At 68.5% G+C, this 55,162-nt stretch carries 54 protein-coding genes and 10 pseudogenes (1 of these 64 cut by a window edge); 39 read left to right on the forward strand and 25 right to left on the reverse strand.

Annotated features, from left to right (window positions below; translation table 11 throughout):
* Positions 1-151 (forward strand): transposase family protein (locus ACF068_RS30395; RefSeq protein WP_392277614.1); only part of this gene is annotated, 151 nt, incomplete at its 5' end.
* A 606-nt stretch (positions 152-757) separates the two neighbouring features.
* Here the strand turns inward: ACF068_RS30395 and ACF068_RS30400 are convergent.
* The 3 genes and pseudogenes from ACF068_RS30400 to ACF068_RS30410 all read right to left on the reverse strand — a co-directional run.
* Positions 758-904: pseudogene (locus ACF068_RS30400) on the reverse strand (IS630 family transposase); the annotation flags it as partial.
* Between the two features lie 36 nt (positions 905-940).
* Positions 941-1,215 (reverse strand): annotated as a pseudogene (locus ACF068_RS30405) (glyoxalase superfamily protein).
* Positions 1,216-1,408: 193 nt separating this feature from the next.
* Positions 1,409-2,185: a MerR family transcriptional regulator gene (locus tag ACF068_RS30410; RefSeq protein WP_392277528.1), complete on the reverse strand. Its 777-nt coding sequence runs from the start codon at positions 2,183-2,185 to the stop codon at positions 1,409-1,411.
* 295 nt (positions 2,186-2,480) lie between these two features.
* Here ACF068_RS30410 and ACF068_RS30415 point away from each other — a divergent pair.
* Positions 2,481-3,706 (forward strand): annotated as a pseudogene (locus ACF068_RS30415) (serine hydrolase domain-containing protein).
* 267 nt (positions 3,707-3,973) lie between these two features.
* Here ACF068_RS30415 and ACF068_RS30420 read toward each other — a convergent pair.
* Entirely contained in the window at positions 3,974-4,642 is a 669-nt protein-coding gene (locus tag ACF068_RS30420) for a TetR/AcrR family transcriptional regulator (RefSeq protein ID WP_392277529.1), read from the reverse strand.
* A 58-nt stretch (positions 4,643-4,700) separates the two neighbouring features.
* On the opposite strand from ACF068_RS30420, the gene ACF068_RS30425 reads away from it, so the two are divergent.
* The 7 genes from ACF068_RS30425 (at position 4,701) to ACF068_RS30455 (ending at position 10,044) form a co-directional block, all read left to right on the forward strand.
* Positions 4,701-6,149 (forward strand): MFS transporter, encoded by a 1,449-nt coding sequence (locus tag ACF068_RS30425; RefSeq protein WP_392277530.1) that lies wholly within the window; start codon positions 4,701-4,703, stop codon positions 6,147-6,149.
* Positions 6,149-6,544, forward strand: a complete 396-nt coding sequence (locus ACF068_RS30430) for a cupin (RefSeq protein WP_392277615.1) — start codon at positions 6,149-6,151, stop codon at positions 6,542-6,544. The genes ACF068_RS30425 and ACF068_RS30430 overlap by 1 nt, the downstream gene beginning before the upstream one ends.
* 144 nt (positions 6,545-6,688) lie before the next feature.
* Positions 6,689-6,838, forward strand: coding sequence for a DUF6191 domain-containing protein (locus ACF068_RS30435; protein WP_392277531.1), 150 nt, complete (start codon positions 6,689-6,691; stop codon positions 6,836-6,838).
* 17 nt (positions 6,839-6,855) lie between these two features.
* Positions 6,856-7,341, forward strand: coding sequence for a DUF3995 domain-containing protein (locus ACF068_RS30440; protein WP_392277532.1), 486 nt, complete (start codon positions 6,856-6,858; stop codon positions 7,339-7,341).
* Positions 7,342-8,356: 1,015 nt separating this feature from the next.
* Positions 8,357-8,929, forward strand: coding sequence for a transposase (locus ACF068_RS30445; protein WP_392277533.1), 573 nt, complete (start codon positions 8,357-8,359; stop codon positions 8,927-8,929).
* Entirely contained in the window at positions 8,922-9,839 is a 918-nt protein-coding gene (istB, locus tag ACF068_RS30450; RefSeq protein ID WP_392277534.1) for an IS21-like element helper ATPase IstB, read from the forward strand. Before ACF068_RS30445 ends, istB begins: the two co-directional genes overlap by 8 nt.
* A gap of 34 nt (positions 9,840-9,873) precedes the next feature.
* Complete coding sequence (locus ACF068_RS30455; RefSeq protein WP_392277535.1) at positions 9,874-10,044, forward strand: hypothetical protein; 171 nt, start codon at positions 9,874-9,876, stop codon at positions 10,042-10,044.
* A 46-nt stretch (positions 10,045-10,090) separates the two neighbouring features.
* Here ACF068_RS30455 and ACF068_RS30460 read toward each other — a convergent pair whose 3' ends face one another.
* A complete protein-coding gene (locus ACF068_RS30460) occupies positions 10,091-10,432 on the reverse strand; it encodes a hypothetical protein (protein WP_392277536.1) in 342 nt (113 codons plus the stop codon).
* A 194-nt stretch (positions 10,433-10,626) separates the two neighbouring features.
* The gene (locus tag ACF068_RS30465; RefSeq protein ID WP_392277537.1) at positions 10,627-11,157 is read right to left on the reverse strand and encodes an ArsR/SmtB family transcription factor; all 531 of its coding nucleotides are present in this window, start codon (positions 11,155-11,157) and stop codon (positions 10,627-10,629) included.
* Between the two features lie 742 nt (positions 11,158-11,899).
* On the opposite strand from ACF068_RS30465, the gene ACF068_RS30470 reads away from it, so the two are divergent.
* Positions 11,900-12,232, forward strand: a complete 333-nt coding sequence (locus ACF068_RS30470) for an SH3 domain-containing protein (protein ID WP_392277538.1) — start codon at positions 11,900-11,902, stop codon at positions 12,230-12,232.
* Between the two features lie 704 nt (positions 12,233-12,936).
* Positions 12,937-13,194: pseudogene (locus tag ACF068_RS30475) on the forward strand (transposase); the annotation flags it as partial.
* A gap of 9 nt (positions 13,195-13,203) precedes the next feature.
* Here ACF068_RS30475 and ACF068_RS30480 read toward each other — a convergent pair.
* Together ACF068_RS30480 and ACF068_RS30485 are read right to left on the reverse strand one after the other, a co-directional pair.
* Positions 13,204-13,680 (reverse strand): hypothetical protein, encoded by a 477-nt coding sequence (locus ACF068_RS30480; protein WP_392277539.1) that lies wholly within the window; start codon positions 13,678-13,680, stop codon positions 13,204-13,206.
* Between the two features lie 784 nt (positions 13,681-14,464).
* Positions 14,465-14,812 carry a putative quinol monooxygenase gene (locus ACF068_RS30485; RefSeq protein WP_392277540.1) on the reverse strand — a complete coding sequence of 116 codons (348 nt, stop codon included), beginning with the start codon at positions 14,810-14,812 and terminating at the stop codon, positions 14,465-14,467.
* Positions 14,813-14,910: 98 nt separating this feature from the next.
* Here ACF068_RS30485 and ACF068_RS30490 point away from each other — a divergent pair, with 98 nt between their 5' ends.
* Positions 14,911-15,228: an ArsR/SmtB family transcription factor gene (locus ACF068_RS30490; RefSeq protein WP_392277541.1), complete on the forward strand. Its 318-nt coding sequence runs from the start codon at positions 14,911-14,913 to the stop codon at positions 15,226-15,228.
* Between the two features lie 92 nt (positions 15,229-15,320).
* Here the strand turns inward: ACF068_RS30490 and ACF068_RS30495 are convergent.
* Positions 15,321-15,885: pseudogene (locus ACF068_RS30495) on the reverse strand (helicase); the annotation flags it as partial.
* A gap of 530 nt (positions 15,886-16,415) precedes the next feature.
* Here ACF068_RS30495 and ACF068_RS30500 point away from each other — a divergent pair.
* Together ACF068_RS30500 and ACF068_RS30505 are read left to right on the forward strand one after the other, a co-directional pair.
* Positions 16,416-16,835: a hypothetical protein gene (locus ACF068_RS30500; protein WP_392277542.1), complete on the forward strand. Its 420-nt coding sequence runs from the start codon at positions 16,416-16,418 to the stop codon at positions 16,833-16,835.
* 547 nt (positions 16,836-17,382) lie between these two features.
* Positions 17,383-17,955, forward strand: a pseudogene (locus tag ACF068_RS30505) (response regulator transcription factor); the annotation flags it as partial.
* A 24-nt stretch (positions 17,956-17,979) separates the two neighbouring features.
* On the opposite strand, the gene ACF068_RS30510 reads toward ACF068_RS30505, so the two are convergent.
* Positions 17,980-18,369, reverse strand: coding sequence for a hypothetical protein (locus tag ACF068_RS30510; RefSeq protein WP_392277543.1), 390 nt, complete (start codon positions 18,367-18,369; stop codon positions 17,980-17,982).
* 88 nt (positions 18,370-18,457) lie between these two features.
* Between ACF068_RS30510 and ACF068_RS30515 the strand changes: the two genes are divergently transcribed.
* The gene (locus ACF068_RS30515) at positions 18,458-18,886 is read left to right on the forward strand and encodes a Tn3 family transposase (protein ID WP_392277544.1); all 429 of its coding nucleotides are present in this window, start codon (positions 18,458-18,460) and stop codon (positions 18,884-18,886) included.
* On the opposite strand, the gene ACF068_RS30520 is transcribed toward ACF068_RS30515, so the two are convergent.
* Both ACF068_RS30520 and ACF068_RS30525 read right to left on the reverse strand, forming a co-directional pair.
* Entirely contained in the window at positions 18,847-20,175 is a 1,329-nt protein-coding gene (locus ACF068_RS30520; protein ID WP_392277545.1) for an MFS transporter, read from the reverse strand. The genes ACF068_RS30515 and ACF068_RS30520 overlap by 40 nt on opposite strands.
* Before the next feature lie 15 nt (positions 20,176-20,190).
* Positions 20,191-20,958: an SDR family NAD(P)-dependent oxidoreductase gene (locus ACF068_RS30525; protein WP_392277546.1), complete on the reverse strand. Its 768-nt coding sequence runs from the start codon at positions 20,956-20,958 to the stop codon at positions 20,191-20,193.
* Positions 20,959-21,014: 56 nt separating this feature from the next.
* On the opposite strand from ACF068_RS30525, the gene ACF068_RS30530 reads away from it, so the two are divergent.
* Complete coding sequence (locus tag ACF068_RS30530) at positions 21,015-22,022, forward strand: ArsR family transcriptional regulator (RefSeq protein WP_392277547.1); 1,008 nt, start codon at positions 21,015-21,017, stop codon at positions 22,020-22,022.
* Between the two features lie 766 nt (positions 22,023-22,788).
* Entirely contained in the window at positions 22,789-23,586 is a 798-nt protein-coding gene (locus ACF068_RS30535; protein ID WP_392277548.1) for an N-6 DNA methylase, read from the forward strand.
* 351 nt (positions 23,587-23,937) lie between these two features.
* Here the strand turns inward: ACF068_RS30535 and ACF068_RS30540 are convergent, their stop codons facing one another.
* On the reverse strand, positions 23,938-24,195 hold the full coding sequence (locus ACF068_RS30540) for a hypothetical protein (RefSeq protein ID WP_392277549.1): 258 nt from the start codon (positions 24,193-24,195) through the stop codon (positions 23,938-23,940).
* A 220-nt stretch (positions 24,196-24,415) separates the two neighbouring features.
* A pseudogene (locus ACF068_RS30545) lies at positions 24,416-24,616 on the reverse strand (hypothetical protein); the annotation flags it as partial.
* Between the two features lie 441 nt (positions 24,617-25,057).
* Between ACF068_RS30545 and ACF068_RS30550 the strand changes: the two are divergent.
* From ACF068_RS30550 to ACF068_RS30560, 3 genes are all read left to right on the forward strand, one after another.
* Positions 25,058-27,400 (forward strand): hypothetical protein, encoded by a 2,343-nt coding sequence (locus ACF068_RS30550; protein ID WP_392277550.1) that lies wholly within the window; start codon positions 25,058-25,060, stop codon positions 27,398-27,400.
* Between the two features lie 589 nt (positions 27,401-27,989).
* A complete protein-coding gene (locus ACF068_RS30555; RefSeq protein ID WP_392277551.1) occupies positions 27,990-28,175 on the forward strand; it encodes a hypothetical protein in 186 nt (61 codons plus the stop codon).
* A 51-nt stretch (positions 28,176-28,226) separates the two neighbouring features.
* Positions 28,227-28,616 (forward strand): hypothetical protein, encoded by a 390-nt coding sequence (locus tag ACF068_RS30560; protein ID WP_392277552.1) that lies wholly within the window; start codon positions 28,227-28,229, stop codon positions 28,614-28,616.
* Positions 28,617-29,423: 807 nt separating this feature from the next.
* Here the strand turns inward: ACF068_RS30560 and ACF068_RS30565 are convergent.
* On the reverse strand, positions 29,424-30,029 hold the full coding sequence (locus tag ACF068_RS30565; protein ID WP_392277553.1) for a dihydrofolate reductase family protein: 606 nt from the start codon (positions 30,027-30,029) through the stop codon (positions 29,424-29,426).
* A gap of 1,157 nt (positions 30,030-31,186) precedes the next feature.
* Between ACF068_RS30565 and ACF068_RS30570 the strand changes: the two genes are divergently transcribed.
* Together ACF068_RS30570 and ACF068_RS30575 are read left to right on the forward strand one after the other, a co-directional pair.
* A complete protein-coding gene (locus ACF068_RS30570; RefSeq protein WP_392277554.1) occupies positions 31,187-31,549 on the forward strand; it encodes an excalibur calcium-binding protein in 363 nt (120 codons plus the stop codon).
* A 1,168-nt stretch (positions 31,550-32,717) separates the two neighbouring features.
* Positions 32,718-34,514, forward strand: coding sequence for a protein kinase (locus ACF068_RS30575; RefSeq protein WP_392277616.1), 1,797 nt, complete (start codon positions 32,718-32,720; stop codon positions 34,512-34,514).
* A 16-nt stretch (positions 34,515-34,530) separates the two neighbouring features.
* Here ACF068_RS30575 and ACF068_RS30580 read toward each other — a convergent pair whose 3' ends face one another.
* Positions 34,531-35,061, reverse strand: coding sequence for a helicase associated domain-containing protein (locus ACF068_RS30580; protein ID WP_392277555.1), 531 nt, complete (start codon positions 35,059-35,061; stop codon positions 34,531-34,533).
* Positions 35,062-35,846: 785 nt separating this feature from the next.
* Here ACF068_RS30580 and ACF068_RS30585 point away from each other — a divergent pair.
* The 5 genes and pseudogenes from ACF068_RS30585 to ACF068_RS30605 form a co-directional block, all read left to right on the forward strand.
* Positions 35,847-37,043: pseudogene (locus ACF068_RS30585) on the forward strand (IS110 family transposase); the annotation flags it as partial.
* Positions 37,044-37,243: 200 nt separating this feature from the next.
* Positions 37,244-37,975 (forward strand): DUF2625 domain-containing protein, encoded by a 732-nt coding sequence (locus ACF068_RS30590; protein ID WP_392277556.1) that lies wholly within the window; start codon positions 37,244-37,246, stop codon positions 37,973-37,975.
* Positions 37,976-38,373: 398 nt separating this feature from the next.
* On the forward strand, positions 38,374-39,312 hold the full coding sequence (locus ACF068_RS30595; protein ID WP_392277557.1) for a MerR family transcriptional regulator: 939 nt from the start codon (positions 38,374-38,376) through the stop codon (positions 39,310-39,312).
* Positions 39,313-39,565: 253 nt separating this feature from the next.
* On the forward strand, positions 39,566-40,465 hold the full coding sequence (bla, locus tag ACF068_RS30600) for a class A beta-lactamase (protein WP_392277558.1): 900 nt from the start codon (positions 39,566-39,568) through the stop codon (positions 40,463-40,465).
* 380 nt (positions 40,466-40,845) lie between these two features.
* Positions 40,846-41,136 (forward strand): annotated as a pseudogene (locus ACF068_RS30605) (transposase); the annotation flags it as partial.
* Positions 41,137-41,171: 35 nt separating this feature from the next.
* Here the strand turns inward: ACF068_RS30605 and ACF068_RS30610 are convergent.
* Positions 41,172-41,807, reverse strand: coding sequence for a GNAT family N-acetyltransferase (locus tag ACF068_RS30610; RefSeq protein ID WP_392277559.1), 636 nt, complete (start codon positions 41,805-41,807; stop codon positions 41,172-41,174).
* Between ACF068_RS30610 and ACF068_RS30615 the strand changes: the two genes are divergently transcribed.
* Together ACF068_RS30615 and ACF068_RS30620 are read left to right on the forward strand one after the other, a co-directional pair.
* A complete protein-coding gene (locus ACF068_RS30615) occupies positions 41,717-41,917 on the forward strand; it encodes a hypothetical protein (RefSeq protein WP_392277618.1) in 201 nt (66 codons plus the stop codon). The genes ACF068_RS30610 and ACF068_RS30615 overlap by 91 nt on opposite strands.
* 201 nt (positions 41,918-42,118) lie before the next feature.
* The gene (locus ACF068_RS30620) at positions 42,119-42,433 is read left to right on the forward strand and encodes a hypothetical protein (protein WP_392277560.1); all 315 of its coding nucleotides are present in this window, start codon (positions 42,119-42,121) and stop codon (positions 42,431-42,433) included.
* 93 nt (positions 42,434-42,526) lie between these two features.
* On the opposite strand, the gene ACF068_RS30625 is transcribed toward ACF068_RS30620, so the two are convergent.
* The 3 genes from ACF068_RS30625 to ACF068_RS30635 all read right to left on the reverse strand — a co-directional run bounded on the left by ACF068_RS30625 (position 42,527) and on the right by ACF068_RS30635 (position 43,625).
* A complete protein-coding gene (locus ACF068_RS30625; RefSeq protein WP_392277561.1) occupies positions 42,527-42,706 on the reverse strand; it encodes a hypothetical protein in 180 nt (59 codons plus the stop codon).
* A 279-nt stretch (positions 42,707-42,985) separates the two neighbouring features.
* Positions 42,986-43,135, reverse strand: a complete 150-nt coding sequence (locus ACF068_RS30630) for a hypothetical protein (protein WP_392277562.1) — start codon at positions 43,133-43,135, stop codon at positions 42,986-42,988.
* Positions 43,122-43,625 carry a hypothetical protein gene (locus tag ACF068_RS30635; RefSeq protein WP_392277563.1) on the reverse strand — a complete coding sequence of 168 codons (504 nt, stop codon included), beginning with the start codon at positions 43,623-43,625 and terminating at the stop codon, positions 43,122-43,124. Before ACF068_RS30635 ends, ACF068_RS30630 begins: the two co-directional genes overlap by 14 nt.
* Before the next feature lie 63 nt (positions 43,626-43,688).
* On the opposite strand from ACF068_RS30635, the gene ACF068_RS30640 reads away from it, so the two are divergent.
* From ACF068_RS30640 to ACF068_RS30650, 3 genes are all read left to right on the forward strand, one after another.
* Positions 43,689-44,354: a TetR/AcrR family transcriptional regulator gene (locus ACF068_RS30640; protein WP_392277564.1), complete on the forward strand. Its 666-nt coding sequence runs from the start codon at positions 43,689-43,691 to the stop codon at positions 44,352-44,354.
* A gap of 844 nt (positions 44,355-45,198) precedes the next feature.
* Positions 45,199-45,696, forward strand: coding sequence for a hypothetical protein (locus ACF068_RS30645; protein WP_392277565.1), 498 nt, complete (start codon positions 45,199-45,201; stop codon positions 45,694-45,696).
* Between the two features lie 158 nt (positions 45,697-45,854).
* A complete protein-coding gene (locus ACF068_RS30650; protein ID WP_392277566.1) occupies positions 45,855-46,277 on the forward strand; it encodes a DUF6193 family natural product biosynthesis protein in 423 nt (140 codons plus the stop codon).
* Between the two features lie 72 nt (positions 46,278-46,349).
* Here the strand turns inward: ACF068_RS30650 and ACF068_RS30655 are convergent, their stop codons facing one another.
* Positions 46,350-46,709: a hypothetical protein gene (locus ACF068_RS30655; protein WP_392277567.1), complete on the reverse strand. Its 360-nt coding sequence runs from the start codon at positions 46,707-46,709 to the stop codon at positions 46,350-46,352.
* Positions 46,710-46,769: 60 nt separating this feature from the next.
* Here ACF068_RS30655 and ACF068_RS30660 point away from each other — a divergent pair, with 60 nt between their 5' ends.
* From ACF068_RS30660 to ACF068_RS30670, 3 genes are all read left to right on the forward strand, one after another.
* Positions 46,770-47,297: a hypothetical protein gene (locus ACF068_RS30660; RefSeq protein ID WP_392277568.1), complete on the forward strand. Its 528-nt coding sequence runs from the start codon at positions 46,770-46,772 to the stop codon at positions 47,295-47,297.
* A 361-nt stretch (positions 47,298-47,658) separates the two neighbouring features.
* On the forward strand, positions 47,659-48,090 hold the full coding sequence (locus ACF068_RS30665) for a hypothetical protein (protein ID WP_392277569.1): 432 nt from the start codon (positions 47,659-47,661) through the stop codon (positions 48,088-48,090).
* A gap of 373 nt (positions 48,091-48,463) precedes the next feature.
* Entirely contained in the window at positions 48,464-48,724 is a 261-nt protein-coding gene (locus ACF068_RS30670; protein WP_392277570.1) for a hypothetical protein, read from the forward strand.
* Positions 48,725-48,858: 134 nt separating this feature from the next.
* Here the strand turns inward: ACF068_RS30670 and ACF068_RS30675 are convergent.
* A pseudogene (locus ACF068_RS30675) lies at positions 48,859-49,059 on the reverse strand (alpha/beta fold hydrolase); the annotation flags it as partial.
* A 247-nt stretch (positions 49,060-49,306) separates the two neighbouring features.
* Here ACF068_RS30675 and ACF068_RS30680 point away from each other — a divergent pair.
* On the forward strand, positions 49,307-49,747 hold the full coding sequence (locus tag ACF068_RS30680; RefSeq protein WP_392277571.1) for an ALF repeat-containing protein: 441 nt from the start codon (positions 49,307-49,309) through the stop codon (positions 49,745-49,747).
* Between the two features lie 227 nt (positions 49,748-49,974).
* The gene (locus ACF068_RS30685; RefSeq protein WP_392277572.1) at positions 49,975-50,754 is read left to right on the forward strand and encodes a hypothetical protein; all 780 of its coding nucleotides are present in this window, start codon (positions 49,975-49,977) and stop codon (positions 50,752-50,754) included.
* A gap of 151 nt (positions 50,755-50,905) precedes the next feature.
* Here ACF068_RS30685 and ACF068_RS30690 read toward each other — a convergent pair whose 3' ends face one another.
* Positions 50,906-51,460 carry a tetratricopeptide repeat protein gene (locus ACF068_RS30690; RefSeq protein ID WP_392277617.1) on the reverse strand — a complete coding sequence of 185 codons (555 nt, stop codon included), beginning with the start codon at positions 51,458-51,460 and terminating at the stop codon, positions 50,906-50,908.
* Here ACF068_RS30690 and ACF068_RS30695 point away from each other — a divergent pair.
* Both ACF068_RS30695 and ACF068_RS30700 read left to right on the forward strand, forming a co-directional pair.
* The gene (locus ACF068_RS30695) at positions 51,350-51,586 is read left to right on the forward strand and encodes a hypothetical protein (protein WP_392277573.1); all 237 of its coding nucleotides are present in this window, start codon (positions 51,350-51,352) and stop codon (positions 51,584-51,586) included. The two genes, ACF068_RS30690 and ACF068_RS30695, sit on opposite strands and share 111 nt — an antisense overlap.
* Positions 51,586-51,870 (forward strand): hypothetical protein, encoded by a 285-nt coding sequence (locus ACF068_RS30700; protein ID WP_392277574.1) that lies wholly within the window; start codon positions 51,586-51,588, stop codon positions 51,868-51,870. The genes ACF068_RS30695 and ACF068_RS30700 overlap by 1 nt, the downstream gene beginning before the upstream one ends.
* A 771-nt stretch (positions 51,871-52,641) precedes the next feature.
* Here the strand turns inward: ACF068_RS30700 and ACF068_RS30705 are convergent.
* Together ACF068_RS30705 and ACF068_RS30710 are read right to left on the reverse strand one after the other, a co-directional pair.
* Positions 52,642-53,190, reverse strand: coding sequence for a hypothetical protein (locus tag ACF068_RS30705; RefSeq protein WP_392277575.1), 549 nt, complete (start codon positions 53,188-53,190; stop codon positions 52,642-52,644).
* Positions 53,191-53,635: 445 nt separating this feature from the next.
* Positions 53,636-55,162 carry the 3' portion of a hypothetical protein gene (locus tag ACF068_RS30710; RefSeq protein ID WP_392277576.1) on the reverse strand. The gene runs 1,401 nt beyond the window's last position, so only the last 1,527 of its 2,928 coding nucleotides appear in the window; the start codon falls outside the window, past its right edge; its stop codon occupies positions 53,636-53,638.

A 55,162-nucleotide genomic window follows, 5' to 3' on the forward strand; every position in this document is an offset into this window, starting at 1 on the left:
CTTCGATCGATGCCTCTACCGTCGCCGCAACGTCGTCGAGCGCTGCTTCAACCGACTCAAGCAGTGGCGCGGACTGGCCACTCGCTACGACAAGAGCCGCGAGTCCTGCCAAGCCGCCGTCACCATCGCCTCAATCCTGCTCTGGATCTGACCTTTGAAGACGATCTCTAGGGGATGGGGGTGGTGTCGTGAGCCATGCGGTGGATCCTCAGCGTCGTTGCGACGGACACACAAGCTGTCAGTATTCGGGCGGGAGAGCCCAGGGTTGTCGTGGGCGGGCAGGGATGTGCCGGGCGCAGGCCGGGTGGTCGAAGAGGCACCGCTGGAGATCCAGCGCTTGTTCCACCGGTCTGCAAAAGCCGTCTACCGGTGTCTTACGGTATGAAGACGTCGATCACGATGAGGATGGCAATCCCCTTACGGCTCGGGTGGCAGGGCGTGAGACAGCAACGACCGCAGCAGCACCTGCTTACGGCAGCAGCGTGGCTGCTGATCTGTGTCCTGGCCACCACGGCCGCAATCTTCAGCCAACCGGTGTGGGCTCGCGTCCTTTTGCCGGTCGTTTCTGCTGCTGCCCTGCTCGTAGCGTTGATGAGTGCCTGGCCGGCGGTGTACGCCGCCCTGCGTCGAGCCGGGCCGTGCGCAGCAGCCGTCATGCGCCGGCCCGGGAGGAGCGGCGCGTCCCCTGCGGGCAGGGCCAGGCGCCGGCTGCCCGACGTACTCCCTGACCGTCCCTCGGCTATGGCACCAGGTGAGGGGTCACCTCGGCGATCTTCGCCACCGGCATGCCCTGCGCGGACAGCAGCACCATCTGCGCCCGCGAACCGCTGCCCCGGCGGATGATCCGCAGCAGGCGCTGCCCCTCGTCGTCATCGATCTCGCTGACGCGTACTCGCTCAGCCACCAGCACAGCTTCCCTGCTGCGCACTGCCGGCGAGTGTCATTCCGTCGGCGTGCCGATCCGCAGCCGGTTGCCGTCTCGGAGGCGATGGCCTCGACATCACCAACGCGGAGGTAGACCAACGTGTCGGGGCGGGCATCGCCCTTGTGCTCCGACAAGAACAACCGCACCCCGCCCCGGGCGACCTCGACGAACGCGGGAAATCGCGGTTCGGAGCGGTGTTCCCGCTGCTTGGCGAAGCCCAGCCGCTCGTACCAAGCGATCGCCGCAGCAGCGTTCTCGATGCGAAGAACGGGAATGGCTTCCTCGTCCATGGCGTCATCGTCGCAGACCGCCCAGGACGAACGTTGCCTGATGCGGCACTAGGCAGGACAGGCCGATCTCGTGGAACCGGTGGATCACGTCTCAGACGGTGTCCGCGGCCTGCACCAGCGTCCGCCGGGCACATCCTGGTTCGGACGCGGCGGGATGAGGGGGCGTCTCACCGCAGTGTCTGCCGGGCGGCCGTCACTGATGCGGAACGGCGATGCCGGCTGCGCGCAGCTTCGCCTCGATCAGCGTGTTCAACCGGGCGATGGACGGTGACCGGTCTTCCCGGTGGTGGTTGACCATTCCGTACCGGGAGGCGGCGTCGGGTTGGTCCTGAAACCCGGTCGGCATCGCCAGCAGCGCGCGGTTGGCCAGCAGCTTGTCGGCAAGCGTGGATGCCAGCCCTTCGATCCGCGGGTCGTCCGGATCCCAGGACCTCGCATCCCAGCCGCGTTTGGTCAGCTCGACGGACTCGGGATCGTCAAGTGAATGTCCAAGCCGGGTCAGGAAGCTGTCGAAGATCTCCGGGACCAGTGCCCGGGCCAGGACCAGGGCCTCCCGTTGACCGGCCACGTAGTCGGGGCTGAAACCGAGTTCGGCGAGTCGGTCCAAGACCGCGCAGGCTCGGTCGGGCAGCAGGGCCCGGTCGCCATGGTCGAGACGGTGCAGCCTGTCGCGGCGCGCGATCAGGTCGTCGATTCGTTCGGTGAGTTGGTGATGGACGTCGTCCAGGGTGGCGGCGAACGTCTTGGGATCGGCGTCGAGCAGGTGACCGATCCCGGCCAGCGGCATGCCGGCTGCGGCCAGGGTCCGGACCTGGACCAGCCGGAACAGCTCGTCCGATCGGTATCGGCGATAGCCGGAACCGTCGCGTTCGGGCTCGGCAACCAGGCCGAGCCGGTGATAGTGCCGCACGGTCTTGATCGTGACACCGACGAACGCCGCCGCCTGACCGATCGTGAGCCCGTCTGCCATCGGCTCTACGCACCTCCAGGTCGTGGGCGGCTGCGGTCTCGCGAACCGCGTTGGCGGCGGCCGGGAAGTCCGGACGATCACAGGGGCGAGGATAGCGCGCACCAGGTCCAGCCCATCCCCCTGCCGCCGAGGAGGACCGGGACGCCCGGCGATCGGTGCCGGTCACCACTTGATCGCGATAGGGGGTTGACCTTGACCTTGGGTCAAGGCTCCAGGCTCTTCACATGGCCGCTCGAAGGGCCAGGCAGCCACCAGGGCCGCCGTGAGAACTCACACTGCAAACAGGGGATTCATCATGGGAACCAGCAACAACGGCTTCTCCGACGGAGGGCTGCGCCGACTGCGCGAGGTGCTGGCACGGCACGTAGAGTCCAAGAAGATTCCCGGCCTTGTCGCCCTGGTCAGCCGTGGCGGCCAGACGCACGTCGAAGCGATCGGGACGATGCGTCATGACGGTGGCTTGCCGATGCGCCGGGACACGATCTTCCGGATGGCGTCCACGTCCAAGCCGGTCACGATGGCGGCGGCGATGATCCTGCTCGACGAGTGTCGGCTGCGGCTGGACGACCCGGTGGATCAGTGGCTGCCCGAACTCGCCGACCGGCACGTGCTGAGGCGGCCCGACGGACCGCTGGACGACACCGTGCCGGCACAGCGGCCGATCACCGTACGGGACCTGCTCACCTCCACCTTCGGGCTCGGAGTGGACTTCGAGTCGATGGCTTCCCCGATCAGGGCCGCGACCTTCGAGCGTCTCGACTACAGCGTCGCGTCCGGGCCGGCGCCCGAGCCGGACGAGTGGATACGCCGCCTCGGCGAGCTGCCGCTGCAGTACCAGCCCGGAGTGCGGTGGCAGTACGACCTCAGCAACGAGGTGGTCGGCGTGCTTGTCTGCCGGGTCACGGGACAGTCGTTGGAGGCATTCCTGCGCGAACGTATCCTCGATCCGCTGGGGATGAAGGACACCGCCTTCCACGTGCCCGCCGACAAGATCGACCGACTGCCGCCTCTGTACGGGCCCGACCCGCAGACCGGCGAGTTCGTCGTGTGGGACGAGGCGGCAGGGGGAAGGTCAGCGTGCCTCCCGCGTTCCAGGGCGCCGGCGGCGGGCTGGTCTCCACCGCCGACGACTACCACGCCTACTTCCAGATGCTGCTGAATCATGGGATGCACGGGAGTGACCGGATCTTGTCCCGGGCGGCCGTGGAGCTGATGACCACCAACCGTCTCTCGCCCGGACAGCTAGCCGCCCGGGAAGCCATGTTCAGCAACGTCGCCCACCTGTCGTCCGGCCAGGGGTCGAACGGCGGCTGGGGATTTGGGATGGCGGTGCGCACACATCGCGGCGACTACGCGCCCATCGGCCAGTTCGGCTGGTTCGGCGGCACCGGCACCACCGCCTACGCAGACAGGACCAACCAGCTCACCGGAGTCCTGCTCACCCAGGTCGGACTGTCCACCCCGGATTCGCCGCGTGCCATGAACGACTTCTGGACCACGCTCTATCAGGCCATCGACTGACAACGAGCTCGACCGCTACTCGCGGCCGGGGTCAGAGACAGAAGCCCGGGGCCAGCGCCGGGCGTCATTCCTCGTCGGTGGTGTCCGATTCACGCAGCGGACGCAGGCCCCCGGGCAGGTCGGGGAGCTGGTAGGAGTACCGGCCGAACTTGTTGACGTGGCGGCGGAGGAACGGGGAGAGGCGGGCCAGGTCCTCGGCGGACGAATCGTCTGCCGACTCTTGAGGCCGTGGTGTCAGCGGCCCGGCACGTCGTCGGCGGCGAGTCGTCAGCGGCTGACGAGAAGGCCCTCCACCAGGGCCCGGAGCCCGTCCTGGTAGGTGTCCTCAGCGGTCAGTGGCGTCCAGCGGCCTGCGGCCTGAGCCAAGCGGGGTAGCTCGCTGGGGTCGAGATCGGCGAAGACTTGCTCCCGGTAGGTCGCACGGTCATCGTTTGCGCGCCGGCGGGCCGCTGTTGTCCTGACCACGATCTCTCCGGCTGTGTAGTACCAGATCGAACGGTAGCCGTGCACAGCCTGGTCGAGGGAGAGGCCGCATTCAACCAGTCCGTCAACGATCTGCTCGACAAACCACAGCGCGCTCGTGGACAGCAAATCGTCGGCAGTCAGCACCTCCACGATCCACGGGCAGGCGGCGAGCGCCTCGTGGATCGCCGTGGCGGCGACGATGACCCGCTCGCCAGGATGGGCCGGCAAATCGGGTCGGTGCAGCGTCCGCGCGGCGTAGTCGTCCAGCAGGAGGAGGAGCAGCTGTTCCTTGTCGCGGACGTGGTGGTAGAGCGCCATCGGCGTACTGCCGACCTCCGTGGCCAGCCGCCGCATCGTCAGCCGTTCCACGCCTGACTCGGTCACAATCCGGCGTGCTGTCTCGATGATCTCCTCTCGAGAGATACGGGGAGGTCGGCCCGGGGTCTTGCGCGGTGAGGATGGTTGCGGCATGCCCCCATCATCCCGCAGGTGTCGACAGCGGCCATCATCCGGCGCTAAGTTTTCTTACATGTATAAAAATTCGCGGGAGAGGCAAGGCGTGGTGCTGGCGGCAGCCGCCGTCGCCCAGTTCGTCATCGCCCTGGACATGTCCGTGGTCAACGTCGCATTACCTGCGATCCGCACCCACCTGGGATTCGCGCCGCTCGACCTGTCGTGGGTCGTGCACGTGTACGCGCTCACGTTCGGCGGGTTCCTGCTGCTGGGCGGCCGCGCCTGCGACCTGTATGGCCGGCGCCGGATGTTCGTGCTGGGGCTGACCGTCTTCGGACTGTGCTCCCTGGCGGGCGGGCTGGCTGAAGATCCCTGGCAACTGATCGCCGCACGCGCCGGTCAGGGCCTGGGCGCCGCCGCAGTCGCACCGGCCGCGCTGGCGATGCTCACCACCACCTTCGCCGAAGGCCCCCAGCGCGTCCGCGCGCTCGGGGTGTGGAGCGCGGTGAACGCCGCAGGCGGGGCGCTGGGCGTGCTGGCAGGAGGGCTCCTGACCGAATACGCGGGCTGGCGCTGGGTCATGCTGATCAACCTGCCCATCGTGGTGGCGGCTGTCGCGCTCATCCCTGCAGGGGTGCCCGCCGGAACGGCACCTGCCCAGCGCGAAAGGCTGGACGCGCTGGGCGCCGTCCTGGCGACTGGTGGAGTCGGGCTGCTGGTGCTCGGTGTCGTCCGCACCGACACCCTTGGCTGGGGTTCCCCGCTCACGTGGGCGACCGTCGCTGCCGCGGCCGTACTGCTGGCCGCCTTCGTCTTCGCCGAGTCAAGGGTCGCCGCACCGCTGCTGCGCCTCGGCCTGCTGCGCAGCCGCTGGGTCGCCGGCGCGAACGTGCTGGTGTTCCTGGCCGCAGCCGGGCAGTTCGCAGCGTTCTACTTCGTGTCCTTGTACATGCAGCAGGTCCTGGGCATGGGTGCCGCAGCGACCGGTACAGCATTCCTGCCCTTCTCCCTGGGCTTGGTCGCGGGAACCATCGTCGCGACCCGCATCACCACGTCACGCACCCCTCGTGTGTCCCTGGTACCGGGCGCTCTGCTGGCCGCCGCGGGCTTGGCCTGGTTCGCCCTCATCAGCCCCGACGGCAGCTTTCTCACCGATGTGCTCGGCCCGTCCCTCGTCACCAGTGTCGGCGCCGGACTGGTCCTGGCTCCGGTCGCCGCCGCCGCTACCACCGGCGTCGCCCCACGCGAGGCCGGCATGGCCTCCGGCCTCATGAACAGCTCCCGCCAACTCGGCGGTTCCATTGGCCTGGCGGCCCTGGCCACGATCGCCGCGCACCACACCGGCACGACCAACGACCCCGCCGTGCTCAACGACGGCTACGCCCTGGGCCTGGCCGTTGCAGCCGCCGTTTTCGTGCTCGCGGCGGTCGTGGCGATCGGTGTGCTGCCGCGCCGCCTGGCCGTCACACCTCTCCCACAATCCACCGCTCCCGCAGCCAACCAGCTGGAAGGAACACCATCATGATGACGACTTCCACCGTCGACCTGTTCGCCTCGGCGCTGCATTTGGAGCCCGACGGCGACGTCCGAGCCGTCGAACGGCAGATGACAAGCAGTGGTTCCGGTGCCTGGCAGATCGCCATGTTCCACGTCGAGACCGACGCCGACGTGCACGCCGACCACTGGGAGATGCACCCCGAAGCCGAGGAAGCGGTGTGCTGCCTGACCGGCGGTGTCCGTCTCTACTTCCGTCCCGACAGGCCGGGCGGCGGCGAGGAAGTGGTGCAGTTGCAGGCAGGCGTCGCCGTGATCGTTCGCCGCGGGCGCTGGCACCGTCTGGAGCTGGAGGCCCCCAGCGACCTGATGTCGATCACCCGTCGCAACGGAACCCGCCTCGAAAGGCGCACCGATACCCACTGAGGGGAAGGTGGCCCGGCAAAGCAGTTGTCGGGCCACACGAACCTCGCCCGAAGACTTGGCGGCGCATGGCTCGCCAGCACAAGGTGTTCATCGTGCTTGCCGGGGACATCGCGCACCCGGCCGGACCCCACAACGTCTGGACGGGTGGAGCTGTTGCGGCGGGACGACGACAGCGACGGTGCGCCGCCCCGCTCCAGTATCGACCTGACCAAGGGCACCGCGTTCATCGTGTTGCCACAGGAAGCGGATGGCCCGTGCGCCGGCAGGCGCGATGCCCGTGAGGTCCGGCGATGAGATGCCAACCGGAGGGAATGGGCGCGGAACCGTCCACACTGTGGGGGCGTGTCGCGTGCTTGTGGGCGGCCGCGTTTGCCGGATTGCACTTCCACTGGGCCGTCGGCAGTGACGTGGGGCTGAGCACTTCCGCCGGTCCGCTGGCCACCGAGCGCCCGCTGTGGTTCGTCGACGCAGGCTCGTGGGGCGTGGGGGCGCTCTGCCTCCTCGGCGCCTTGCTCGACTGTCTGCTTGCCCGGTCCAGGCTTCGGGGCGTTCCCGCTCTCCTGGCAAGGTGGCTGGGATGGGGCGTCAGCGCCCTCCTACTGGTCCGGGGCATCGGTGTCGAGGTGCTGCTGCTGACCGACACAACGCACCTGGACACCTCCGTGAGCGCGGGGCAGCGGGCCTGGACGCTGGCCCTCTCCGGAGGACTGGCCTTCGGCCTCGCCACCCGGTGGTCCCGGAAGGATACCGACGCAGAACCGAGGCCCTCGTCCAAACCTGGCATGTATCAGCAGTAGCGAGGACGGCAGAGCCGCAGGGCTCCATCAGCACGCCACGCTCGATGACCCATCGCACACGCCCTGGGCCTGATGGCGCTCTTTGAATTTCCCCAGGTGTCGCTCTTCAGGTGGCCAAACCTGTGATCTCCCCACCCATTGCGTGATCTTCCCGGCGTGTCGAACTGGTCTCGGCGTGTTCTGGAGAGCCTGCGTGAGCACGGAGTTCGGGCTGTTGAAGGGCCCTGGATGCTCACCTGGGAGGAAGACGTGGATGCTCACGCACTGCGTCGCCAGGGCTGGTCGATCTCGGCGATCGCCCGGTACCTGGGGCACGACCGCAAGACGATCCGCGCGTGTCTGAATGGCGAGCGGGTCTCCGGATATCGACGTCAGTCGCCGGACGCGTTCATGCCCTTCTTGGAGTACTGCCGGCAACGACTCAGCGATGACCCCCACTTGTGGGCCTCGACGCTATTCGACGAAGTGGTGGAACTCGGCTATTCGGGCGGCTACTCCACCTTCACCCGGGCCCTTCGTCGATACAAAGCACGTCCGTACTGCGAACCCTGTCGGGCTTCGAGCGGCCGCGACGTGGCGATCATCGCGCATCCTCCAGGTGAGGAGATCCAGTTCGACTGGGTCGAGCTCCCGGATCCGCCCGCGGAGTGGGGCGTCGGCACCAACGCGCATCTCCTCGTCGGCGCCCTGGCCCACTCGGGACGATGGCGGGCCGTGCTCGCGGAGGCAGAGACCTTCCCACACCTGGTCCAGTCCATCGACGCCGTACTGCGGCGCCTGGGCGGAACCGCCCGCAGGTGGCGGTTCGACCGGATGGCCACCGTCTGCCACCCGCCGACCGGACGGATCCTGCCGACCTTCGCCGCCGTCGCAAAGTACTACGGAGCCGGCATCGACATCTGCCCGCCCCGGCGGGCAATCGCAAGGGTGTCGTCGAGAAGGCCAACCACTCAGCGGCTCAGCGCTGTGGCGAACCGTCCCGGACGGCATCAGCATCGAGGCAGCCCAGAACGGCGTGGACAAGCTGGCCATCCAGATGGATCTCCGCAAGCGCAAGCTCGACGGAGCCTCGACCACGGTCGCCGCGCTCGCCGAAGCCGAGCCGCTGCTGGACCTGCCGACCCGCCCCTTCCCCGCCGAGCTGGAGCAGACCCGAGTCGTCAGCCCGCAAGGACTCGTTGCCTTCGCCGGCAACCACTACTCCGTCCCGCCCGGGCTGACCGGCGCCCACGTCACGGTCCGGATCCGCCTCGGCGAGGACGACCTGCACGTGGTCACCGCCAGCCGCGCAGTCATCGCCCACCACCGCCGGGCACCGGACGGAGCCGGCCAGACCGTCCGGGACGCCGGGCACGTCATCGCCCTCGAACGAGCCGTTCTCGCCTCGTTCTCCGACAAGGCTCCCTGCCGCACCAAGGTCCGCCGGCCCCCGTCGGCCGCGGCCCAGGCGGAAGCCGAGAAGCTTCGCGGCCGACCTGAATCGGACGTCGCGAACCGGGTCGTCATCGACCTGTCTCACTACGCCGCCGTCGCCGACCGGCTGCGGCAGGCCCCCACCCACGAAGACCAGGAGCGTGAGAGTGAGTGACACCATGCCGATGAGCAAGGCCCGCCGCTACCAGCAGCTGCGAGGCCACCTGTCCTATCTGAAACTCAACGACGCCGCCGAAGCCCTTCCCCGCGTCCTGGACCAGGCCCGAGCCGAGCGGATGACCCTCACCACCGCCTCGGAGGAACTCCTCGAGATCGAAGTGGAGGCGACCGAAGCCCGCAAACTCTCCTCCCGGCTGAGGTTCGCCTGCCTGCCAGAGCCATGGATGAACGACTTCGATTTCGCCGCCCAGCCCGGCGTCGACGAGAAGCTCATCCGCGACCTGGCCACCCTGCGGTTCCTCGACAACGCCTCCAACGTCCTGCTGGTCGGCCCGCCCGGCGTCGGCAAGACGATGCTGGCCGTCGCACTCGCCCGCTCCGCGGTCGATGCCGGCCACCGCGTCTACTTCACCACCGCCGCCGAACTCGCCGCGAAGTGCCACAAGGCCGCACTCGAAGGCCGCTGGTCAAGCATCATGCGGTTCTTCGCCGGACCCCGCCTGCTCGTGATCGATGAACTGGGCTATCTCCCGCTGCCGGGCGACGGCGCTTCGGCCCTCTTCCAGGTGATCAACCAGCGGTATCTGAAGTCGAGCACGATCCTCACGACCAATGTCGGTATTGCAGATTGGGCGGGCGCCTTCGGCGACGCGACCGTCGCCGCCGCGATGCTCGACCGGCTCCTTCACCGAGCCGCCGTAGTCGGCATCGACGGACCGTCCTACCGCCTCCGCTCGCACCAGTCCCACTCCGACAACCTCCGCAAAGGGGTGACCGGACGTGCTGGTCGAACTCCGGGCCTGCCCCATCTGCTGGACCCAGTTCCAGGCCAACCCCCAGGCAACCCGCCACACCTACTGCACCCCCCGCTGCAAAGCCGAAGCAGCCAGGCGACGACGCCGTGAACGCGACGAAGCCATCAACACAGCGGAAACCGACGTGGGCACGCGGCAGTCACCGGCACCCACACCCCTGACGCCCACAGCTATCCGCAACTGCCCGCACTGCGACAAACCCGTCACCATCGTCGCGCTTCTCGCCACCCCCGAGGCCGCGCGGCCCACCATCCCCGCAGCAAGTCCCGACGTCATCCCCATGCGCCGCAGCTGAGCGAACGCACGTCACTGACCTTGTCAGCCCCAAGGCGGCGGCAGGGTCAGCCGGCGTTTCCCAACGAGGCACCGATGTTGTTCCACATGAAGGCGTCCTTCCAATCCGGGCGCCCCTTGGCCCAGCCGCCCAATGCGGTGATCACCTTTTCCTGGGAGATCGTCCGGGTCTGGTAGTGCTCTGCCGGCGTCCCGTCACGGAACTCCAGCTGATAGGTGTTGTCGTCCCTCAGCCACACCTGCACATACCAATCACCGGCCGCCTCATCGTCGACTCGCTCGATGATCACGAAGGCGTTGCCCCGGCCGAGGTTCGCCACCATCCGACTCAATGCCGTGGGCCCCGGATTCCTCACCTGACGACCGTGCTCGTCTCTCGCTTGCAGCATGGCCCGATCATGCCCCACAGCTCTGACACCCGTCGAAGAGCAACCACGTCAAGCCCGCGCTCGCTCCCCACGTTCCCCAGTTGATTCACTCCGTGAACCAACTGGGGCGAAGAGCAGCTCTGAGGAAAATTCGGGATCGGCATCAGGCCGGTACACCGCCGGCGGCAGCGGTCGGTAACCGGCCGGCTGGAGGTTCAGCCCGACGCGGAATTCGTTCCTTTGAGCAGGGCACGGCCTTGTACTGTCAGGGAGTGGTGGACCGTGTTGCGAAAGCGGACGCTGGTGGCGAGGCCTGCCTTGCGTAAGACACTGGTGTGCTGGCTGGCGCTGGCGGGTGAGATGGACAGCCGCCGCGCCAGCTCGCTGGTGGTGCCCCCCTGCACAAGCTCGGCGAGCAGTGCTGCCCGGGTCGACCCGAGCAGCGCGGCCAGCGCCTTGTCCGTCTCCGCGGACTGCGCAGGCGACCAGATGCCGCGGAGGGAGGCCGCGTCCCGCGGGATGGGATAGATGAGCAGAGCCGCGTCGTCACCCTCCGGCACGAACAGTGCCGGTTCCCGACCGCAGAACAACGAGGGCGCCAGCACAAGACCGCGACCCGCGAGATCGAACTCCTGTTGCTCAAGGCGCCGGAAGGCCGAGTACGACGGTACCTCCAGCATCGGCGGCCGCCAGCGCAGCGCCGGAGCCAGGCTGTCCAAGGCCGCCTGCACGCCGGCGGAGGCCATCAGTCTCCCCCACAGATGCGCGTGGGAGTGCAGTGCCCCCGAAGCCTGTGGCCAGTACGGGGCGACCGCCACGTCATGGAGGTCGGTGAGTGCTCGGGCCAAGCGCCCGAGGGACCCGTCATGGGGCTGCCCCGTGAGCCAGGCTGGGCGCGGTGGCTGTCCGCGAGGGACGGGGTCCAGCTCCCGACGCACGAGCGTGGGCGGCGCGCCCAGCAGCCGATCCGTCGCCTCGGCCATTGAGGCTGCCGGTCCCACCACAGTGAAGAGGTCGATCATCCATTTGCTGGGACTGGCAACGAAACGAGCCAACTGCCGCACATCCGGCGGAATACGAGGCCGAGTCCTTCTGCGCCAAGCGTCGAACAGCGCCCCTTCATCAGTCCGCTGCAGCATTCGTAAGGAGAACTGCGTCTCGGCCAGCGGTCCCAGCAAAGCCATCCTCGTCCGCGCCAAGTCATCCACCGTGAAGCGCAAGCGCAGCACCCGGTTCCCCCCCAAACCCGAGAGTCGTACCCCTGTGACCAGGAACATTCAGCTACGACCGACGGTCATTGTCGAGCCGCTTCCCGGCCAGAGATGCTGGCTTCGCACGCAGCCAGGCCCAGGGCAGGAGCCTTCGGTAAGCCCGGGCCGGAAACGGTCGCGTGAACAGCTGTCAGGGTGCCGTCGCAAACCCTGCGTCGGCGTTCAACGGAATCACCATCGGCATTCCGCCTACCGGTCATTGACGAAGGAGTTTCTCGTGAGCGCAAAGATCAAGGCTGCTGTCCTTCTCGGCAGTATCGCTCTCACCGGTGCCGCGATGGCACCTGCCCACGCGGTAGGTACCACGCCGTCCGTCTCGGTGGCGTCGTTCGACGGGAAGACGGCAGCGGCCACCACGACGTCCAAGGGTGGCCACATCAGGACGAGCCCGTACGGGACGTCGTCCTCTGTCTCCTGGGCGTACGCAGGCGAGGTTCTCACCGTGTACGGGTACGACTACAACTCCTACGGGAACAAGTGGTACGACGTCGTCGACAGCGCGGGCTACTCCGGGTGGATCTACTGCGGGAACGTAACCGCTGGCTGCTGATCCCGCAGCCCGTGCGTGCACGCGGTTCGGCGGGTGATCCGCGGCCAGGCCATCGGCCCCGGATCACCCGAGCGGTTGTCAGTCGTGCCGATGCTGAACGACGCCTGGGACCACCTCGCCCAGGGCTAGGAACGGGCGCCTTCGGACCGGGCCATCAGTGGAGCCCGCCCCGCCTGTACGCCGGCTGACGCACGCTGAGCCCACGAGGCTCCCAGGCCGCGGAGGCATCGGAGTGTCCTCAGCTTGTTCCTCAAGGCCGGGAGTGACAACCCACGCCACAGCCTCTGGCAGACGGGGCCAGCGCCGGGGCCACCCGTACTGGAGTACGGCACCTCCGTGGTCCACGCGGGGACGATCACCGCGGTGTTCCGGCTAGGGAGTGTCCGGAACGTATCGGCGTCCGCCCGGAGGGCGGGGGCCGCGGTGTCCGGTGCGTGCGATCGCAAGGCGGAGGAGGGAGCCATGGCAACCGACGACAACGCGGCTAGCGTGCGCGCGGGGCGTCGCGGGCCAGGCGAGACTTTGCGGACACGATCTAGCAGGCGGTACTGGTTGCGATATCTGACAGGCGGATAGCGGACGCAGGGCGCAGGCGGCCGAGGCAGAGGGGGGGCGGACGCCCTTGCCAGGTGGTATACCGAGGCTGAGCGCACCGCCTGAACACTCGAACCCTTCCTGGAAAAAGGCCCGGCTGGGCGGGGGTGCGGCTCGTGGCCCCCGACCTTCGTCGCCCCTGGGAACGGCCGGCCGAGCCCCGTCGGCTGACCCCCGCCCGGGTGCGGCGGGGGTTTCGCAATGTCCGCGCGACCACGCCCCGCCCGGCGGCCGCACCGAAGCCGTCCCGGCCAGGGCCGGGACGGCCCGCGGGCTCGAAGGACAAACACCGGGCCAGGCACCACGGCGTCGGCAAGACGGTCAAACGCGCCGAGTCGATCAAGGAACGCCAAGCCCGCCCACGTTAAGCGCCCGGCTCAGAGGGTGCCGGTGATGGCGGTGGTGCCGAGGGTTCCGGTCACGCCCTGGAGGGTGACCGTGGTGGTCGGAGTCCAGGTGCGGTCGGCGTGGCGGATGATGTGGAGGAGCTTGTTGTCCTTGGTCGTGGCCGTCAGCCGCAGCTCACCGTCAACGTGCGCGGCGCCGAGCGACTTCACCGTGACGGCGCCCAGGTAGTCCTTCAGGTCACCGAAGGTGGTCCAGGTGCGGTCCGCCTTGCGGATGGCGTGGTACTGGCGGGTGCCGTTGTCGGTGGCGATGACGATCTGCGCGTCGCCGCCGGTGCCGGCCATGCCCACCGAAGTGATGGGGCCCGTCGTGCCAGCCGCGCCGGCGACGCTGCCCCAGCTGCTCCACTGCCCCGCGGTGTTGCGGATGGTGTGGTAGGCCTTGCCGCCGCTGACGGCGATGAGCTCGAGCTCGCCGCCCACGCTGCCGATGGCGGCGGTGGTCACGGTGCCGATCGGGCCGACAGCGCCGGCGATGTCACCTAAGGAGGGCCAGTGGCCGGTGGCATTGCGAAGGGTAGCTGGGGCCGGGTGGCCTCGCAGCTGGACCATCGGCGCCCTGTGATCCAGCTACGGGCCGGGTGGTCCTGCTGAGCGAAGCGCTGGGTGTGGCCGTCGTGAACGAGGTTGGGTTCATGGGCGGGAGAGTGCACACACCGGCGGCTTACCGTCTTGGGCTGATTGGACGGCCCGCCCGACGGCTCTCCCGTAAGATCTGGTGATGCCCTCCCGCCCGGCGGGTAGCGCCATGGATCACGCTTTTGTGCAGGTCAGCGCCGGGGTTCCATGACCGATAATCAGCAAAGCGGAGGTCCGCCCGGGAACGGGTGGCGCTACCTCTTCCGCGGCGTGATGGTCGGCGACGGCCACAACCCTGCGGGCAGGCCGCTGCGCGCCGCCCATGACGAAGCCGGTGTCCCGCCCGGAGTGTGGAAGGGCCGGGGCCTGGCCGCGGCCGGCCTCAGGGCCCGGGGACGTGGTGACCGAGCGGCAGGCCGAGCTGCTCCTGGGGGAGCCCGCTCTGGATCAGTTGACGACGCAGCACAGTTGGCGAATCAGCAAGCTGGTCGGCAAACGCCCCGGACCGTGCGCACGGGGCGGCCCTGACCTGCTTGTCCGGTCGCATCCCAGTTGGCGGATGCTCGCGGGGTCTCAGCCATGCTGGCGGATTCTCACGTCATCGCGCTCAGAGCGGCGCCGCACCGGTTGGACGTTCAGGATCGGCGCGGCGTCACTGGGGCGGTGCCAGAGGCCGCGCTCCAGTCCGGCCGGCCGGCTGGTAGGGGCTGTGCATGGTGAGGAAGCGGACGTCGAGGTCGGTCTGCAGGTAGTCCATGCGCCGTTCCCAGAAGGCTTGCATGTGGGGGAGGGCAAGGTGGGCGTCGAGATCGGCCTGGGAGCGCCAGGCCTCGTAGAAGACGAAGACGCCGGGGTCATTGCGATCTTCGTGGAAGTGGTACTCCAGGCAGCCGGACTCCTGCCGGGTCGGCTCGACGAACGAGAGCAGAAGGTGCTTCAACTCCTCGGCGCGTTCAGGTTTGGGGCGAGCGGTGCCGACGAGTGCGAATGGCTGAGACATGCAGGGTTCTCCCCGATAGGTACAATCAATCTCGTACCTGTCGGACGCTACCGAACTTCTAGGTACGATGCAATCCGTACCTAAAGGAGGTGTCCCGAATGCCCGATGGTGAAGGCCACCCGAGCGTCGAGGAGATCGAGCTCGGCCCGGTACTCTCCGCGCTGGCAGATCCGCTGCGCCGCCGAGTGGTGCGTGAGCTGGCAGCGGAACCCGACGGCGCGGCGCGGACCTGCAGCTCCTTCGGGCTGCCGGTCTCCAAGGCGACCGTCACGCACCACTTCCGTGCACTGCGTCAGGCCGGGTTGATCCGGCAGGTCGACCGGGGCAACAGCCGGATGGCCAGCCTGCGCCGGGCCGACATCGAGCAGCGGTTTCCTGGACTGCTGGGCATCGTGGCAGCCGAGCCGGAGGAGTGAGCTCAGGAGCGGGACAGTCCCAAAAGACAGGTCGATTGCGAACGTCCAATGTGTCACATGCATGGCGACAGGACACTGCCGCTTCGTAGTGACTCCTCGCCGGGCTCCAGGAAGAGCGGCACGATGATCCGGGCGACCTTGGTGGAGCCGTCGCGGTCGAGCCGGAGCGCCCGGCCGATGTTCTGCACGATCTCGACCTGGGAGCCGCGGGTGTCGGCGAAGCAGATCGAGTCGATTCCCCGTTCGCCGGTGATGTCCACGCCTTCCCCGAGTACGCGGACGCTGGCGAGGAAGGCGCGGTGCACCCGGCGCCCGGCCGCGTCGATGCCGCCTGCGAACTGGCGCAGGACCTCGCGCCGCTCGGTGACGAGGTGGTCGCCGCACAGCCACGCCGACCACAGCCGGTCCGGCGGGACATGGCGCCCGGCCTCTAGTTCGTACCAGGCCGCGTCGATCGACGACTCCGGCAGCTCCTCCGCAGCCGCCAGGTCGTCGCCTGTGGCGTCGTTCATGTACAGCTCGGCCGCGGGCTGGGGCAGGTTCTCCGCGAACGCGGCGGCTTCCTCGGCTTTCTGGTGGAACGTCATGACGGTGCGGGTTGTACGCGGCGGCGTGCTCCAGGAGCGCGGTCTGCAGGAGCGCCAGGCGCTGGCCCCGCACTCCACCTTTGAGCGCGCGTCCGGGTGCCCCCGTCGGCCGGACGTCCGTCACTGCAGGCGCTATCCGACCGCCTCCGCCGGCAGCTCCGCCGTGTCCTTGACCAGGGCGTTCACCCGCGTGGCGGCCGGGCCCGGCTGGTGGAGTCGCAGCAGAAGCCGGCCCACCCCGGAGCCTGACTCGGCAGGGCCCTCTGGCCGTATCCACGCGCCGTGCATGCCTGGCTGGGGAAGGCTGTCGGGTGCCAGGCCCGGAGCGCGGTGAAGGAGGCCGTTCCCGAGTGGTTCTCACCCCGCCCCTGAGTCGATGCTCGCTCAGGCCGCCGAGTACGTCCCCGGCTCCGGCGTCCTGGCGAGCGGCTTCGCGGCGGAGCGGACGTTCGACGGCCACCGGGCGATCCTCTTCACCCCCAACGGCCCCGGGCGGCCGCCTGCTCCTGCAGACCCGGCGCGGCTCCCTGGTCCAGGACCGATTCCCTGACTTGGTGGAAAACCCACACCTGAAATCTCTGCAAGAGAGGTCACGAAATCATGACGCACATCGATCTGGCCGCCGTCGCGAACGAAGCGCAGGCATGGTTCGACGGATACGTCGAGACGTTCATCGGACTGGCGGCGAAGGGGAGCACCGACCCGGCGCCGCTCCTCGACTACTTCTCCGTGCCGATCAGCATGACCACCGGGACGGCCCACACCGTGCTCACCTCCGCCGAGGCGCTCTCCCAAGGACTCGCACACGAACTGCGCGGACTGCGCGACGCCGACTACGGGGGAAGCAAGGCCCTCGACCCGGTGGTGCGCGCCCTCAACGAGCGGGCCGCAGAGATCGAAGTCACCTGGGCACGCCAGGACAGTCAGGGGCGGGAGTTCCAGCGCGTCCGCGTGCTCTACCTCGCCGCCCGGACGGACGCGGGCTGGCGGACAGTCGCCTCCGTGATCCTGGCCAGATGAAGAAGCTGATGTCCGCCCGGGCGAAGCACTGGGCTGCGGCGGTGTAGTGCATGGCCCACTTGTCGGCCTGGCTGGTGCGCGCCTTCGGCTTCTCGTCCTCGCTGGCGGGATCGATCCCGAGGACCTTCCCGAGGACCTGCTCGCACATCCACTGCTGCACGGTGGTGAGCTGGTCCCACCCATGCCGGACGGAGGTGACCCACCGGCCGAGGTCTTTGCCTCGGCGCACGACCTCGCCCGCCGTGGTGGGCAGTGCCTGGCCGGTGACCAGGTGTCCAGCAGTCAACGTCAAGCCGCCCAGTCGAGGCCGAGAGCGGCCAGAGCAGCTGTCCAGGGGCGTTCTTTGTGATCAGTGCTGGGCGTGATGGCCTAGTTTGTCTGCTGGGGGCCTGGCGGCGGAGCAGGTCGGTTCCCGGCACGCTGTATTCCACTGCCTTCCAGCCGGCCTCGTGGGCTTGGCGCTGGGCGAAGGGCTCCCCGAAGAACTTCGCTAACGGGCTCTGCCAGGGTGGAGGCGCGACACGCCCCCCGTCCGAAAGGCCCGCCGATGCCACGACCCGCCTCCTCCACCGCCGCCCGGCCCACCGCAGTGCTCGTCGTGGAGGACGACCCCGAGGTCCGGGCCGCCGTCGTGGACGCGCTGGCCATCGAGGGGTACGGGGTGCGGGCGGCGGCGGACGGGCTGGCCGGTCTCAGCGCGGTGGCTGCCGAGCCACCCGACGCCATCGTGCTGGACCTGGCCATGCCGGTGCTGGACGGGCTCGCCTTCTGCCGCGAGCTGCGCGGGCTCGGGGACCGTACCCCCGTCCTCGTCCTCACCGCCCGCGACGCCGTCAGCGACCGGGTGGCCGGGCTGGACGCGGGCGCCGACGACTACCTGGTCAAGCCCTTCGCCCTGGACGAGTTGCTGGCCCGGCTGCGGGCGCTGCTGCGCCGGGCCACGCCCGCCCTCGGCGCGGGCGAGCCCGCCGTAGGCGCGCTGTCCTTCGCCGACCTGACCGTCGATCCGGCGACCCGCACCGGTGTCCGCGGCGACCGGCGGCTGGAGTTCACCCGCACCGAGTTCGCGCTCCTGGAGCTGTTCCTGGGCCATGCGGCAGGGGCAGCGAGCCCTCGCAAACCTGATCCTCGGCGGTGAAGCGGGTTACGTTCCCCGTCTTTGCCACCGCGATCGGACACCGCGTTTGCGGGACCGGTCCGGGTGGGGCGACCGGCCTCGGGCCAGGGTGATGTGTGCAGGTGCTACGAGTACGGTGATCCTGTGGATCAGAAGATCAGCTTTCCGCCCCGCCCGCTCCGAGGGGTGCGCGCCGTGTACGCCCGGCAGGCCGCGCTCCTCCCACTGTTCCTCGGTGCGGGCTGCCGCGCGCCAGCCGTAGTTCTCGCCGACGCGTGCCTGGACGCTGCGGACCAGGGGTGAGTCGGTGTCCAGACGGCGCAGGGCTAAGCCGGGGACGGCCGGGGCCGGGTTCAGGTCTGCGGGGTCGGTCATCTCCAGGTAAGTGATGATCTTCTGCGGGATGCTGTCGTTCATCGCGCTTCCAAGTCGGGCCGGTCGTCGGTGGTGGTGGTGGTTTCGGTCGGGCCGGCCAGGGTGGTTTGCAGGGTGTGGCCTTCGCCCGATGCTGCAGCGGCGCGGTGAGGTGCCCCGGCACGCCCTCGAACGGTCCCTCGAACTCAGGCGGCTAGGCTCGGCCGAGGCGGACGGAGAACCCGGCGCGCTGCGTGGTCTTCATGGCGAAAACGGTAGCCGGACCGAAGCCCGCCACCGCCTCGCTCGGAAAATCTTCTTCGGCCAGCGCGGCGAACTGCGCCAGCACGATCGCAAGGGCATGGCGGACCAATTCGGCACCCTCGGCCTGGCACTCAACGCTGTCATGCTGTTCGACAGCCTCTACATCGACGCCGCCGTCAAGCAGCTCGCCGCTGACGGCTTCCCTGTCACCGACGAGCTGCTAGCCCGGCTCTCCCCGCTTCAGTACGACCACATAACCCCTCGGCAGCTTTGCCTTCACCGGGCTCGCGGCACCTGGCCTGCGCCCGTTGCGTGACCCCCACGCCTACGACGAGTCAGACGACGGCGAGGCCGAGTATCGGAGGCGCCGCACGATGCCTGATCACTTCCACCAGCATCAGGCTGGTGGCCGAGGCCGTCCGCATTCGCCGCACGGTTCATGGCCGGGCTTTCCTCGAACGTGTACAGCGCCAGTAGGTGACGGGCCAGGGCGAGTGCGGCAAGCACCGCGACGAGCACGCACACTCCCCACCAGCCAGCCTGGCTCCAGGCGCGTATCCCGAGCCAGGAACCTGCGGTGCCGCCCAGGTAGGCACAGGTCATGTAGGCGGTGTTGAGCCTGCTGCGGGCATCGACGCGCAGGGCGTAGACGCGGACTTTATTGGCGACCATGCCGGACTGCATCGAGGTGTCGAGGAGCAGCGTGCCGAGTGTCAGGGAGGTCAGACCCACCGTGCCGCCCCGGGTACCAATGGTGAGGATCGCGGCCGAGACGAGGACGCCAAGCATGCAGACCAGGTTCACTGGATCGGGGCCGTAGCGGTCCACCAGACGGCCGGCGAGCGGGGTGGCGACCATGGTCGCCACGCCGACCAAGGCGATCACGCCTACCGCGTGGGCGCCCAGCCCGTAGGCAGGTCCGGCGAGCAGGAGCGCCAGGCAGGTCCAGACCGCGGAGAACCCGGCGAAGACGGTTGCCTGGTAGAAGCACGAGCGGCGTAGGTCTGGCTCGGTGCGCAGCAGGCGCAGCGGCTCGGCCAGGAGCGCTGCGTACGGCTGGCGAGAGGACGGGGTGGTGGTCGGCACCGCGAACGCCAAGACGGTGGCGAGGATCAGGGCCAGGACCGCGGCGACCAGGTAGGGGGCCCGCCACCCCAGCCACTCACCGAGGGTGCCGCCGAAGGTTCGGGCCAGCAGCATGCCGCCGGTCGATCCGCTCAGCAGAGCGCCGATCACCCCTCCTTGACGGTCGGCGGCCACGAGACCAGCCGCCAGGGGGCCGACGATCTGCGCGCCCACGGTGGTCAGGCCGACAAGGGTGCTGGCGGCAACGAGGGCCGGCAGGGCCGGTGCGCAACCCGCTGCGAGCAGTGCCAGGCCGGTCAGGGCCAGGAGGACGACGAGGAACGAGCGGTGCGGGAGCCGGTCGCCGAGCGGCACCAACAAGACCATCCCGGCTGTGTAGCCGGTCTGTGTGGCGGTCACCACCGCAGCGGCCGAATCGGGCGACACGTGCAGCCCGGCGGCGATCAGGGGACCGATGGCCTGCGGAAAGTAGATGTTGCCCACTGCTACGGCGCATGTGACAGCCAGGATCAGGACCATCCGACGGCTCATCCTTCAGTCCACCGGCCCGCCAGCGACGTAAATGACCTGGCCGGAGACGAACCCTCCCCCGGGACTTACGAGGAAGGAGGCGGTATGGGCGATGTCGTCAGGCAGGCCCACTCGACCGACCGGGATGGACTGCTCCGCCCTGCGCTGGAACTCCTTGAAGCTCAGGCCGAGCCGCCGGGCCCAGGCCCTGGTCATGTCGCTCACGACGAATCCCGGCGCAATGGTGTTCGCGGTCACGCCATGCGGGCCGAGCTGGAGAGCGAGGGATTTGGTGAATCCGATCAAGCCCGCCCTCGCGCTGGCGTAGTCGACGCGGCCGGCATCACCGACAGCGGAGATGCTCGACATGTTGACGATGCGTCCCCATCCGGCCGTCACCATGTGCGGGCAGACGGCCCGGGCGGCGAAGAAAGGGCCGCTGAGGTTGATCCCCGAGACCGTATCCCACTGCTGCGTGGTCATGTCCACAAGGTCAGCACGAGGTCCGATGCCGGCGTTGTTGACCAGTACCGCCGGCGGTCCGAACGCGGCGGCGATCCGGGTGACGGCCGCAGTGACCGCGGCCTCGTCGGCCACATCAGCGGCGAGGGCCGGCGCTGCGCCGCCGACACTTGTGATGGCCTCCACGGTGTCGGCACAGTCCGCCTCGTCCAGATCGATCACGCCGACCGCCAAGCCGTCGCCCGCCAGGCGCCTGGCCACAGCGGCGCCGATACCGCGGGCAGCGCCGGTGACAACCGCCGTGCGCTGCACATGAATCGTGTGTGTCATGGGAGGAAGTCCACGCCATCGACGTCGCGTCGCCAATCGATGTAGCGTATGGCTTAATGATCAGTTTCGTGCTCGGCGTCGAGGATCTCGCGGACACCCGCTTCGCCCTCTCGCCCCTGCACGAAACCCTGTTCAGCCTGCGGGTGCTGCAGGATCCTGGCCTGTCCGCGCTGCACCTGCCGTGGCGCAGGTCCGTACTCGGCAGACTCGGCACGCTCGACACCGGTCTACTGATGTCCTTGGTCGCCCAGCGGCGTACCCTCCCTGACTTCCTGACCCCGAATCCCGCGAGCTTCGCGCCGGCCTTCGAAGAAGAACTCTTCGTCGTCCGTCAGGCGTCCTGCGCTCGGGTCCGTCACGACCTGCTGCTCGCGCACGCGCCCGACCCTGTTCCCGAAGCGCTCCGCGACGCCACCGCCGCCGAAGACGCGCCTGTCGCCAGACTCCGCGACGCCATCTGCGATCTCCTGCGACAGTACTGGGAGGTGGCCATCGAGCCGATGTGGCCGCAGATGCGGCTGGTGCTGGAAGCCGACATGACCTACCGCGCCCGCCAGCTTGCCCTGGGGGGCGCCCGTCTGCTGTTCGCCGACATGCACCCGAACCTGCGCTGGCGAGGCGGAGAACTGTACATCGACAAGATGATCAGCAGGCACCGGGTTGCGGCATCTGGCCGGGGGCTGTTGCTGTTGCCGTCCGTGTTCGCACACAAGCCCGCGCCCCCCGTGAGCCCGGAAGAGCCGCCGAGCCTCGTCTATCCCAGTCGGGGAGTAGCCACGTTGTGGGGCTCGGAGATGCCGACCGTGGACACAACCGCCCTGGTGTCTCTGCTCGGTTCGTCCCGAGCGAGACTGCTCAGCATCCTGGAAGAGCCGCTGCCCACCGTAGAGCTCGCCCGCCGTCTCAGGGTCACCCCAAGCGCTGTCTCCCAACACCTGCGTGTCCTGCACTCCACGGGACTGGTCACCCGGACACGTGATGGACGACATGTGCTGTACCGGAGAAGCGCACTCGGCGACCGACTCACGACCACCGCAACCAGACCGCGAACTCACGAGAGCTGAGGTTCAGCAGTCCGCCTCCGCCCAACCCCGCCCGGCCGGGCGACTCGCGCCGCCGTTCGACGGTGCGACCCCGAGCCGGCCCTGGGGGCGTCATTGCCAAGGCGGCGGTGTACCGGTGCGCACCCCGGCGCGGTCCGACTGCCCCGCCGGACCGGCGTGGTCCGGGTCCCGGGCGGAGGGGTAGGCAGCGCGGAGTGCGCGCCGCCCACCGTCGGCCCGGCTGCTCCGGTGCCGAGCCCCGTCAGTGCGCGGAGCTCGGCGGCGAGGCGCTGCCAGAGGACCATGGAGACACCGTCGTCGACGACGAGAGCTAGGGAGAGCCATCGGCTCCTGACCGGGCGGGTGACGGTCTCGGGCATGCCGGTGTCGGCCAGCATCGTCACCGTGCGCGCGATGTCGAGTTCGTGGTGCCGATGGTCGGGGAACCGCTGCCGCAGCGGGCGGAGGGACTTCCCGAGCCGGAGTTCGCTGGCGCCGGAGACGCGACCGTCGGGGGCGCGGACGGGGAGCGCCGGAACCTGTGGTGTGTCGGTTTTCTCCTCCGGCTCGGCCGTAGACAGGACCGGGCGCGCGGGACCCGGGTCGGGCTGCCCGGCCGTCGCTGGCTCGTGGGCTCCTCGGCGCCTTCGGGGCCGGGCTCGGCTGGCGACGGGGCGGTGTCCGCCGGGGCTTCGGCCGGCCCGTACGGGGCTTCCGGTGCGGCGAGCCGGACCAGCGGACCGGAGCCCCGGGGCAGTCTCCCGGCCAGCCAGAGGGCGTCGAGGAGTTGCTCCTGGGAGAGCTCGACGCCGCTCTCGGCGAGGACCTCGCCGTGCGTGGCGTCGAGGGAGACCTGGGCGCCCGCTGGGGCGACACCCTCGCCGAAGACCGGCACCCCGGCCTGGAAGCCGACTTCGTGATGAGCGTCCCGCCCTTCGGCATCTCGGACTGGGCATGGAACAAGACCGACCCGAGATGGCGGTACGGCGTCCCGCCGCGTGGCGACGCCAACTACGCCTGGTTGCAGTACGCTCTGGCCAAACTGAGACCGAACGGGACTGCGGGCGTCGTCCTGGCCAACGGCTCCCTGCACGCGAAGAGCGGGGGCAGGATTCGCCGGGCGATGCTGGAGGACGACGCCGTGGCCTGTGTGGTCGCGCTTCCACCCCAACTCTTCCGTACGACCCGGATCGCGGCGTGCCTCTGGATCCTGGCCAATGACAAGGGCCGGCAGGGCGCGGCGGGGCTGGCGGACCGGCGGGGCGAGATCCTGTTCGTCGACGCCCGCGAGGCAGGCACGCTCGTCGGCCGGACGGAACGCGTCCTCACGGAGGCCGATCTTGCGAGGATCGCCGGGACCTACCACGCCTGGCGCGGCACACTGTCGGCCCGGGTGGAGCGGGCGGCGTACCGCGACGAGCCCGGCTTCTGCGTCTCCATGGGCCTGGAGGCCGTACGGCACCACGGGTACGAGCTGACGCTGTCGCGGTACGTGCTCCTCCCTCTGGCCGGCTCCGCGACCCAGGACGACCGGCGCGGCGAGCTCCAGGCGTTGACGAGGAACCTGGACGCGCTGTTCGACTGACTACGCCCGACACTCGACCTCACCGCCACGATCCCGACCGCGACGCGTTTGTCTCCGGCTTAATCGGTGCGTGTCCGGGGTGCGGCGTTGCCGAAGCGCCGCTGTGCGGCCGCGCTGGCCACCGCGCAGTACGGACGGGGAGAGCCCCTCCAGCCGGAATGGCGTCCCCTCGACGACGACGCACTATCGACCCACGAGTCAGCCGTCACTCGGCGTCCGCACTTCAGGGAAGGCAAGCCAGAACCGCTCGCGGTTGACAGCCCAGGCGGCCGGGGGAACGGATCAGCAAGGCATCGCGTGGTCCCAGTCGATCAGGCCGAGGTCGGAGACCCGGATATGTGGCTAAGCCATTCACCCGTCGGATGCCCGCTGTGCGAGGCGGTTGAGGGTCGAGTCGGCGTCGAGGCGCATGAAAGCGGCGAGGTCACCGATCGACTCCACGATCACGCTCAACTGCTCCTTGAGCTGGTCGTCGGCGGCTGCTGACGCCTCGGCTTCCTCGCGCCGGTGAAGCGCCAGCGCCTGCTCGTAGGCGGCGCGGGTCTGCGGATCCTGCAGCATCGTCTTGAGGCGGTCCATCAGGATGGCGTAGCGGCCCTCAGGACTCATCGCGCTACCGGCCATACCGGCTATGCCCGGCTGCTGGTTCCACAACTCCTTCGTCTCCCCGTAGGCGAGATCCCAGAGGGCAACCTCCGTGGGGAAGGTCTCCAGGAGGGCCCGGGCCTCCAGTTCGTAGTGGTCTCCGATCTGATCAGTGAAGACATTGCCCAGACGCCTCGAAGAGGAGCTCGACCGCTCCCAGCGCTACCCCCACGCACGTGAAAGGCGCCTTCGTGACCCCGACCTCCGTCTCGACGTCGTAGGGAACGGCATACAGGCCGGGGATCTCGTTCTCTGCCCGCCACCGGATCAGGGCCCGGTAGCCCTCCGGCCAGACCAGGGACCCGGGCCGATAGACCCGGGTGCGCAGGGACGCCGCGACGGTCGCCGCGTCGCGCGGGCTGGAGATGTGGAGCAGCTGGGAGGACGAGCTGGCCGCGGTCGAAGCATGTTTTGGAACGCTCGTCGGCGAGTCCCCCGAGGTGGCGCTGAATCATACGCCGGTCCTCAGGCGGTCAAAGCCCACGGCGGTGAGGTGGTGGGCAAGCTGAGCTGTCGTCATCAGCCGAGACCAGTGCTCGTCCGGTCGGCTTAGCGCAAGTGGCAGATAAAGTCGTCACGGAACTAGGGTCGTGGCGATGGGGGTGTCAGCCGCTCAAAGGGTTCCGTGATGTGGAAAGTCGCCTACCGATTGCTGAAGAGTCTACTCGTAGCCTTTAGTGCGATTGTGGTCTGCATGGGCCAAGCGGGCGCAGCGCCAGATCCGACCCAGGTTTGTGCTACAGCTGACCAGCTTATCCACAAGGGATACCTGACAGAGGCCCGGGCGCTTTATGAACGCGTTCCGGGGGAAAATCCTTTGCCCTGCATGCCTGCGGATCTTCAAAGGATTGACAAGCAGCGTGCTGATGCAGCAGTGGAGGTGAAGCTGGGTCAGCAGCTGCTCGAGCAGAAGAAATACAAAGAGGCTGAAACAGTCTTCCGGAAGGCCCTCGGACTGGATGCTGGCAACGCAGCAGCTCGGGCTGGCCGGCTCTCCGCCAGCGAGAAGCAGCCTTCAGCCCAGGGGCTGTCCGCCGAGAAGGAGAGCTGGGACACCTTCTACAGCAACACATTTGTGCCACTGCTCCAGTTGGCCGCTGCGGCAGCAATCGGCGTCGTCGTGCTGGGGGCGCTGAGTGGGCTTGTCGCCCACTTCGTGGTCAAACCCCATTCAGTCACGTGGAACGATTACGATAAGCAGGGGGTTGCCCTGTTTGGTGCTTTCCTGCTCATCGGCTGCGCCTTGATGCTGCCGCTGTACGCGATGTTCGAGCCGTTCTCGCCCACCCGTACAGTACTCGATCTAGGTCGGATCTTTCTCGTCGTTGCCGTAGTAGTTGGGATCTCGGCGGTCGCCCGCACGCGGTCCAGGCCCGAGCAGTCGCTTAAACGAGTCTTGAAGGACTGGTTCGGCTTCTGGGGCTGGCTCGTCGGGGTACCCGCCGGCGCTCTGCTATTGGGTTGGTGGACAGGTTTGTCCACGCCGCACGAGCGGCTATTGGTTCTCTTCATTGCCCTCAGCTGCGTTGCAGTTCTGCTCACCGCCGCCTCGCTCGGCCAGCTCCTCCGCCTGCAGGTAGAGGCTCGGGGTGCGACCGGCGCGGCCGACGCAGCTGCGACCGACTACCTACTGGCACGGTTGCGCAACCTCGGCACCGAAAGACCACCCGGCCTGAATGCCGTACCGGCGGTCACTTCGCTCTCGAGTATTCCCACAGAGGACCTCAGTGCTCTGCCAGTCGGAAAGGTCGCTGGCGCGCTCTCCCGTATATTTTTTGCTCTGCGTCCTGACCGCACCTGGCAAGCACGGGTGGTGTGGGTGGATGAGAACCGCGTTGCCGTCACTCTCAACAGGAACGGAAAACACGCGGAAAGTGTAATTATCAGCCGCCGGGACTTGGGGCTACCCGCTGTAGATGACGATAAGGCCAATGCGCGGCTCCGCGCCCAACTCCTCACTGGAGCCGCCGCCATCATTCTCGTGAGGCTCAGCAAGTCACATCCCCAGCTGCGGCCGGGTCTGTGCGGTGCGCGGGACTGGAGGAGCGTCACCCTACAGGTCATCGCGAACAGCCGATCCCTGATCGACAACCCCGATGATAAGGTTGCCTTGCTGGGCCGCGCGGTTCATGAGGATCAGAACAATCTGCTCGCCCGTCTGGAGTACCTCTGGGCCCACCAGAAGCAAGCAGGGTTTGATAGCCCTTTGTACAGCCAGATCGCGCAAACTGTCGACAGGCTACTGGGTGCACTTACCGAATCCGGCGACAGTTGGCGCACGCTTCGCATCCGCGGCTACTACCGCAGCACCTCCCAATGGCTCAACTTGTACGCCGAGAGCGGATACAGCGACCGAAACCTGCTCCGCCGCGCGCGGCGTTCCTGCATCCGTCTAGAGGATGCATGTGAGACAGCCGATGCTGATCGACACGAGCCCGTGGATCAGCTCGCCAAGAGAACAAGACCACTTGCAGCCACCTTGCGCAGCACAATTGACGCTCTCATCACCCAGCAGCCTCCGGCTAGGCCACCTGATCCGATCGACTTCCGGGCAACGCGCCTCGCCTATACCAACGCCTGCCTGGACTGCTCCCTGTTGGAGATCAGCGGCGGCGCACCCCCTTACGCCGACCACGCGGTGCAGCACCTCCGTGTCGGCCTGCCCGCCGAGCGGGATGTGGATGACGCCAAGAAGGACCCTCGCCTCGCTCCAGTCCACAGCTATGCGCCCTACCAGGATCTGGTCGGCGTTCCACCTAAGGAGTTCCTGAAGCTGCAGCCGTTCGCTGACACCGCCTTCGCCGGCGTGGCGGACAAGCTTGCTGTGGCAGGACTCAGCAACCCCAGAGAGATCATCCGTCGTACCATCGGCGTGGGTCGGACTGAACTAGCGACGTATCTGAACGTTTCCCCCTTGCTTGTCGACCGTATCCGTCAGATCGCATTGCTGACACAGGTGCATCCCGACCTGGGCGATCCGGTGATGCTTCACCTGCTCCTGAAGGCTGGCATTGATTCGCCCACCCGGTTGAAGGAGCATGTTGAGAACGATAGAAGTGAGCTGATGAGGGAATTGAGACAGATTGCCGAGGCTGAAGGAGCACCCTCGGTGAAGGGCATCAGGCGTCCGCGCGGCTGGCTGACGGCAGCGAAGAAGCAGTACCGGTAGTTATCACCGGGATGCCGTTCTTGGCAGGGGACGAACCTCGCCGTCCTGAGGAACTGCCCGGCCGGGTCGTTCAACTGCTGCAAGTGCTGGGTCCGCGTCCGACGGCCGCCGAGCTCCACCGTGCCGGGATGGGTCACCGGCTCGGCTTCGCCACCGAGGTCCCGCACCGGCTCGCAGGCGGGTACGTGCAGCGGGCGGACCTGGTGGTGCGGGCGCCGGAGGCCGGGGTGCCGGTGATGCTGCTGGAGATCGACCGCCGCACCGAGGACGCGCACAACCTGGTGACCAAGCTGCGTCGGTACTGGGAGTGGGGCCGGCTGCTTCCAAAAGACGCGGCCAAGCACACCGTGGACCTGGTCCGCTCCCGGCCAGGCGCGATCGAGCACGTCGACCGCGAGCAGCGGCTGTGGCACCGGGTCTACCCACCGACCGGCCGAGAGGGCCCGGTTCCCGGTGGCGTTCGTGTTCGCGGACAAAGGTCGCCAACACGGTCGCCGCGCTGGAGCAGGCCGGCCGCCGTTACTGGGCGCCATGCCGGTACGAGACCTACTACCGAGAGGCGATCACGGCGAAGGACTGCAGCCAGGCCATGCCGGTCGTCGTCACCACTCTGGAGCAGCTGACGGAGCGCGGCGCTGGCGCGGCGGTGTGGCGGCGTCTGGGACGCAAGGACGAACAGACGCTGGCGGCCGCGCTCGGCAACCCCGACGGCGACGTCCTCTTCCGCGACCAGTACGCCCGCGCCGAAGCGGAAGGGGCGGCGCCGTGCCGCTGAGCGGGAGGCGCAGCGCCCCGTGTGCAAGCGGTGCGGACAGAAGTGGCCCACATGGCGCACGACCTGACTCCCTTTGTGCGTGGTGAGCCTTACCAGGGGGCATCTTCAGGAGCCAGGACGCTCATCACCCTCGCGTGGCAACTGGCCGTCTTCGAAACTGCCTTCGAGAGCGGGGCAGCGCACCCCGGGTTCCTCATGATCGGCAGTCCTCAGAAGAATCTTAGACACGGCACCGGCCGCGACACCCTCATCGCGGACGCTGTGAGCACCGACGACTTCTACCGACACCTCACGCAATGGCTGGCACGTCATGGCAACGGGGCGGAGGTCATCGTCGCCGACAACAGCCCACCCGAGCTGATCGAGGACCGCGTGATCGTCCGTTTCAGCCGGGACGAGACAGAGCCGGCCTACGGCTTGATCGATGACGAGACGGGCTGAAATAGGAAGAACATCTGAATCAAGTCCTGCCCGCCAGACCGGACAGGACTTGCCAGCTTCGGCACTGATGACCCGAGCCGTCCAGCCGCTCCGGCTGCCTCGCGGCGCTGGCCTCCGTGCCCGGCTCGTTCTGCTGCCCCGGTTGCCGGTGCCGGCCCTGCCTTCCCCGCGCGGCGGGCACCGCTCGAGCTGTCCGGTGCCGCTCCCGCTGGTCGTCGCTCAGCTCCCCCCACGTCTCGCACTGCCTCCGTACGTACCGCGTACGCTTTTGGTACGCCTCATGCCCGGTCGGTATTCCTCCCCTCGGGACCTCCCGGGGGGACTTCATGCTCATGGTTGCCGCCTCCCGGGCCAGGGCTGGCCTTATGCCAAGTGGATGCCGAGCTTGGTGTTGGAGATCCAGATGCCGAGCATGATGGTCACGGGTTCCGTCTCTCCGTCGATGGTGATCGTCTCGCAGTGGCTGCGTGGTACTGGCCGGTGGGCGCCTTCCCGTTCGATCCACTGTGTGAGGGCTGCGAGGCCCCGTTGGCGGCTCCCGCGCCGTGACGCCGGGCGCGCCCAGCCGCCGTCGTGCTGCTGCCGCCGCATCGTCTTCAGTGCCCCCGGCCCCCGGCGACCGCGCCTGGCACTACCCCGCCACGCCCGGCACCACGTCCCGGCTCAGTTCCATTGCCGCGGTCGGTCCCGCTGGTCGGCTTGCCGCCACGTTGCTGCGGGGAGCGCGGGCCTGGCCGGTCCGGATGAGGTCTTGCTCCGCATGCCGGCGCCGGCTTGGCGGCCGTCCGGCCGGCGGGCGGGGCGTCGTCACGCAGGGACGCCGAGCGGCGGGTGCTCGAGCACGCGGGGCCTGTACTCGACCAGCTGGATGCGGCCGTCGAAGGTGCGGTGCTCGATCATCTCCAGGGCGACATCCGGATAACCGTCGTAGATGCGTTCTTTGCCCGTGGCCCCGGTGATCACGGGGAACATCACGACCCGGAAGTGGTCGACGAGTCCGGCTCGTAGCAGGGACCGGCACAGGCTGAGGCTGCCGATCGTGCTGAGGAGCCCCGAGCCACTCGACTTCATGGCGCGGACCGCCTCGAGGGCGTCGTCGCGGACAAGCGTGGAGTTGGCCCACGACAGTGGCTCCTCGAGTGAGGAGGAAAACACCACCTTGGACGCTTGCGTGAGCTCGTCGACGGACGCCTGTTCTTCGGGCCTGAACTCGTCTTGGCCATTCGGGACCTCGCCCGCGGCGAAGCCCGACATCAGGCGGTAGGTGTTCGCTCCCATCAGGTAGGTGGCCTCGGGTTGCTCGCCGAGCCATGCGAGGTACTCCGGACCCTCGAGGCCCCAGAACCCGGGCCATCCGTCTCCCGATGCGTGGCCGTCAAGGGAGGTGATGAAGTCGACGAGAAGCTCCGACATGGCGGTGTCCTTTCCCAGGGTGTCACGAGCTTGGACCGGCCGGGAGCCACAAACTCATCGGCGGCGCTGTGGAGCAACCAGAAAACCCATGACGCTGCAGCCGATCAGATCGGCGGAGCGCCACCCGCGAACGGCCTGGGTCAACCGTCACGCTCAGCCGGGCCAAGTACAACGCTCGGGGGCCAACTGAAACGCTCAGCCACACCGGAGTGTCCAGGGCTCGCTCGTTCCACACGGCTCCACGGCAGGTGGGAGATCCCGCAGCGGGAAAACTGACCGTGTGTGTCAGCGGGCAGCCCCACCGTTCGTTCATGTCCAGGCGTGGCCGCTCGAGGGCGGGTTGCGCTTTGTGGTCGGCGTGTCCACGAGGGCCTCGGGGGACTCGGCGGACGGCTTTGCCGTATGGGAGGGCGAGTCGTGTTGGGGTCCTTGGGACGGCTGAGTCGTGGAGGGCTGTGTCGGCGTAGTCGGGCCAGAGGTGCGTTCCTGGTTCTCATCAGGCAGTGACCTGTGGCCGCCCAAGCCTAATGGGGTCCCGAAGATCACCAGGACCGCGATCCAGGGATGTTTTAGGCGTTTGTGACCTCTGGGGCCACGCGGCCGTCCTGGGCGGGATCGCCGGGTCGGGTCGCGCCAGGGGTTCGGGTCCGGCGGCGGCGAAGGGCACATGCTCCCCTCCAGGGGAGGCAGTCCTTGCCCTACCTAGTACAGCACTGGCCTTGCCGGGGTGTCCTTCCCAGTTGAGGGACTTCTTGGCGGCCTCGAAGTCACTCGCCCCGCCTGTCGGCCTGCGTCAAGGCGCGGCTGCATGGCGGCTTCGGGTCTGGCTGCGGTCGTTGGCCGTCGGTACCCCGCCCGCGCCGCCCGAGCCTGCCGGCGCCCCGCCCCGCCCCGGGGTGTCGGTCGCCGCGGGGGGTCCTGGACGTTGCCGTCCGCTGTTCCGCCGCCGGGTCTCCGGCGTTCCGCCGCGTGCGTCAGACACCACGCTGGTGACTTCGCCCGGTTGATCACCGCCGGTCTGTTGCCACTCATTTGGGCTACGTGTCCGTGCCGGACTCAGTGGCCACCCCTAGCGTAAAGATCCAGGTTGTCCTTTGGGCCAGGAAGGAGGCGCTGTGCACCGCCATACTGTCGCTGCCGGAATAGTCGTAGCAGCGGTGGCGATCGCCCCGCTGTCCGGCGTGGCTCACGCCCAGGACCTCGACTGCCGAGACTTCATTTATCAGGAAGACGCCCAAGCGGTCTTCGACAGCGATCCCAGCGATCCGAACCGTCTCGACGAGGACAGAGGCGTCGACGATGGCATCGCGTGCGAGGTCCTGCCCCGGCGCTCGGCCGCTACTGGTGATCGACCCATGCCACGCCCCACCGCCACGCCGACGGGAGGGGCGCGGGGAGGACTCGGCGGCTCCTCCGCAGCCCCACCCAGTAACTGGGAGACGGGCATCGGCATCGGCCTCGCCACAGTTGCCGTGGTCACTGCTGGCTACACCGTGATCCGCCTCCGTCGCCGTGCCTAACCCCGGCTGATGGCATGACCACCTCGGTGCTTTCCACCCCGCGGGAGAGCCTATGACGTTGCCGGGCAGCTGATGGACGGGTCCGTCTCTCCAGGCCCCGGCAGGTCGCTGTGGCGCGCTGGCGCGCTGTTCTGTGGCTCCCTCGCCGTTCCGCCGTGCCTCTCTGCCTCCCTCGGCCGGGCCCCGGCACGCTGTCCCGCCACCGGCCGCCGGTGCCGTCCGGCCGCCCAGGCTTCTGGCACGCCCATGCTCCTGGCCCAGGCCTCCCGAGCTGGCGTGCCGTCTGGCCGCCGTGGTGTCGCCGCTGGCTGGCCTCGCGCCGCGCCGTTGCCGTGCCGCCGTCGTGCGCCCGCCGTTCTGGCCGTCGGCGGGTGTGCCGCCGTTGCTGTCCCGTCGCTGCGAAGCCGCCGTTCCACCGTCCCGCCGCCGCTTCGCCTGTGCCGCCGCCGCGCCGCTGCCCGCCGCCAGCCGCGCTTCACGCCGTCCCGCCGCCGTGTGCAGCTGTGCTGCGCTGCCGTGCGCCGTCCGGCCGCGGCAGCCATCCAAGATGGCCACCACCAGTGAGCGAGATTGACGGTACGGTTGCTTCTTCGGTGCCCGGGGCCCCGAGTGTTCTTCTGCATGCCGAGGGGGCGTAGTTCGCCCCACCCCGGACCGCGTCAACAGCGCGGCTACCGCGGAAGGACGAACGACACCCTCAGCCCCAGATCTCCGCCCGACTCGGGCCAGGGCGCCACTGCCGCCTTTGCAGCTGGATGACCAAGGTCACCTTGACGGCTAACTGCGTGAGAAGTCTTTCCACGCGATAGCCGGGGGAAGAGGTGTGCTTCGGTTTCGGGGGCCGGCGGCGCCGTCAGGGGCACATGCTGCCGCGCAAGTTGCGCGGGCAGGGTGGAATGACGTCCGGGGTCCCACCGCAATCAACTCGCAGACCGGTTACCACTCTGAGCGGAGGTGTCCATAGTGACAGCTACCCCAGATCCGTCCACCAGGTGCGTGTCCCGCAACGGGGAGGCCGTTTACCTGCGCTTGCGAAATATGCGCGTTGTCCGCACGTGTGTGGGCTTCCGTGCTCGCGCTGACATCGGTGCCCGGCTGGTCGTGACGCCGGACTGGCTGATCACCCATGCCTGTGAAGTTCCGCGACTAGGCTTGGTGCGCCGTAGTGATGTTCACGGGGAGGGAGTCATCAGCGGTGCAGCCTCTGCAGGAACAGGACCCTGACCGGATTGCGGACTTTCGGCTTCTTGGCAGGCTGGGGGAAGGTGGCATGGGCGTGGTCTACCTGGCCCGGTCCCCGCGTGGCCGGATGGTGGCGGTGAAGACTATCCGCGCCGAACTGGCGGCAACCCCCGACTTCCGGTTCCGGTTTGCCAAGGAGACCGCCGTGGCCCAGCAGGTCGGTGGGGAGTGGACGGCCGCCGTGCTGGACGCCGACCCCGACGCGGCACTGCCCTGGGTGGCCACGGCGTACGTCGCCGGCCCGACCCTGTATCAGGTGGTGGCGGAGCGGCACGGGCTATTGCCGGAGTGCTCGGTGCGTGGCTTAGCCTCCGGGTTGTGCCGTGCCCTGAGCGACATCCACGACGCTGGGCTCATCCATCGCGATCTGAAGCCGTCGAACGTCATGGTGACCATCGACGGGCCGAAGGTGATCGACTTTGGGATTGCCCGCGCCGTGGACTCCTCCACTACGGGGGGCTTGACCTCCACCGGGGTGGTGGTCGGCTCGCCCGGCTTCATGTCACCGGAGCAGATCAGGGGCGAGAGGCTGACTGAGGCGAGCGACATCTTCTCGCTGGGCGCGGTGTTGGCCTTCGCCGCCGCCGGGCGGCTGCCGTTCGAGGTGGCTGAGGGCCAGTTGCACGCCCTGATGTACCGGGTGGTGCATGAGCCGCCGGACCTCACCGGCGTACCGGCGCCGCTGCTAGCTCTGATCAAGGACTGCCTCGCCAAGGACCCAGCCGACCGGCCGACCCTGGCCGAGCTGCGGGAGAGGAAAGAGACGCAGTACCGCTCGCTGGGGCCATGGCTGCCGCCGGAGGTGCTGGCTCGGCTGGGCCAGGAAGCCGTGCAGCTCCTCGACCAGGAGGACCCGCGCACTCGGGTGACCGCCAGCGCCGAGGCGGGCGTTGAGGCGATGGCCGAAGCCGTGACCGCACCGGGCAGGCCGCCCACTGCCCCGTCCACCGTTCCCTTCACCGACCGCGCCGGCGGCGAGGACGGTGGGGTGGGGGTGCCCATGCCCCGGCTGGCCGACGAGCGCCGCCGTGCCCGCGGCCACAAGGCCCCGGCCGACGGGTGCCGGGCCGCTGTCTACTGGCTCCTCACCCTCGTCGCCCTGACCTCCGCGCTCACGGTCGTCCAGCAGCTCCACGTTGCCTCCGGGCAGGGTCTTCTGTATGACGAGCCTCTCCCGGATGCAGACGACGTTTGGGACCTGGGGGATTGGGGCGTCCTCTCGTTCCCCCTCCTGTGGTACGCCAAGCTCTGCTTCGGCTCAGCGCTGCTGGTGGCCTGGCTCGTCTGGTTCAGCCGCGTACGCGCCACCGCCGAGAAGTTCGCGCCCGGTCGGCTGCGGTACGACCCGTCCATGGCGGTGATCGGCTGGTTCATCCCCATCGCGAACCTCTTCCTGCCCAAGCAGATCGCCGACGACGTCTGGCACGCCTCCAGCCCCGGCCGCAGACCCGCACCGGCCCGTGTGCTGAACGCCTGGTGGGCGCTGTGCCTGACTACCTTCCTGACCTCGCCCCTCTTTTGGACCCCGTGGACAGCGCTCCTCAGTGAGCACATCGAGGACGTGGGCGACGGCATGAGCAGCGATTATGACTACGGGTACGCGTTCCTGCCGGAAACCTGGATCAACCTCGTCCTGCACGTCCTGGTCGTGCTGACAGCACTCGCCGCCGCCCTCTACGTCCGCCGGCTCACCGCCATGCAGGCGGCCAAACTGCACAGTTAGCCCCGGGGCGCGGCGCTCACCCGCGTCCCGACGGTGTGGTGGTCGTTGTGGCGATTGCCGATCTCCCGGCACGACGAGCTCCCGGCTGCCAGGCGCCCGACCGCGAGGCGCAGGTCTGCCTGGGTGCGATCTCTCGGTTTTGTGACAGTGGAGTGAGAGACAGCGGGGCTTGAGGGTGTTCCTGGAGGTGAATCCCGATCGCGGACAGATGCTCCATTCGCTCCGGCGTGAGCGTGGCGGCCCGGCTGCGCTGGTTGCTGATCCACGCCCCCAGCTTGTGTTCCCGTTCTTCCTGGTCCTCGCCGACGATCCGCTCGATGTGCTTCCTCGGGACCTGAAGGTGCCCCTCACGTTCGAAGAACTGCTTGGCGGCCTCGTAGTTCATGGCCCACTTGTCGGCCTGTGTACGGGGCGGCTTCGGCTGTGACGTCTCGTTGACGCTGCAGTAGCCATGCGGCTCTGACCTGTGACCCCGCAGATGGCATGAGAGAGTCGCGAGGGGCCTATTGGGTGAGGGGGCACGCCTGAACTGCGACCCTGCGCCCAACCGTCAGTGGCTTCGCGCAGGCCCTGCTGGCCCAGCGGGAGCGCGCTGCCGCTCTGGGCCTGCGCCCGAACCGGTTGAAGAGTATCGAGATCCGCCTCGACACCGTCCGGGACCTCGCTCTCCACGCCACAGGCCAAGGCCACGGGACCTGGGCGTCCCTGACCACCGGCGACCTGGAGGCGTTCCTCGCCCAAAACGCGGCCCGCAGAGCCTCCTGGACCGCGGGCTTGCACCAGTTCTTCGCCCACGCACCGCACCGGAGCCGTTCTGCACAACCCCGCCGCCTTCCTCGAGGCAGCGCGGCTTCAGAGGCGCCACCCTCACCCTCCAGGAGCAGCGCATGTCAGTGGCCGTGGGCAAGCCCCTTTCGGAAAACGACACCTCTAATTCGTTAGTATCAGAGGTCCTGGCTCTCTGATGGCCCGGGGCGGCGTTGTCCAGCCCGGGGCAGGACGTGTGGGGTCCGGTCGGTGCCGTGGTGACCCCTACGACACCTCCGACCGTGCGAGGTCTTCGTAAAGACTGGTGGCGCTGGGTGCCGGCCGGTCCTCGCACGTTCTGCCCCCGCGGGCCCGTCGGGTTCGGGATCCTCGTTGGATGAGCTGCCGCACGGTGAGGCGTTTCTCCTCACGAGCTTCGAGCTCTGGACACGGCGTGCGCCCGTGCGGTCTGGCGGCGCCGCGCACGGCTGATGAGGTGGCGGGCCTTAAAGCCCTGGAAATTAGTGCGCCGTGCGGTCCCGCGTGCTCGTCTTCGAGAACGGCACCGGAGAAGGGGCGGGATCCATGGACGTGTTCTGCGGGATCGACTGGGCGGAGGGACACCACGACGTCGCGCTCGTCGATGACACCGGCAAGCTGCTGGTCAAGTGCCGGATCAACGATGACTTGGATGGCTACCGGCTGCTGCTGGATCTTCTGGCCGAGCACGGCGACACTGCGGAGACGCCGATCCCGGTGGCCATCGAGACCAGTCGCGGCCTGCTGGTCGCCACGTTGCGGCAGGGCCCCCGGACGATCTACGCGGTCAACCCGATGGCTGCCTCCCGCTACCGCGACCGGCACGGAGTCAGCCGCAAGAAGTCGGACCCGGGCGACGCCCTGGTCCTCGCGAACATCATCCGCACCGACGCGCCGGTGCACCGCCCGCTGCCCGCCGACATCGACCTGGCCCAAGCCGTCGCCGTCCGCGCCCGCGCACAGCAGGACGCGGTCTGGACAGCAGGTCGCCGACCAGCTGCGGTCCCTGCTCCGGGAGTACTTCCCGGCGATGATCGAGGCGTTCAGGGAGAAGCCGAGAACCCTGACACGCCCTGATGCCCGCCGTATCCTCGCCGCCGCGCCCACACCTGCTCTGGCGGCCAAGCTGCCGATGTGGAAGCTGACCGCCATGCTCCGGCGAGCCGGCCGCCGCCGGGGCATCGAAACGGACGCCGAACGAATCCAGCAGCTCTTCCGCGAGGAAGTCCCTCGGCAGCTGCCCCTCGTCGATGACGCCATGGGCAAGCAGGTACTGGCCTTGCTGCTGCAGCTGGACGCTGCTTGCCAGGCGGTCGATGACCTGGCGCGGGCCACTGAGGAGGCGTTCCGTTCCCACCCGGACGCGGCGATCATGCTGAGTTTCCCCGGGATCGGCCCCCAGGTCGGCGCCCGCATCCTGGGAGAGGTCAGCGACGACAGGAGCCGGTTCGCCACGGCTGGAGGGCTGAAGGCTAAGCCGGCTCCGCCCCGATCACGCGGGCCTCCGGCAAACGACGCTACGTCGGGCGCCGGTTCGTCAAGAACAACCGGCTCAACCACGTCGGCCACCTGTGGGCCTTCGCCTCCCTCAGCGGTTCCACTGGAGCGGACGCCCACTACCGGCGCCCCCGGGCAGGAGGAGACTGGCACATGCAGGCCCTGCGGCACCTGTTCAACCGGATACTCGGCCAGCTTCACCACTGCCTCCTGGCGCGCATTCCGTTCGATGAATCGATCGCCTTCCCCGCAGAGCCGCTACCAGCAGGAACAGCCGCTACTGAACGGAACGGGACGGCTTGTCCAGGGGGCGACAGGAGCGACGGTCATTCGGCCATGAGACCCGAAGTGGAGACAATCACTGCCCGATCGATCGCCCCGCTCTCCGAGTGAGCGCGGCCCAGCCCACATGATCAGGCGATACCGAAAGGTGCGACCATCGTCGGATGCGAGGGATCGACGAGCTGATCAATGTGGACGCCCCGGCGTGGCCAGAGATTCAGGGGATGCTCAAGGCGAGCTCCGTGCCGGTTCAAGTGCTGTCCGGAGACCTCAACGAGGGCCGCCGATGCCTTTTGCAGATGCAGGTCAGCGCGCGATCGGTGCTGGGTGCACTGGCGTTGAACACCGGCGGATTGCTCGTGGATGACGGGTGGGTGCGAGTGTTCGGCGGGGGTTCGGGTTCGGTCGCGGACGGGCGACTCCCGAGTCTGGCGCAGGTCAACCGCTTCCCCACGGACTTCGACCCTGGCTGGCATCCCGCGACAGGTCTTGTGGTCGGCCACGACATTGTCGGAGGGGTCTTCGCGTTGAACGGTGGCGATCCCGCGGCAGCGGGCCGCCCTGGGGCACCTGGCCAGATGACGTACTTCGCTCCCGACACTCTGGAGTGGGAGGCGATGGAGATGGGCCACTCGGGGTGGGTCTCCTGGCTGCTCTCGGGCAGGCTGGAGACGTTCTATGACGGAATGCGCTGGCCCGGCTGGCGTGAGGAGACCGCGGCCCTGGCTCTCCGGCAGGGTCTTTCCGTGTATCCGTTCCTGTGGTCCGAGGAAGCTCACGCCGATCTCGCGGCCATGAGTCGGCGGCCTGTGCCGATGCGCGAGGTGCTCGGAGTCGCAGCGGACTTCGCCCGACAGATGGGGCCATCCGATCCTGGGTTCCTGGGCGACGTGTGACTGGCTTCGCTGTCGGTCCTGGTCTGTCAGCGAAGGTCCGGAGCCGGGGGACTGGGTCGAGGTTCTGCGGGCGTGATGGGGCGGCGAACACCCACGGCTTGACGGCTTAACTGCATGAGGTGTCTTTCCTCGCGATAGCCGAGGGAAGAGGCCCGCTTCGATTCTGGTGGCGGGCGGCGGTGCGAAGGGCCGGGCGCCAAGGGACGACCCGTTGTTGCGCGAGTGCCTTGCAGCACCGTCCCGCATCCTTCCGGGACCCTCGCTGCCCCGGCCGCAGGGCTATCTGGTGACTGCTTGTGGCAGCTGAGTGCTGTTGTGTGTCGAGGATGAGGAGTGGTTGCCTGCTGGCAGGCGAAGAGACTTGAGTCTCCAGTAGGGGGAGACACAAGGGTGGGGGCATGGACGGCGACACGCTCTACTCGATCGGCGAACTCGCTCGACGGACCGGTCTCACGGTCAAGACCATTCGGTTCTACTCCGATCGCGGAATCGTGGCGCCGACGGACCGCAGCCCGGCCGGCTACCGCCTCTACAACATCGACGCCGTCGCACGCCTGGACCTCGTGCGGACCCTGCGCGAGCTGGGACTGGACCTTCCCACGATCCGCAAGGTCGTGGACCGCGAGCTCTCGCTTCCCGAGGTCGCCGCGGCGCACGCCGAAGCACTGGCAGTGCAGATCCGCGTCCTGCGCCTGCGGCGAGCGGTGCTGACGGCGGTGGCCGAGCGCGGGTCCACACCTGAGGAGATGGAACTCATGCACCGGCTGGCCCAGCTTTCCGAGGACGAACGCCGACGTGTGATCGGCGATTTCCTCGACGCCGTCTTCGGCGGTCTTGACGCCGCCCCCGCATTCGCGGGGGTCATGCGCTCGATGACCCCCGAGTTGCCCGACAACCCGGAGGCAGAGCAGGTCCAGGCCTGGGTGGAGTTGGCCGAACTGTCCCTGGATCCGGATTTCCGCGCCGTCGTGCGGCGGATGGCCGAGGACCAGGCAGCCGAGCAGACCCGAAGCGACATGAGGGGCCCGCGCCGCGACATCGCCGCAGCCGTCCGTGACGAGGCCGGCCCTGCTCTGACCGCCGGCATCGACCCGGCCTCGCCCCAGGCCGATCCGATCGTCGCGGCGTTCACGGCGCACTACGCGCACCTCCTCGGCCGCCCCGACGACGTCGAGCTTCGCCGCCGGCTGGCGACTCGGCTGGAGAGCGTGAACGACCCACGCAGGGAGCGATACCTCCAGTTGCTCGCAGTGGTCAACGGCTGGCCGGCCCCGGAGAGTCTGGCTCCGGTGTTCGATTGGTCCGTCCAGGCTCTGCGCGTCCGGACACAGCAATAACGGGGCGGTCGCAAGGCGGCATGGGGCCGCCGCGCCTGGGGTCGGGTGAAAACGCCGCCACATATGATCGGTTGATGAGTGCCCCGGTCGTACTTCAGGTGGCCGCGGCGCCGGTCTCTCCCGCTCTCGCCGACGAGGTACCAGACGCCCGCCTTGAGGACCGGCCGTAGGGGTCGAGTTCGCGCAACCAAGGCGCAAGGCGCTGCGTCGATTACTGACGGAACTGCTGACGCACGTTGATGAAGGAGTGCACATGTTACGCACGCACGGCCCTCTTGCCTCTGCGATGAGCCGGCGCATGCTGCTTGTGGCCGGTACGGCCACCGCCACGACCCTGCTCACGACCGCGCCCGCCCGCGCGTCGAACGGTGTCACCGGCAGTCTTGGTGCGCTGGAGGAGCAGTACGGGGCCCAACTGGGGGTCTATGCCCACAATGTTCGCACTGGGGAAACGATCCGGCACCGTGCCGACACGCTGTTTCCGATCTGTTCGCTGTTCAAGACGCTCGCCGCCGCGGCGGTGCTGCGCGACCTGGACCGCGACGGCGAGGTGCTGGGCCGCCGGATCCACTACACCGCGGCCGACCTGGTCGACAACTCAGACGTGACAAAAGATCACCTGGCCACGGGCATGACGATCAGCGAACTCTGCGACGCCGCGATCCGCCACAGTGACAACACCGCGGGCAATCTGCTCCTGCGCGAACTGGGCGGCCCCACAGCGATTACCCGTTTCGCCCGTTCCCTCGGTGACCCGGTGACCCGGCTGGACCGGTGGGAGACGGAGCTGAACTCGGGGGAGCCGTGGCGGATCACGGACACCACCAGCCCGTGCGCGATCGGCCGCACCTACGCCCGGCTCGTCCTCAGCGACGCGCTCGGCCGGCCCGGCCGCGCGCTGCTCACGCACTGGCTGCTGCACAATCAGACGAGCAACACCCGCCTGCGCGCGGGGCTGCCGTCCTCATGGGCCGTGGCGGACAAGACCGGTGGTGGTTCCTACGGCACCAACAACAACGTGGGTATCGCCTGGACGGAGGACGGTGCCCCGCTGGTCCTCTCCATCATGTCCCGCAAGTTCGACCAGGGCGCCGCGACGGAGAACAAGCTGATCGCGGACACCGCGCTCCTCTTGGCCGGCGCCCTGCGCTAGCACCACTTCCCACGCATCTACGCACGACGCGCGGCAGCCTGCCGGCTCGGTTTTCGTTCCAGGCGGCCTGAGACGGCAATGAGGGGCATCCGGCAGGCGCTTTGCCCTGCCGGATGCCCCGGAAGAGGAATGCACCGTCCTCGCCATTGCGTGCGATGACCGCCGCCCTCGTCGCAACCGTGCTCCGGGACACCGCCAGGAGGAACAGTCCGCATTCATCCCGGCCTTGGCGCGATAGTCAGGGCCGGGCCCGCGGCCGGTCTCAACTGCGTGCGCGCGAAGACGACAGACATCGGAGCCACAGACGACATCGTCGCGCCGTGGCCCCGGACAGCATGCAGCAGTACGCCCTGGGACCATGTGCCGGCGCTCTACCCGTGGACGATGAGGACGAGCTGCTGGCGTTCTACGACTTCCCCGCCGAGCACTGGATCCACCTGCGGACCACGAATCCCATCGAGTCGACGTTCGCCACCGTGCGGCTGCGGACCAAGGTGACGAAGGGTGCCGGCAGCCGGGCCGCCGGGCTGGCGATGGTTTTCAAGCTGGTCGAGTCAGCCCAGGCCCGCTGGCGAACTGTGAACGCACCCCACCTCGTCGCTTTGGTCCGTGCCGGGGCGCGCTGCGAACGCGGCCACCTCGTCGAACGCCCCGAGACCCTCTCGGCGTGAGCGGCCCCAGCCGATCCGCAGAGGCCGGGAGGGTCTCAGGCACCCGTGCGCCGTATGCGCAGGTGGCCATCGCGGGGAAAGGAGGGCGGTGCCGCGGGCAGGATGGTGTCGAACTCGTAGCGGCTCTTCTGCGCAACCCGGCACGATGCCAGGTTGTCCACCTGGTGCAGGAGTTCGAGACGCTCCAGCCCGTCGGATCCGAAGGTGTCGAAGGCCCAGCTCGTGAGTGCCTCCAGAGCGCGGGAGGCCACTCCCCGCCCGCGAGCGAAAGCCGCGGTCCAGTAGCCCACCTCAGCCGCCGGTTTGCCGGAGGCGACTTCCTTGAGGACCACGTTGCCCACCGACTGTTCGCGAACTGAACCGGGTTGTTCCTCAAGGACGGCGAAGCCGAACCGGTCCCCCGCTGCCCAGCCCTGCTGCTGAGCCAGCACCCACCGCGCCCCGTCGGCATCGTTGTTCACCACAGAGCTCGCCCACTGGCGCAGTGCGGGATCCCGGCTCACATCGACCAATGCGGCAACGTCCTCCAAGCGCCAGGGGCGAAGAGCAGCGGTACACGGCGCGGTGCCGGACCTATCGGATGTCGTCGATCCTCCGCCTGGACATCGGGGAGGACGGCTTCGAGTGCCACGACGGCTTCGACCTGACTGCCCACTGGCAGGACTACTCACCGCCCACCGGCTGCGGCCTTAGACCTCCCTCCGGATCGCTCCGGCACTGCTCGCCGCACTGCCGGACCGCCTGGACGCGGCACTGGTCCGCACCGTCGAAGCCTCGGTAGGTCCGCCGGACGCCGACGGCTGGGTGACAGCGACGGTATCGCTGGAATCGGTCGGTCTAGCGGTCCTGTCACTGGGGCCGGACCGCGAGGTGCGCCGGTTCGGTGGTGACCTGCCGGCGGGCCCAGATGGTGCTGTTATCCGTGCAGGGCATGCCCGTAGCGCGGTGAAAGGGACCGGCTCGCGCCCCGGCCGATGTCCTCATGCCGCAGATCGCCCCGGTGCGGGCCAAGCAGGGCAAGCTGCTCCGCGCGGAGCCGGTGGCGCAGCAGATGGTGCAGGACCGGGTCAGGTTGCGGGGGGTGTTCACCGACGTGGAGCGGGAGTGGGCCACCTGGATGCCGTCCGATCCGGACAGCCCTGGTCGTATCGACGCGTCGTGCATCCTCGTGTACGGGCTGATCCCCGAGGCGAACAAGGGCGCCATCGTTCACGCTCCGCTGCCGACCGCGCCCACGCCCGACGGCCGTCAGGCTCCGCCGTCTGCGGGGCCGTACGGCTGGCGCATCAGCAAGTAGGCGAGTCGCGGCGGAGGCACCAGCACCGGTAGATGAACATCCGCGAAAGGTCCGTACGGCCCGGAGCCATACCGGAGTTATGGGCGTCCTCTGCTACGGACCTGAAGGAGATGGCGTGCAAAACGGTGAGCGCCCGCCTTGCCGGGCCGCACCCACGACCTGACCGCCGCCCGTGCCCACCGGATGACGGTTGGAGGACGCCGGCACCCGCACGATGACCACGGCATTCTCGCGCTGGAAGGTACGGCCGTCGTCGCTGGTCGGTTCGGTCATCGCTTGATGATTTCACGACGCCGGTTCCGGGCGAAGGCCCGGACCCGCATCCGAGACAGCGCCCGGGCGGGAACCGGGAGCAGTCCGCTCCCGCGTTCTGGCAGTGCCGCAGGACGGCGCAAAAGGCGGTGGTGGGGTTGTGCCGGTGGCCGGCCGCGCCGCCTGTCGGGGGCTGTGCAAGCATGGCGGCAGCGGCCTCGTGCTGGACTTCGACGCTCGGACCAGGGGAGTGGGTACGGTTACGCGGTAGGCACGTCCTTTGTACGCGTTTGGTACGCCTCACACCCACTTCACGCCGAGGTGCCGAAGTGCGTCGAGCTGGTCGGCGTCGAGTTTGTCGCGTCTCTGCTTGGTGTTGCTGTACCAGATGCCGAGCTTGTTGCTGTACCAGATGCCGAGCTTGGTCTCGGTCCCGTCAGGCAAGATCACCACTGCCTTCCTTGGTACGGGCCGGCCCGCGCCTTCCCGCTCGACCCACTGCGTGAGGGCCGCCAAAGACAGCCCTGCCGCCGATGGTGGCCGGGGTGACGGCGGCGCCCCATGCGGTGCCGAGACGGGCCATGGAGACGGCGATGGGGTCGGGCCGCATCCCGGCGCGCTGCCAGGTGGCGCGGGCGGCCTCGGCGTCGGGCCAGTATCGGTCGGTGTCTAGTTGACTGTGCTGGCCGTTTTGGTTGCGGTAGGTGTTGAGGGCTGGGCCGAATCGGATGATCGGTGTGGGGACGCGGGTGGGGTCGTAGTCGGCGGTGGGGAGCCTGTCGAGTGCTGCGAGCGCGGTTCGGCAGGTGGGGGTGTCGAGGAAGTTGGGCACGCGGACGGCGGCGAGGGTGTCGGCTGCGAGGTTTGCCAGGTGCCGGTCGGTGAAGGAGTTGGAGTCTGCTGCGGTGAACAGGGGGTCGAGTGCCGTGGTGCGGGGCATGGTGCCTCCGTTAAGGATGCAGGAGCCTACCGTGACGGTACGGCGTACCGTACGCTGACTCGCATGCCTAGGCAATCCGCTTCCCTGGACCTTGCGACGCCCGAACGCATCGCCGAGCAAGCCCTGTTGATCGTGGATCAAGAGGGACCTACGGCTCTCAGCTTCCGGACCCTGGCCTCCGCCCTGGGCATCTCCGTCGCCTCGCTCCAACGCCGATGCACCGACCTTGCCGGACTGCTGGACCTCGTCACCGATCACCTCGCCACCCACCTGCCCGACATCCCGCCCGCCACCGACTGGCCGAGCGCTACAGAGCAGCGGTTCACCGCGCTGTACGAACTGCTGACCGCCCACCCAGGACTGATCGCCCTACGCGGTGCCCGACCCTGGCTCGGCCCGCAGTTGCTCAAGCGTCTGGTGGAACCGCAGCTCGCTGATTCCCTCGCCGCCGGCATGACCCCAGAGCAGGCGATCGTCACTTATCGGCGGCTGTACCTGCTCACCCTGGGCAGTGCCAGCTTCGTCGACCATCGCGACCCCAAGGCCGCCCAGGGGGCCACCAGACGCGCGCTGGCTGCCCTCGACCCTGAACAGTTCCCTGCCCTGACCTGCCACATGGCCGCGATCGTGCCCGCTGTGACCGACCACGAGGTCTACTACGGCGCGCTTCGCCAGCTGATCCGCGCCGCCACACCTGCCGGATCGGCGACTCCGCCACGCCACAGCTGAGGCACGGGCGCCACAAACCGGTGGGAACGCGCCCGCCACCGATGACCACCCTTTGGCGATGCTGTGGTGTCGAGTCACCGCCAACCGACGAGGATTCGGCCAACTGACACGGACGAGCCGAAGTCGACTGAGCTCAGCGCCGCCGCCGGTCAGCACGTAGTCAAGCGTGATTGATAAATGGCACTGCGGCTCCGTCGGGTCTGGCGGAGCCGCAGCCCTTCTGCTTGACTGACCGTCAGCCGTGCGATTGCCAGCAATCTTGACCGAAGCTGAGCTTCAGCAGACCGCCATTGGGGCGCTCTACCAAGAAGGAATCCCCCCGGCCAGAAGGGTGATCGAATGAGCCGCGATAAGCGATTTCCCACGAGTACGGCAAGCATCGTATTTGCAGCTCCCGGGCTCTTTGTCCTCCGCCGTACGGGGACTGAGGTCGGAGGTTGACTTATTCCTCCCGAGCTCGGCGCCTTGCAGATCCCGGCACTGCTGGCAATAAACGGAGGAATTAAGAGATGGTTCTGGCGGTCTTGACCGGGGCATCTTTGGGCGATGTCTGGATAGTCATTCCCGCTTTTCTGGTAGCGATCGCTGTCGTCTTCTACGTTGCGACCAAGCGAAAATGAACATCGCAACGCATCGTCTGCACCTCAACGACGTCGCCTCGCCCCCGGTCCAACCGCGCGCCCGTCCGCTAGGCGGGGACGGCTGGCGCGCGGTCGCGGAGGACGTGCAGCCGGGCTTGATGCTGGACATGCCCGGTCGAGGGGTACATAGCGGAGCTGGTGCGGGCCGATATGTTCTTCCGGGCTCGCGTCGGCGGGTCCCACGCGTATTCGAGGGGGGAAACATGCCTGATGAGCGGCTTGCCGCGGAGTGGCTCCGGTCCTGGTGGAAGCCGGCTGACGCGGCGCTGACGAAGCTGATGCAGTCTTTCCTTCCGACGCACGGCTTCCCGCCCGGCCACAACGCCGTGATGCTCGCAACCGACGACAGCCACCAGGCGACGGACGCGCTCGTGGACCTGACGCCGATCCCCTCAGACCTGACCACGCTCTACTGGGTGATCAGCGAGGCTTTCCTGCCCGACGTCGACAGCGGGTACTTCATCCACTCACCTGAGACGGCGGCGGAACACTTCCGCGAGTACGGCCCCGCACTGATTGAGGGGGAACCGATCGCGATGGTCTTCGCCAGCGACGGCGGGGGTCATCTGTTCGCGATAGGAGACAGCGGACAAGTCTGGAAGTCCACCACGGCTTCCTGGCCTGACGACTTCGAGGTCGCCGCGTCCAGCTTGCAGGAGTTCCTCGAACAACTCGGCCGCCGGATCGCGAACCAGACCTGATCACGAAACCCCCGCGCTAACTGGCCCAAGACCCCCTGCAAGCACTGCGGGAAGAAAATGCGGGTCCATCCCGGACAGCGGCGCCACCTGGGTTCCTTCTGTCACCAGAAGGCCTACCGGCAGTGGAAGAGCGAGCGGCGGCAGGGATGATGGCCTCCATGGACACGACACCATCGGGCCCGCAGCTGGTCGAAGCAGGTTGGCAGAAGGTCCGCGACGACGGGCGGGTCCGTCCCGAGTTGCTCGAAGCTGCCTACGCCGAACCCCGTCTGCGCCAGCTGTTCCCGTGGACCGGAATGGGAGAGCTGCACTTCAGCCGCTGCACAGAGCAGCGCTGGACATGGGACATTCCCTACATCCAGCCCGCGGCAGGAGGCAGCTACTGGGTCTCCGGCCCTTTGCGCAGCGAGACCGTCGGGCCGGCCGCGACCCCACAGGAGGCCGTCGCGATGGTGATCGAGCGCCTCCCTCTGAACGCCGGACCTGCTTTCGTCGGGACTCCAGCAGAACTCGCAGCCCACGAAGCCAGGGCCTCGTCCACGGCCGATGGGTCCCAAAACATCGGCCACTCCGCGAACTGATCTAGTCCAACCGTCGAGGCCAGAGGCCCGGCAGCGTGTCACCCATCAGGCAACCGCATGGGGAATCAAACTTCACTGATAACGGTCAAACTTCACTGTCACAGGACACCGACCCACAAAACAACCGCCCGTCCGCGCGCCGAACCTGGCCGGCTGACCTGATCGGGCGGGGCGGACGGCGAGGGCGAGCTCGAGGATGGCTTCGGCCGCGGTGATACCCGCGTCTCGAGTCTCGGCACGCAGCGCACGGGCGACTTCGAGCGCGGGCAGCGTGCCCGTGCCGAATACGAGCGCGGCGATCCTCACTGTGAAGCTAGTGGCGCGCAGATCGAGGCCGATAAGGAGTTGCTCGGCGAGGTGGACCTCGTCCGCGGGGCCGAGGCCGGTGACGGCGAGGACGAGAGCGCGGTGGGCTTGGCTGGTGGCGTTCACGAGAACGGAAGGCACCCCCTGGACCCTTCCGTAGGCCGGGTAGAGGTAGGCGTCGACTGGGTGGAGGCATGCCAGCGCTCCTACGAGGGCGTCCGGGCCACCATGTCCGTCGGCGACCGCAACCAGCTCTCCAAGGGGGCTGCCGAGGTCCGCGACCGGTCCGCCGCCGACTTCCACAAGACCCTGTGGGACCGGCCGGACGTACGGAAGCGATGGATCCTGCGCGCCCGCAACGAGAACTCCGTCCGGGAGGTCTCCGACACCCTGGCCTGGACCGTCGCCGCCAGCCTGGACCGCTTCCTGCCCACCCACCTCCTGGGCCCCACTGTCATGGACGCGGTGCTCCACAGCTTCGCCGACGCGGTCGATATGGATCGCGACAACGCGGCACACGTGCAGGCCGGGCCGGGGAAGGAGAAGGTCTGGATGCTGTACGTCTCGCGGCCAGAAGCGGGGGTGCTCGACTGGTTCATCCGCCGCCACCCCGACTTCGCCCACCACTACATCGGCGAGATCACTCACGGGGCCCACCGGCGGAGGAGACCATTCGCACACTGCGCACGGCCGTCTCCATGGACGGCAAGATGAGCGACGACGAGCGGAAGACCTTCTTCGCCCTCCTCGCACCGCTGGCGAAGACCGCCTGACCCGTACCGTCCGCACGGACAGCAGGGGCCCGGAGCCATGCACGTGCCTCCGGCCCCCGCGCGACTGTAACCGCGATGCGCCCACCCGAGCGGTTGCCCCTTGTTGGGGCTAACAGCAGGCAACACCCGCCGACACGTCACCCAGGGCGTGGGCGGCCGCGACGAACGGTTCGGGCCGACGCCGTGCCGCTGTACGACGGCACGTATGCCGCCGAGCCCGCCGACCGCTACCCATAGCGCCAAGTTTGTCCACGGGGCGGTGCCGCTGTCGGCACCGCCCGATACTCACCACGGCGCGGCGCGTGACCGTCTGCCTGCGGCGGTTCCGGTATGCCTTCTGCCGGCAGGCATTGATCCGCACTGCGGCCCTCGCCGCGCTCGTCGTCGCCACCGGCCGCACCGTCAGCGAGCTCGCCACTCTCGACCTCGCCGACCTCCAGCTCGACCACCGGCCGCCCCGCATCCTCCTCGACAGCGGCCCCCTTCCCCTCGACACCGACACCGTGCGCACCTTGCGGCGGTGGCTGCGCCAGCGCGCCGGCATCACCTCCACCCTCGAAGGGGACCCCGGCTACCTATGGGTACCCACCAAAACCGGCCGCCCCCTTGACGACCAAGTCCCGCCCGGCGCTCGCCGCGCCGCCGTACGCACGCTCCACGACGCCCACCGACGCCTCGTCCTCAGCATCCTCGGCACTCCACTACGCCCCGGCGCCCTACGCCACGCACGCTGACAACGCGGTCTCCCGGCCGGCGCGCATCCCTCCAGGGCCGTCAGTCGTTGAACGGTGGGTGCACCCGCGGGCCCGGTGCCGGCCCGATCGCCGTGCCCGCCTCCCACGCCCCCCGACGTCATCCAGCCACCCCGGGCCGCTGCCCTTGACCAGCCCCGCCTAGCAGGCATGCTGACGGACAGGCACACCGGTGCCTGCATCGCGCAGAAGGGGGTGGGCAACCGTGCAGTGCCCGAAGTGCGGGGGCTCGGCACAGCAGGGCCCCGACGGATCGTGGTCGTGTCCCCTGTGCGGGCCCGTCAGCGGCGCCGTCCCAAGACACCAGGCCGACGCCGCCTGCCGCACACGCCCGGCCGCCGCTACCCTCCACAGCATGACCGAACCACGCCAGCGCAAGCCGGCAGCCTGGGCCCCGGAACCCCTTGACACCCCCACCGGCGAGGCCGGGGCCAGCAACAGCGACAGGGAGCTGGAGATCACGCATACCGACTGTCGTGCGTGCGGCGCCGCAGTGTCCGGCCTCAACGGCCGATACGCGTGCGGCGTGTGCGGCTGGGTGAACGCCTGGTCCGAAGGCCACTCAGCGCTGCCGACGGCGGCCGACGACTCCGGCCCCCACGCTCCCAAGGATTAACCAGTCTGCCTCCAGACCCCTGGGCACTTCGCGGCAGTCGCTTACTGATCGTTTCAAAATGAAGTTTGGAGTCATCTCCAGGCAGATCATGATGCAGGCGAGTTGGAACAGGTTGAGGTGGATGTCCGCGCGTACGGATGACGCTCGCTCGCGCTGTGCCCGCGCTGATCGACCGCGACGACTCGATACCGGGCAATCAGCCGCGAGGCCACCACCTCCCGCTCACCCGCATGACCGACCAAGCCGTGCAGCAGCACGACCGGATCCCCCGGCCCGCCCCGGTCCCGGCAGACAAGCCGAGGCCCGTCGCGCACCACCACACGCTCGGACCACATCACGACCGCCCCCCAGGAATCGTCTCGCCCCGATCATGCCCCGACAGCCACGAGCCACGAGCCGCGCTCAAGGCCGCCCGTCTCGAAGGCGCGTCGGCATGAAACACCGGCCACGTCCGCGGCGACGGTGCCCTGCGACCGCAGCGGGGAGACTGCCACTGTCAGACCCAGGTGGCAGCATCACCGAAGTGAACGCCCTGAGGCGTCCTTAACTCATTTCCGTCGCGAACGAAGAGGAGCATTCCCCTTGCGACTGCATCGCGTAGCGCCCGGCATCGCCGCGGGCATCCTTGCCCCGGCCCTCCTGCTCGTCACCCCGTCCTTCGCGGCCACGGCGGCACCGACCGCGGTGACGGTGCCTGCGGTGTCCTCGTCCGCGGACGAGCCGGACGCCGACGACCTGAGAGTGGCCATAGTCCGGATCCTCGCCAACCCGGACAGCGGCCGGCGTGTGACACGAGAAGCCAACACCCTTCTGGACGCCAACGACCCCGAGGCGATGCGCGCCTGGCTGGAGACCGGCTACCGCATCGCCCAGGCCGAGGACGACCGCGTCGCCATCGCCCGCATTCTCGCCGATTCGTCCATCAGCCCGGCCCTGCGCGCGGCAGCCAACGCCGCCCTGGACGACAACACCCCCGAAGCACTACGCCACTTCCTGGAAGTCGGCAGGTACCAGGTCGCCTGACCGGCACGGCGCCGCAGCACAGCGGGTCCCCCGGGTGGCACCCCCTGCCGCAGGCCCGGTTGCCGCAACGCCGAGAATCCGGGCGGGGCCGCCTGCACCTCTATGTGCCGGCGTCCCCGCCCGGCAGGCCCTGTGTCGGCTCGGCACCCTCCGCAGAGCCCTGTGGTCTCGCCGCCCGGTGCGGCATGGGCCACTGACACCTCCGACAGCAGAAAGCACATTATTCGATGACCACACAACCCCTACGCGCCGAGCGCAGCGGTCCGCAGACCGCTTCCGTCGGGACCGACCTGCCGTTCAAGCCTCAGCTCGTCAAAGCGGTGTTCAGGGACGTGACCTCGTTGCACGTCTCCCGGTCGGCCGCGTGGGCCGCCGCGTCGGTGACGCGGACCGTGCTGACGGAGATCATCGACGGCGCGAGAAGCGCGGCGGCCGAGGAGGTCAGGAAGAGGCTGATTCCCAAGGACCTCATCTCGGCGATCGACCGGAACATCGAGGTGGAGGTGGGATCGGCGTGGTACCTGCACAGCCCGACCTTCCACGGCCTGATGGGCGAGGTGCGCAACGCCGATGGTGCGCTCGTGTCTCTTCGTGAGCGCCGCGGGGCGCGTACACCGAGTGGTGTGGCTGGCGCCCACCGGTTCGAGGCCGGGGTGAGAAGGCTGCTGAAGAGCCGGGGGGTGAGGGCGGTCCCGGCGATGGTCCGCGACCTGGACGGGATCGCGAGCGTGTTCCTGACGGCCCTGGCCCGGGACGCGGCCCAGGTCGTCCGCGAGGGCGGGGTCAAGCGGTTCGGGACGGTCAGTCTGGTGGTGCCGGGCGAGCCAGCCCCGGCCCCGCCGCCGCTCAACGACACCCTCCTCGCCCTCTCCACCCGCCGCGGGGACAGCCGGACTGTCGGCGGGGACGACGTCCTGGCCGCCGTCACGATGCAACTGTTCGGCGATCTCAGACAACGCGCCATCACCGAGGCAGCCAAGATGACACGGAACACGTCGGCCAACTGATCGGGCCCACCCCTGCGCTCTGTTCCCGTGCACGGTTCCCGCGTGTGCGCGGCTCCCGAAATCTGCCGCCCGTTTTCGGCTCCGGTCGGGTCGCGAAAACGGGCTCGTCGCGGATCGCTGGTCGCAGGCGGAACGGTCCCGCCACAGGGCCTCAGCCCGCAGCGTCCTTTCCAACGGACCGACGGGCATACTCCAGGTTGGAGGGGGCGGTGAGGGTGTTCGGGTGGTTGTCACCGAGCAGGCGCTCACGGTCGGCCACCACTCTCTCCAGGATCGTGATGGCCTTGTCGGTCCGACCCGCCTGCCGGTAGGAGACGGCCAGGTTGACGCGGGCGGTGAGGGTGTTCGGGGTGGTGATCAGCGGGAGTTCGCCCTCGTGGTCTAGCCAGGTGGCTCGGTGGGTCAGCCGCGGGTGGACCTGGTCCCAGGCTAGCGTGACGGCGGGTTTCCCCCGGTCGACCCCGACCGCTGCGTGCCGGGATCCACCTGGGCCCCGGGGCCCTCGACCGCGGGTTCCGCCGGAGTGGTCCCGGGCCCCCAGGGTTCGGCGATACCTTGGTAAGACACGCCCGTTCCGCGCCCTACGGAGCCCTCGATGAGCGAACAGCCGGCCCTCGCCGCCGACACCGCCCGGCAGCAGCTGGACGCTGCGGCCGCCGACGCCGTACGCGCGTACGCCGCCCGCACCCGGGCCGCCGCCGACCAGTTCGCCGGCGTCCTGGAGGACATCGCCGCGAACGGTCTGCCCTCGGTCGAGGAGTGCACCCCGTGGGAGGAGCTGCGCGAACAGCACCTCGCCCGCCTCGCCCGCCAGCGCCCGGCCGTCGCCTGATGGCCCCGCAGCACGGCTTGCGCCGCGCCCGGATCGCGTTCTCCGACGCCGCCGCCAAGCAACTGGAGAACATCACCAGCGAGGCGGAGATCCACGCCCTGGACCGCGCCCTGGTCGTCGTCTCCGTCGACCCCGACGTCGGCGAGCCGATCCCCGGCGACACCGCTGGCCCCCAGCTGCGCCAGTACACCGACGACACTGACGGATCGGCACCGAGTTGTAGATCCCTCCCCCTGAGAGCGAAGCTCGCGCGGGCACGCACCACCCGCCGCCACCTGCACTGAGATCCACCCCGCCCGACCGGCGCACATGATCGTTCCCGGCGCTGTGCGGCCGTCTGTGGCGCTCTGACGTTCGAGGGGCGTTGAAGCGCCCTGCCCCACGGCGACGGCTTCACGACAGGCGCCATGCCCTCCCTCCTCGGTCGCCGCCTCTCGCCGCTCCCGCCCCCAAGCTCTGCTCAGAGGGAAGGAAACCCAACCCGCACGTAGGTACCACCTGCGGGACCAACCAATGGGGTGCAAGAGGCGTTCCCGCCAGGTCGCGACCGCCGACGGCTGTTACCGGCCGGGCGCAGCGCCTCGCTACTTGGCCGCCGACGTCCTGCTGCTCCTGGGTGGTGAGGGGTGCAAGGCGTCTGCTGCACATCCGGTGAGGAGTGCAGCGCAGCGCAGTATTCGCACGGTCCAGATGGCACACGGGTGCCGCACGGGTAGCAAGGGGCCTAACCCGAGCAGCAGGGAGGGCAGACTGGGCCACCGGGCCGCCGCCGTTTGTTCTGCTGCTCCAGAGCAAGCCGGTTCACCTGGTGCTACCGGCAGCTCCTGTCAGCCGCCCGCCTCCGGTGGCGACGTGATTCGCGTTGTTCTGCTTCTCCCAGGACGGCACCCAGGCCCAGGTCGCCGGCGCGGGTGGGACGCGCATGCTGTCCGGCGCCGAGCCGGGGGCGCTCTCGCCGAAGCGCTCGCTAGCGTCCGCAGGACGTCAGGTTCTGCGGAGAGACCACCTGAACAAATCCGACGTACCGTCCCCGTTTGGCCCTGAGGTCCCCAGGGTCACGGCTTAGTAGGCCGCGCGTACGCTATCGGCGGCAGCGGTTCCCAAGCCTTCCGGAAACTCTCCCCTACTTTCTGGTTCTGAAGCGGGATGAACTTGCCCTTGAACAGAGGTACATCGACGATGTATGTCATGTCGCCTGTCGTGAAGATCATGTCTGAGCACGGCGGCACGCTAGGCATTCTTAGAGCGAAGAGGATCTCCTCAAGGTGGGGGTTACCCTCGGCGAGAAGTGGCACCGCGAACGTCATCTGGACGTTGGAGATGGGATCCGGTGACCTATTCATCATGTGCAGGCGGGCCTTGCCGTCGTGTTGCAGGTCCACCCAGTAGGAGATCAGGTCAGCCTGGGCCCGCTCTTTCTCCTCGGCGACTTGTCGCGACTGATCGAGCTGGTCATCTGCCACCATGGCGCTGAACAACGTCGCTACGCCCGTAGTGATGAGGCCAGCGATGCTTGCGATGATCGTGACGATCACGCCGATTTTCACCGCGAGAGGTGAATGCTGCCCTTCTTTCCCAATTTCTTGCCCAATTGTCTCTGCCATCTCTTGATCGTGCGAGAGCCGCCTACATGTGCGGGCGGGACATCCCGGACACGTACGCCTTGAGCCCGTACCGGGTTAACCTGCCACTCGGCCCGATCGTCGTCCCAGCCGGTGGGGGAGCGGGCGCCTTGCGCTTCGCGCGGGCGCTCTGGTCCCCGCCAATCAGGTGCCGGTTAGTCGACGGCCGCGCGCATTCCAGCTTGGCCACGTCGGCCTACGGGGGGCCGTAGGCACGGCAGTAGGTATTGGGGGGTGAGGAACATCAGGACGACACCCGGACGAACGCGCGGGCGGCGTCCAAGCCGGAGGCGGTGAAGGCCCAGTCAGTTCCGGGTGGCCCGGACGGCGGCTTTGTCGTAGAAGAGCAAGACAGCGACACCATCGGTGTACGGGTGCCCAGTGCAGCAAGGCGGGACGGTGAGTTAGGGTGCGGACCTTACGGTGCTCAGCCGAACCGGCGGGATCGTGATCGCCCCTCAGCCTCCGGCAAGAGCTCTGCGAAGGTGGCTCTGACTTCCCGCGCGGTGTCGGTGAAAGTCTCCGGATCGGCGGCGGCGAGGCGCTGGTAGATGACCATGCTCTCCGAGAGAGTGTTCAGGACTTCCGACATGTCGTCATGCATGTTGTATTTCGACAAGCTCAAGGCGTACAGGGCTTGGGCGAGGCGCGGCAGGTGGGCAGCTGGGTCCGCTCCGGCTAGGCGTCTGCGGATGTCGACGGCTTCCTCGACGGCAAACCGGGCCTCCGGTTCCCGGTTGCACCCGGAGAGCATCATGCCTTGCTCGAACAGGGCATGTGCGAGTCCCGCTTCGTGCGCCGCAGGATCGACCGCGACCAGCCGACGACATATGGCCACCGTCTCCATGGTGATCGGCAGGGCCTCGGCGTAGCGTTCCTCGGACTGCAGCAGGGTGCTGAGGCGGCCCAGGACGGTCGCCAGGCGCTCATCGTGGGCCGTGGGGTTCCCGGCGGCGAGCTTGCGGTAGAGGCCGGCCGATTCCTCAGTGGCCGCGTAGGCCTCGGCCTGGTGCCCCGCAGCTACTTCGCAGGTGCCCAGGTTGAACAGAGCCATGGCGAGCCCCTGCTCGTTGGCAAGGCTCCATTTGAGGACGAGCCGACGCCATAGGGTCACGGACTCCTCGGCGGCGGCGAGGGCCTCGGTGGGCCGATCGGCCTTGAACAGGTGGCTGGCGTAGTTGTTCAGTGCCATCGCGAGGTCGAAGGTGTGGGCTGCCGGATTGACCTCTACGGCCTTTCGGAACCCGATCACGGCTGTCTCGGTCGCGGCAAGGGCCTCCTTCATACGTCCCTGATCTGCAAGACGTGCGCCGAGGTTGAGCTGAGAGGTGGCGTTCTCACTCACATAGATACGGACGCCGCTGGCGGCCAGGCGATCCTCGATGGCGGTGGATTCCTCTGCGGCGGCAAGGGCATCGGCCCCCCTGCCCACTTCGTACAGCCTTGTGGCGAGGTTGCTCAGAGCCTGTGCCAGACGCCGCTCGTCGTTGGAGGTGGCATCGTCGCCGTCGATCAGTCGGCGGTTCAGTGCGACGGCCTCTTCGGCCGTCTCCAGCGCCTCCGCTCGCAGTCCGAGCTCTGCGAGGTAACCGCCGTACAAGTTCAGCGAGGAAGCGAGAAGAGGCATGTTGAAGAACGGGTCGTCATCGGCGATATGGCGCCAGATCTCCACTCCGTCACGAGCCATGTCGGCGGCCCGCTCGTGGAAGCCGGCGCAGTGCAGCCGCTCGGCGAGCTCGGTTCGGTACATGGCGTGCAGGCGGAGGTTGTCGGTGCGTTCGATACGCGGCCCGATGACGCGGTGCGTGATGGCGGCGATGCCCCCGGCGAGGTCTGCGTGCGGTCCGTTGGGCAGCAGGGTCTCAATGGCCTCCAGAGCGTCGGTGTCGGCGCTCTCCTGCATGGCGAGTGCGAGCAGAGCGGCGTTGCCGGCCTGGACGGCCAGCTGGGGGTG

Source organism: Streptomyces sp. NPDC016309 (genome assembly GCF_043077235.1).
Classification (GTDB): domain Bacteria; phylum Actinomycetota; class Actinomycetes; order Streptomycetales; family Streptomycetaceae; genus Streptomyces.

What these genes read in the sequence shown, in the direction of transcription:
- ACF068_RS30700 (WP_392277574.1), top strand. Translation starts at nt 51,586, where the DNA reads ATGGCCCCGCAGCACGGCTTGCGCCGCGCCCGGATCGCGTTCTCCGAC.
- ACF068_RS30650 (WP_392277566.1), top strand. Translation starts at nt 45,855, where the DNA reads ATGGACACGACACCATCGGGCCCGCAGCTGGTCGAAGCAGGTTGGCAG.
- ACF068_RS30645 (WP_392277565.1), top strand. Translation starts at nt 45,199, where the DNA reads ATGCCTGATGAGCGGCTTGCCGCGGAGTGGCTCCGGTCCTGGTGGAAG.
- ACF068_RS30500 (WP_392277542.1), top strand. Translation starts at nt 16,416, where the DNA reads ATGACGCACATCGATCTGGCCGCCGTCGCGAACGAAGCGCAGGCATGG.
- ACF068_RS30510 (WP_392277543.1), bottom strand. Translation starts at nt 18,369, where the DNA reads ATGAACGACAGCATCCCGCAGAAGATCATCACTTACCTGGAGATGACC.
- ACF068_RS30590 (WP_392277556.1), top strand. Translation starts at nt 37,244, where the DNA reads ATGCGAGGGATCGACGAGCTGATCAATGTGGACGCCCCGGCGTGGCCA.
- ACF068_RS30460 (WP_392277536.1), bottom strand. Translation starts at nt 10,432, where the DNA reads ATGCTGCAAGCGAGAGACGAGCACGGTCGTCAGGTGAGGAATCCGGGG.
- ACF068_RS30560 (WP_392277552.1), top strand. Translation starts at nt 28,227, where the DNA reads ATGGCGCACGACCTGACTCCCTTTGTGCGTGGTGAGCCTTACCAGGGG.
- ACF068_RS30530 (WP_392277547.1), top strand. Translation starts at nt 21,015, where the DNA reads ATGATCAGTTTCGTGCTCGGCGTCGAGGATCTCGCGGACACCCGCTTC.
- ACF068_RS30465 (WP_392277537.1), bottom strand. Translation starts at nt 11,157, where the DNA reads ATGGCCTCCGCCGGCGTGCAGGCGGCCTTGGACAGCCTGGCTCCGGCG.
- ACF068_RS30695 (WP_392277573.1), top strand. Translation starts at nt 51,350, where the DNA reads ATGAGCGAACAGCCGGCCCTCGCCGCCGACACCGCCCGGCAGCAGCTG.
- ACF068_RS30515 (WP_392277544.1), top strand. Translation starts at nt 18,458, where the DNA reads ATGCTGCAGCGGCGCGGTGAGGTGCCCCGGCACGCCCTCGAACGGTCC.
- ACF068_RS30685 (WP_392277572.1), top strand. Translation starts at nt 49,975, where the DNA reads ATGACCACACAACCCCTACGCGCCGAGCGCAGCGGTCCGCAGACCGCT.
- ACF068_RS30705 (WP_392277575.1), bottom strand. Translation starts at nt 53,190, where the DNA reads ATGGCAGAGACAATTGGGCAAGAAATTGGGAAAGAAGGGCAGCATTCA.
- ACF068_RS30420 (WP_392277529.1), bottom strand. Translation starts at nt 4,642, where the DNA reads ATGCCGCAACCATCCTCACCGCGCAAGACCCCGGGCCGACCTCCCCGT.
- ACF068_RS30565 (WP_392277553.1), bottom strand. Translation starts at nt 30,029, where the DNA reads ATGTCGGAGCTTCTCGTCGACTTCATCACCTCCCTTGACGGCCACGCA.
- ACF068_RS30490 (WP_392277541.1), top strand. Translation starts at nt 14,911, where the DNA reads ATGCCCGATGGTGAAGGCCACCCGAGCGTCGAGGAGATCGAGCTCGGC.
- ACF068_RS30555 (WP_392277551.1), top strand. Translation starts at nt 27,990, where the DNA reads ATGCCGGTCGTCGTCACCACTCTGGAGCAGCTGACGGAGCGCGGCGCT.
- ACF068_RS30620 (WP_392277560.1), top strand. Translation starts at nt 42,119, where the DNA reads ATGCCGCAGATCGCCCCGGTGCGGGCCAAGCAGGGCAAGCTGCTCCGC.
- ACF068_RS30440 (WP_392277532.1), top strand. Translation starts at nt 6,856, where the DNA reads ATGGGCGCGGAACCGTCCACACTGTGGGGGCGTGTCGCGTGCTTGTGG.
- ACF068_RS30520 (WP_392277545.1), bottom strand. Translation starts at nt 20,175, where the DNA reads ATGGTCCTGATCCTGGCTGTCACATGCGCCGTAGCAGTGGGCAACATC.
- ACF068_RS30525 (WP_392277546.1), bottom strand. Translation starts at nt 20,958, where the DNA reads ATGACACACACGATTCATGTGCAGCGCACGGCGGTTGTCACCGGCGCT.
- ACF068_RS30540 (WP_392277549.1), bottom strand. Translation starts at nt 24,195, where the DNA reads ATGAGTCCTGAGGGCCGCTACGCCATCCTGATGGACCGCCTCAAGACG.
- ACF068_RS30670 (WP_392277570.1), top strand. Translation starts at nt 48,464, where the DNA reads ATGACCGAACCACGCCAGCGCAAGCCGGCAGCCTGGGCCCCGGAACCC.
- ACF068_RS30425 (WP_392277530.1), top strand. Translation starts at nt 4,701, where the DNA reads ATGTATAAAAATTCGCGGGAGAGGCAAGGCGTGGTGCTGGCGGCAGCC.
- ACF068_RS30615 (WP_392277618.1), top strand. Translation starts at nt 41,717, where the DNA reads ATGTCGTCGATCCTCCGCCTGGACATCGGGGAGGACGGCTTCGAGTGC.
- ACF068_RS30485 (WP_392277540.1), bottom strand. Translation starts at nt 14,812, where the DNA reads ATGTCTCAGCCATTCGCACTCGTCGGCACCGCTCGCCCCAAACCTGAA.
- ACF068_RS30575 (WP_392277616.1), top strand. Translation starts at nt 32,718, where the DNA reads ATGTTCACGGGGAGGGAGTCATCAGCGGTGCAGCCTCTGCAGGAACAG.
- ACF068_RS30550 (WP_392277550.1), top strand. Translation starts at nt 25,058, where the DNA reads ATGCCTGCGGATCTTCAAAGGATTGACAAGCAGCGTGCTGATGCAGCA.
- ACF068_RS30625 (WP_392277561.1), bottom strand. Translation starts at nt 42,706, where the DNA reads ATGACCGAACCGACCAGCGACGACGGCCGTACCTTCCAGCGCGAGAAT.
- ACF068_RS30410 (WP_392277528.1), bottom strand. Translation starts at nt 2,185, where the DNA reads ATGGCAGACGGGCTCACGATCGGTCAGGCGGCGGCGTTCGTCGGTGTC.
- ACF068_RS30640 (WP_392277564.1), top strand. Translation starts at nt 43,689, where the DNA reads ATGCCTAGGCAATCCGCTTCCCTGGACCTTGCGACGCCCGAACGCATC.
- bla (WP_392277558.1), top strand. Translation starts at nt 39,566, where the DNA reads ATGTTACGCACGCACGGCCCTCTTGCCTCTGCGATGAGCCGGCGCATG.
- ACF068_RS30635 (WP_392277563.1), bottom strand. Translation starts at nt 43,625, where the DNA reads ATGCCCCGCACCACGGCACTCGACCCCCTGTTCACCGCAGCAGACTCC.
- ACF068_RS30595 (WP_392277557.1), top strand. Translation starts at nt 38,374, where the DNA reads ATGGACGGCGACACGCTCTACTCGATCGGCGAACTCGCTCGACGGACC.
- ACF068_RS30430 (WP_392277615.1), top strand. Translation starts at nt 6,149, where the DNA reads ATGACGACTTCCACCGTCGACCTGTTCGCCTCGGCGCTGCATTTGGAG.